Genomic DNA, 56323 nt, shown 5'->3' with positions numbered 1-56323 from the left:
AGCAGATGCGTATCCTCGCCCCTGTGCGGGGCGGGGGTGTAGCGGTCGGGGTCGACACCGCAATGCACGATGTGAAAGCGGTCCCAATGGGCCTGATCGGCAAAGCACATCAGTTGCGACCGGCAGTATTCCGAGATGCAGGCGACGAATGTGGCGCGGGCCGCCTTTTCGTCGATACGCCAATGGTGCGGCTCAAAGAAGATGTCCGGCCCGTGGATGGTGAAACTGTAGGGGATGCCGGACAGGTCCGACGCCAGCATGGCCACCGTGCAAGAGGCCTTGGCGATATGGTTGTGCAGGTGATCGACGCCCTGTTTGGCCAGATGCGCGGCCAGCACCCCGGCCTCGAGGAAATAGATCAGGTTGTAGAACCGGCCCTTTACCCCTCTGGGCGCCGTCTGCCAGGCCAGTTTCAGCGCGCGCAGATACCGGCCCGGCTGCCGCATCCAGCGCAGGTGTGCCCGCAACAGGGTCAGCGGGTTCTTCGCCGCCACCAGTACCTTGTAGGTGCGGGCGTGTTCCTCTCGTTGTTCGGGACCGACGAGGTGTTCGGCCCCCGTGGTGCGGATCGAGCAGGTTGTCACCTCATGCCCAAGGGTGCGCAGGGCGGCGACCTCACGCTGGATGAAGGTGTCCGAGGCGCGGGGGTATTCGCCGGTCAGGTAGGCCAGTTTCGGCAGTCTCATGCGCGCTCCTCCGCCGCGCGGGCCATCAAACCCTCGAAGGTGTCGGTGTCTTCGCCCGGAAAGGCGCTGCGCATCCGCGTGTTGGGAAAGCGGAGCGGCATGAGACGCGCCCGCAGGATGTTTTCGCGAAAGAGGCCGGGCAGGTTGCCTGAGATGGGTTTCAACAGGCGGGCCAAGGCCAGCCAGGCACCATAGGGAACGGTCACGTTCAGGCGTGGCCAGCCAAAGCAGCGGCGGTGCGCGCGCAGGAACCGCGCCCGGGTGGGCCGGTCGTCGTCAAAGACGTTCACGATGCCCGGGCCGGTGGTGGGCGTGCGCGCGGCCTCAATGGCGATTTGCGCGCACAGGTCTACGTGCGCCAGCGGCAGTTCGCCTTTCGACCCTATGGTGACAAAGAGCTTGGACGCCCAAAACCCCTGCAACGCATGCCATGTGCGCCCCGGTCCCCAAAGCGCGCCGGGGCGCAGAATCCAGCCGTCCTGAAGGTCGTCTAGGAACAGCGCCTCTTGCAGGCGCTTGGACCCGGCGTAGGCGTCGCGGGCCTGTTCCGGCGTGTCGGGCAGGGGGATCAGCGGGCTGGATTCGTCCAGCGCATCGCCGGGCGACAGGCTGTCGGTATCATAGACGGCAAGGGATGAGATCAGCACCAGCCGTGCGCCGCTGCCGCGCCATGCCTCGCGCAGGGTGCGGGTGGCGCTCAGCGTGTCGCGGGCGACCGAGGCGGGATCGTCGCCCAGATGGGCCGCCGCGTGGATGATCGCGCAGTCCGCCGACAAGGCGGCGCGCAAGCGGTCTGCGGCGTCGGGGGCGGTCAGGTCCAGTTGCAGCGGCGTGATGCCCACGTCCCCGGCCCAGTCCGCCGGAAGGCTGTTGCGATAGAGCGCAAGGACCGGCAGGCCCCGGCGCCGGGCCTCGGCCACGCAGGCGCGGCCCAGAAAGCCGCCCGCCCCGGTGATGGCAATCGTCATCTGGCCCAAGGCATCGGCTCCATCGCTGTGCAGGTGGTTGTCATGGACTGGGCACCGCTCGTCTCTCCGGCGTTCTGGATCGCCAGCGTGACCTCTGTCAGGTGCAGGGCAAAATCGTTCGACATGCGGCAGGGGCGCCCCTCGCGCAGGGCCTCCAGCACCTCTGCCGGTCCCAGCATAAAGTTCATCGCCGCCGCCCCCCAGCGTTTGACCTTGGGATGCGTCGGTTGCGGCAGGCGCAGGGTGCGGGGAAAGGGATGTTCCATCAGCCGCCGCCGCAGCGTCAGACGGCGGGCGAATTTCACCTTGGCCGCGTTGTCCCAGGCGGCGTCGCAGGACAGCACGCCCTTGTCGCCGACGATGCGGATGCCGTGATCGTGCGGCGCGGTGATCGAACAGGTCAACCGCGTCACCGGCCCGTTGTCAAAGAACAGCACCGCCACCGACAGGTCCGGCGCATAGGGGCCCTGGCCCTCCTTGTCAGGGATCGTCTCGGCAGAGGCAGCCACTACGGTGCGCACTGGCCCGAACCAGGAGATCAGCCAGGTCAGGTAATAGCCCGCGTGTTCCAGCGTGCAGCCAACCCGGAATTCATCCTCGTAGGGCCAGGGGGCGCCGGAGTCCGACAGCCACTTGCGATAGGCGGCCTGCGGGACAAAGCCGTCGTCAAGCTCGGCATAGATCGCGCGGGGCGTGCCTGCGATATTGTCACGCAGGGCGTGGCCCAGGGTCTGCGCCGCTTCGCTCAGCGCGGAACAGGGGGCCGAGGCCAGCACCAGCCCCCCGGACTCGGCCAGCGCGTGCAGCTCGCTCGCCTGGTCCAGCGTCATGGCCAGAGGTTTCTCGGAATAGACGTGGCGGCCCGCCTGCAGGCAGGCGCGAGAGGTTTCGAAATGGGCGGCAGGGTTGGTGAGGTTCAGAACCAGCGCGCCGGGCGCCCGCTCCAGAAGGTCCGACAGGCTGTCACAGGCGGTCAGGTCCCAGAACGCGCAGAAGGCGCGCAGCCGGTCGGCGTCATGGTCCCAGACCCCGGCAACGGTGATCCCCGGCATGACGGCCAGAGACCGCATGTAGAGATCCGCGACAAAGCCACAGCCCAGCAGCACAACCTGCCCGGCCTGCGCGCCCTGACCGGCGCCCGACTCTGCCCTGCTCGACTTCAACTGTGCCACCCTTGGCCCGCCTGCGTTTGTGCGAGGATAAAACACCTAAACATGGCCACATTTCGACGTGCAGAGGGAAATTGCGGCAGTGCGGCACCAGTGACGTCGAAAAAAGCGAATGTATTGTGGAAAGGTCACTGCGGATGTCCGGAGAAAAGGCTATTGCTGCGGACGGGGGAACAGGGTGCCGTAATGGAATTCCGATTTGGCGATGACACGGTTGTCGTGAACGTGCCGACATGGGCCGTGCTGGAGGCACGGGTGCGCGAACGGTTCGCCCGCCGCGCCGGTTTTGCGCTGGCCACGATCAACCTCGATCACATCGTCAAGCTGCGCGGCTCGGACAGTTTCCGCACCGTCTATGCGGCGCAGGATTTCGTCGTGGCCGATGGCTATCCGATTGTCTGGCTGTCGCAGCTGGCGGGGCGGCCCGTGTCGCTGATCCCGGGGTCAGAGGCGATCCTGCCGCTGGCGCAGATCGCGGCGGCGCAAGGCGTGACCGTGGCGCTGTTCGGCTCGTCAGAACCTGTGCTGGCGGCGGCGGCGGAATACCTCGAACGCGAGGTGCGCGACCTTCAGGTGGTCTGCCAGATCGCGCCGCCAATGGGGTTCGATCCCGCCGGACCGCAGGCCGAGGACATGCTCCGGCAGATCGCCGGGACCGGTGCGCGGCTGTGCTTTGTCGCGCTGGGCGCGCCCAAGCAGGAAACCTTTGCCGCGACCGGGCGGCGGGTGGCGCCCGAGGTCGGCTTTGCCTCGATCGGGGCAGGGCTGGATTTCTTTGCCGGCACCCAGCAGCGGGCCCCGGCCTGGGTGCGCCGGATCGCGATGGAATGGCTGTGGCGCATGTTGCTGAACCCGGGGCGGCTGGCCGGACGCTATGCGAAATGCGCCTTGGCGCTGCCGGGGCTGGCGGTGCGGGCGATGCTGCTGCGGTTTCGCGACCGCAAGGCCTGAGCGGGGCATTCACCCAATGGCGTCATAGCCTGCGGGGCCGGGGGCGCCGCATCATCAGCGCGTCTTTCAGTTTCGCCTTCAGCCCGCGCGGCGGCAGCAGTTCCATGTCCCGCTCAAAGATGGTGCCGTTGAGGGACTGATCCCGCATAAGCGCCAGTTTCACCCCCCATTGCGCCGCGGTTTCGGGCGGCAGCCCATCCGGAATGCCCATGTCGGTGGCCAGGGCGCCGGGCAGCCAGTCGGTGATGACAATGTCCGGGAAGCGGTCAAAGAGATCCGCGATCAGGGCACGCGTCAGCACCCTTTGGGCCCCCTTGGACACGGAATAGGCGGCGGAGGCGGGCAGGGGCGCGATGTCAGCATAACTGGAGACGTTCAGGATGCGCCCCGCGCCGCGCGGCCCCATGTCCTGCAGTGCGGCCCATGAACAGGCGTAGACCCCGCCCAGGTTGATCGCCATGCTCTGCCAGAACAGCTCTGGCGTTTCGTCGAAGACGTCCCGTTTCGGGTAGACGGCGGCGTTGTTGACCAGCAGGGCCAGCGCCCCGTGGCGGGCGATACCCTCGGCAAAGCCGCGCTCGACCGCCGCGAAATCCGACACGTCCATCGGCATCGGTTGGAACCGGCCCGCGCAGAGGGCGCCGGTTTCCTCCAGCGCCTCGGCCCGGCGACCGGTGCCGACCACGGTGAACCCGGCGTCGCACAACTGGCGGGCAAGCGCGCGGCCCAGGCCGGACCCGGCGCCGGTGACAATCGCAATCCCGTCTTCCGGCGTGATCCGGGTCATCTCTGATCCTCCAGGATGTGATTGGCCACGCGCAGCGCGTTGGCGGCGATGGTCAGGCTGGGGTTCACCCCCATCGAGGTGGGCATGAAACTGGCATCCGCAACCCAGAGGTTTTCCAGATCATGCGCCCGGCCATCGGCGCGGGTGACGGAATGCGCCGGGTCATGTCCGAACTTCAATGTGCCGCAGGGATGGCCCCAGTTCAGTTCCGGCGTCATCGACAGGAACAGGTGCCGATGTCCGCGCAACCCCTTGCGCAGCGCCTTGCGAAAGGCACGCCGCCGCGCGCGCAACTCGTCTGACAGCGTGTAGGTCACGGCCAGTTTTTCGGGCGTCGCCGGATCGTAGAGCACACGGTTTTGGGCGTAAGGGAAATCCTCCATCAGCCCCACGAACAGATGGGCATGACCCAGCAGGGTTTTTGCGACGGCGGCCAGGGGACGCGACAGGGTGCGCAGGCGTGGCTGGCCGCGCAGGTCGAACATGCGGTTGAGGAAATGCACCATCTCGCCATAAGAGGCGCGAATGCCCATCGCCTGCACCGCGCCCAGCCTCATATCCTCGCGGTGATAGAAATCACGGAACGAAATCGCCTTGGTCGCGCCACTGTCCGGCACACCGCGTTTCGGCCAGAGCGCAAAGCGTTCGTCGACATGCAGCATCAGGTTACAGCCGACGAGGCCGGAGGAATTGGCAAGGCCTTTCGGTGCGGCCTCGGAGGTGGAGGCCAGCAGCAAGCGGGGCGAATGCAGGGCGCCGGCGGCAAGGATATAGCGTTTGCCGCGCAACTGCCGGGTTTCACCATCGGCGCGGACCTCGGCGCCGGTGATCCTTGTGCCATCACTCAACAGGCGCGTGACCGCCAACCCGGACGCAAGCTGTGCATTGCCCGTGGCCAGCGCCGGTTCCACACCGGCGGACCGGCCGTCCATCTTGCAGACCTTGGGGCATTTCCGGCCTAGGCAATTCTCACAGCCCTCTATGTTGGCGATGCCGGTATGGGTGCGATAGGGGTGCAGGCCCGCGGCGCGCAGGCTGTCGGTCAGGGCGGCCTCGGCCTGGTGCAGGGGGGGGGGCATGCCCAGGGGCATCGGCGCCTCGGGCGAGAGCGGGTCAGGCGTGCCGTGAACCCGGAATTGCCGCGCGGCGCGGTCGTACCAAGGGGCCATTGCGTCATAGCCCACCGGCCAGCCGCCGGTGGGATGGGGTTGACCGGGCAGGTCGTCCAGATCGTGCCGTTCTGGCCGTTCCAGCGTCGCGGCGTAAAAGACCGAACTGCCGCCCGGGCCGCTGCCAAGGGGGGCAAAGAACTGCGTTTCGACCCCGTCCAGCGAAACGTGCAGCGGGTCCGGCCAGAGGCCGCGCGCGGCCCGGGCCTCGGGGACAAAGACCTCGGTCAGCCCGTTGCGTTCGCTGCGCAGACCCTCTGCGCCCTTCTCGACGAACAGCACCTTTTGCCCGGCCTCTGCCAGGGCGCGGCCCAGCGTGCCGCCACCCATGCCCGCGCCGATGACGATGGCATCCCATTCCGTGTCGAATGGAGAGGTCATCGGTCCGAGGCCCCTTGCATCGACACCTCCGGGATCAGCGGCGCAAAGACCGGGCGGAACACCTCGCGGATCCGGATCGCCGCAGAGTTGGTCAGGTGGTTGTTGTCGAAATACTGTCCCTGCCCAGCTTGCACGGCGGAACAGGTGTCTTGCGAGCAGAACTGCGGCCAGCTGTCCAGGAAGGTGATCCTGCCCTCCTCTTCCAGGGGCAGCCAGGGCGCATCGGACAGGGTGGCGCGCAAGACGATGGCATCGGCGGGCACGCTGGTCTCTGTCCGTGCGGGCGCGGCCAAGGGCAGGCCCGCATACGCCGCCTCGCGCGCCGCGATCCGGCTGTCGTAGAGCGGGATTTCCGGAGGTTGGCGCAGGACATGGACACGGGGCACATGGCGGCGCAGCTCTGCCACCGTGTCGCGCGCGGCCTCTGCCAACAGCTGCGGCTGGGTCACCTGGGTCGACTCGGGGCGGTCGGTGGGGTGCAGCGCAATCCGGTCATGCGCGTTCAGGCCGACACCCTGACCGGTGGCATAATAGCTCCACCGCCCGATGAGCAGGACGGATTCAAGACTGTCGAGGGCGGGCAGGGCCTGGCGGATCTGGGTGTTGGCCTGTGTGCAGGTCATGTCCTGCGCGGCGGTGGCGGCGCTTTCGACCTTGCGCAGGCCAAACAGGGGCGGGCAGCCGGCACGCCAGAGAATGATACCCGGCACCTCGGCCTCATGGGCGGCGACATCCAGCCCCTCTTTCATGGCGCGGACATGGCTGTCGCCCCAGACCAGGAGGCGCGGCGCGCCCTCGGGTCCGATCGGGCAGACCTCAAGCCCGTCGAGCGGGCCATCATCGGGCGTGTAGCAGCGGCTCCAGTCCTGGAGGAAGTCGCCGGAGGCGGCGATATGCACCCGCGCCTCGGGGCCGAACCGGGCGGGCAGACCGTCCCCCTTGAACAGAACCGCGCCCAAGGCCAGCGCGGCGGTGGAGGCCAGCGCCATCCCGGCAAAGACAGCGCGGCCCGTCAGGGCGCGTGCGTGCCGGACGGGCTGTTCGACGAACCGCCACGACAGCCAGGCCAGACCGAACGACAACGCCATCCAGACAAAGGATTCCGGCAGGCCCATGTCCCCCCGCAGCGATGTGGCCAGCGTGTAGACCGGCCAGTGCCAGAGGTAGAGAGAGTAGGAAATCAGCCCCACCATGCGCATCCAGGGATGCGTCAGCAGCCGGTTGACCGCACAGACCCCTGTGCCCGAGGACAAGAGCAGCACCGTCCCCAGCACTGGCGGGATCGCCAGCAGCCCGGGGAACAGCGGCCCTGCCGGGATGAACCAGATCGAGGCCAGCACCATGACCAGCCCGACCGAGGAGAGCGCGGGGTGGCCCCGCCATGTCGCGCGGGTTTCGTGCCCCCAGATCGCCAGCAGCACGCCGGAAAGCAGCTCCCACGCGCGGAAGGGGAAGAGGTAGAAGGTGGCCGTGTGCGACAGCGGCGTGACCAGCACGCAGGCGGCCAGCGACAGTGCCCAGCAGGCGATAAGCACACCGATCACCCCCCAGCGCCAGCGCGCCAGCAGGACAATCGCCAGTGGCAGGAAGATGTAGAACTGTTCCTCGACCGCGAGCGACCATGTGTGCAGAAGCGGCTTGTCCTCTGACGCTGTGTCGAAATAGCCCGCCTGTCTGAAGAACAGGACGTTCGACAGGTAGACCGTGGAGGCGATCACCGCCTTGCCGTATTCCCGGAACTCGAACGGCAAGAGCAGGATCCAGCCCAGGGCGGTCGTCACCAGCAACATGGCGAAAAAGGCGGGGGCGAGGCGGCGGAAGCGGCGGATGTAGAAACTCGGCAGGCTGATGCGGCCCGTCGAATCGTATTCGCGCCAGAGGATGCCGCCGATCAGGAACCCTGAGATGACAAAGAAGATGTCGACGCCGACGAAGCCGCCTGAGAGCGGCAGGCCGAAGTGGTAGAGCACCACGGCAAGCACGGCGAGCGCGCGCAGCCCGTCGATATCCCCCCGATAAGGGAGAGGCATATGCGCTGCTGCGCTCATGGCTGCGGGTGTCCTCGGCCAAGGGGCGGGAGCGTCATTTTCGTCCTTCCGGATTCTCCGGGTTACGCGCACTCTGCGGTCAGAGTGTTGCCATAACCCTTAGGATACCGCATTTCAGGGCAGGATTATGGCGGATCGCGGGCGATGGATACCGGAATGGCGGAAAATCTGATCTCGGCCGAGGTGCCGGACTGGTCGCGCGAGCGGATCGAACGGTTCTGGGAACCGGGCAAGAAGATGATCCGCGCAGTCCGTCGTTACCAGGCCTGGCGCGACCGGGGTCTTCTGGGCCGTGTCGTGGCGCGATACTGGGTGCTGAACCACTGGTTCTGGTCGCTGATCTGCCAGAGCGAGTTGCATCTGACGACCGAGATCGGCGGCGGGCTGCGCCTGACCCATCCGACGGGGATTATCGTGCACCCGGAGGCCAGGATCGGCGTGAACTGCATGATCTTTCACCAAGTGACGCTGGCGGGCCCGGTGGTTCTGGGCGGTCACGTCGACGTGGGCGCGGGCGCCAAGCTGATTGGGCCGCTGAAAGTGGGCGATCACGCGGTGATCGGCGCCAACGCCGTGGTGACACGCGACGTACCCGCCGGGGCGACCGTGGCCGGGGTGCCCGCGAAGGTGATCGCGCGATCTGAATAAACCGGGGGCCGGTCGGGACTCGGCCCCTTTCAGGTGCCATCGCCCGCCCGCCACCCCTCGGGTATCGCGCCTTGCGGCGCGTTTTTCGCTTCGGGATTCACCAGGAAACAAGCCCGTGCCTGTTCCCCGGAGCCATCTCTCGCTGTCTTGCTGCCTGAGCCAGCCCGCCAGCCAATGCAAGGGCAAGCCGCGCGAGGCGCGGGGCTGCGCCCCCTTGCATTGGCTGGCGGCCCAGCTCTTTTCGGCATCAAGCGAGAGATGGCTCCGGGGAACAGGCACTTGGGCCCGGCTATGCCGGGTCGGTCAGGGGGGCGGGCGCCGAAAGCGCAGGGTGTCGGCGGTCGGCGTCTCCGGATCGGGCAAGAAGCCCGATTTTTCCAGCACACGGGCGGAGGCAGGATTCGTGCGGTCCACCCCGGCGAGAAGGGTCATGGGCGCGGTTTCGTCCAGATGTGCCGCAAGGCCCTGGACCAGTTCGGTGGCATAGCCTTTGCCCCAGGCCTCTTCGGCAAAGAGATAGCCGAGATGCGCGCAGTCGCTGACGCGCTCCGGGTCGGAGAAGAGCATGAGCAGGCCGACCAGGGTCTCGCCTGTCTCGACGAGCCAGACGTTGGATGCGGTGTGGCGCGCGGCGATCCAGTTTGTGATTTGGCTGGGTGTGCCGTCCAGTTGCACCGAAGGCGGCAGGGGGCGCAGGACGGGCGGCGTAAGGATCCGCGCGAGGCGATGTTCAAGCGCCGGGCGGGTAGCCGGATCGTCGAGCGCCGCCGCCCAGGGCGTGACGCGGAGCCGGCTGGTGGTGAAGCCGGTCAATAGCCTAGCCCGTCGAGTGATTGCCCGTCGAGCAGGGCGCGGTAGACGTCGATTGTCTTTTCGCCCTTCTTCGCCCAGGGGAAATAGCCGTCGGCATAGGATTTGGCGCGGGCTGCGGTCTCGGCCATGTTGGCGGGGGCCTCGGCGCAGGCCTCCATTTCAAGGCGGAAACCATCGACCATGCGGTCAAAGCTGCCCATCTCGACCCGCGCGCCCCGGCCGTGATCGGCGAGGTCGCCGGGGGCGCCGTAATTCGCCACGATCACCTGGCAGCCGCAGGCCATCGCCTCGATCACCACGCCGGCGCCCAGCTCGCGGATCGAGGGGAAGACGAAGGCGTCCGAGTGGCGCATCATCCCGGCCACCTCGCCCTGGGATTTGCGTCCGTGCATCGTGATGCAGTCCTGTAGCCCGTGTTCGGCAATCAGCGCCTCCATCCGGGCCCGCTCCGGCCCGTCGCCGACCACGTGCAGGTGATGGCGGCGCAGGATGTCAGAGGCGGCGAAGGCGCGGATCGGCAGTTCGGGCAGTTTGTAGGGGACAAGGCGGCCCGCGTAGAGGAAGTCCAGCCGCCCGTCGCCGCGGCGGCCCGCGGGTGCGGCGCCCTCGGCATGGAAGATCGCGGGATCAAAGCCGATCTCGGGGAAGGAGACGATGCGCGCATCCTCGACCCGCGGCAGGTCGGCCCGGGTGTGCGAAAAGGCGCAGAGCACGGCGGCGGCATCGTCATAGGTGCTGCGCGCGTAGGGCAGGTACTTGTAGACATTCCGCAACTTGCGCAGACCCTCCTTTTCGCGCGCCTGTTCGGCGGCAAAGGCGCGCGGCCAGTCGAGATTGCCGTTCAGCGGCCCGATCACGAAGGGCTGGCGCACCTTGTGCGCCAGCCAGCTGGGCAGGGTGGGCGACATGGGCGTGATGCGATGCACGATGTCGAATTGCCCGGCCCGCAGGTCATCGCGAAAGTGGCGCCAGACTCCCTGTTCGAAGGCGAGGTAGGGCAGGTAGTTGAAGATCATCGAGGTCGACCAGCCGACCTCCTCACCGCCCCGGATCAGTCTGGCCAGCCGGTACATGGGCGAGGCGATCCATTCGTTGTCGATGTAGACCACCGGCACGGATGGCCCATCCTTCTCGATGTTCTCGCGGTTGCGGACATGGGTGGCGACGGTCACATCCGCCAGCTTGCCGATTTCCAGCGCGTACTTGTAGCCAACGATGGGCAGCGAGGGCCATTCCGGGTTGCATTCGTCGGCGACCAGAAGGACGCGGGGTCTTTGGGACATCTGGGACCTTTCTACATCGCCGTGCGGCGCCGCAGGGGCGCGGCACTGGCCGCCTGCCGCGCCTTGGGTGTGATCTCTTGCAGGCGCTCGGCGTAACCGGCCAATGCGCCCGCGATCAGCCAGGTGAGCGGCGTGAGCGTGGCGTTGGGGATCATGTCGGCCACGTTGATCGCCAGCATCAGCGAAAGCGGCCCGACAAAGGGGGAAACGGTATCGGGGCGTTGCGTGGGCGTCGCCCGCCATATCAGCACCAGCGGCCAGAGCAACAACCCGAATTGCGCCAGGAACCCGACCCAGCCATATGTGCCGATGGCGATGATCCACAGCCCGTCGGTCACGGTCAGGATGGCGCCGCTGAACGGGTCCAGGATGTGATTGCGCCCCTAGCTGCCCCAGCCGAAGACCGGTTTGATATAGGCCCGTTCCAGCAACGTGTCCTCGTTCTGGAACCGAAAGCGCAGCGATCCGGCCCGGTCCGGGTCGATCTTTTCGGCCTGCGCCAGCATCTGGTCCTGCGGGACAAGGTCGGCGCCCTTTAGGATCGGGTAGGCCAGGGCCACCGCCCCGATGAACAGCGCGATGCGCAGTTGTGCCCGGGGCTTCAGCAGCACAACCAGCGGCACAAGCAGGACCATGAAGATCTGCGCCCCCAGCGATTTCGCCATGACCAGGACCAGCGTCAGGTAGCCGGCGACAGCCAGCGCCCTGGTCCGGCCCGGGCCCTTGTCCCAGCGCCAGAGCGCCCATGCCGAGACCACGGATGTCATCAGGAAGAAGGCGACCCAGATGCCGTGGTACAGAAAGACGATGGGGCGATAGCCGCCAAAGCGGATGGTCTGGGCGAAGAAATGCTGGAAATAGCCATAGACCCAGCTGTTGAGCTGGGGTGAGACACGCATTTCCAGCAGCATCAGCGGCGTGTAGATCAGCCCGCCGACGACCAGCGCGCGCAACAGTTCCCGCATCGCTCCGCCAGAGGCGAGGTGCTGTCGGGCCAGAAGGAAGGGCAGCACCATCAGGAACTGTTCCAGCACCAGAGCCGCCGCATCCTTGAGCCCCAGCGCGGGCAGGCCGACGATGCCGAAATAGACCGGTTCGCCGTTGGTGAGGACCGTCATCACCGGTGAGAAAACGAAGGTCAGAAAAAGAACCTTGCCAAACCGCGACCGGGGCAGCAGCGGGCCGCCCGTGTCCTTGCGCCACAGCGTCAGGGCAAAGGCCATCAGCGCGGGAATGTTGTGCTTGTCCAGCGGCGGCATCATCGGAAAGTCAAAGACTGCGGGCGGTTCCGGCAGGAACAGGTAGCACAGCATCAGCGACCAGATGATCGCACGGTCCAGCGGCAGCCGCGACATCATCACGGCCACGAAGATCGGGCTTGCCGCCAGTGCGAGGAAGGCGATCTGGTTGGGCATGGTCGCTTTGCGTTTGGGCGCGGGATGCGCCGGTTCCAGTGTGACCTAGCAACCGGCTGGGGCAAAGTCGCGGCTGCAATGCAGCAAAACAGTGAAATCCGCTACATTTCGGGCACCGTACCCAAATTGGCGCGGAACGGTCGTAAAAACGCCCGTTTCTTTTATCATTGCATGGAAAACATCCACGACAAACCCTGCGCCCGGAAGGAGATCATGGCCCGCGACACACTCCGCATCGCCTACCTGTGCGATATGTCCCCATTGGACCGGAACCTGTATTCCGGCGGAAATGCGCGGATTTTCGACGCCCTTCGGACTCACGCCGGCGAGGTCACGGTGCTGCCGCAGGCTTGGGGCGGGGCAGAGCCCCTGCGCCGCCTGATCCATGCCATGCCGGAACGGGTGAACCTGCGCGCGCGGTGGAGGGCACACTATGCGTTGCGCCGGGTGATTGCGCGCCCAATCGAGGCGGAGTTGCGGCAGGGGGGCTACGATGTGCTGTTCGGGGCTTATGCTCTGCACACGCTGGCCGGGCTGCGGGTGCCTCCGGGCGTGGTCACGGCCTTCACCTCGGACGCGACGCAGACAGTCTACCGCGAGTCCGAGGTTGGGCAGGCGCATGAACGGGTGTTCAAACTGGGCCGTTTTCTGGACGATTGGGCCGAACGGCAGGAACGCGCGGCGCTGGCGCGGGCGGACCTTCTGCTCTGGCCGTCGGAATGGCTGCAGACCGCCGTGGAAAGCCGCTATGGCATCGCGCCTGACCGCAGCCGCCTGGTCCCCTGGGGGGCCAATATCGCCGACCCGCCGCCACCCGGGCCGCGCAGCCTGAGCCGGGCAGAGCCGCTGCGCCTGCTTGTGATCGGGCGCGACTGGTCGGCCAAGGGCGGGCCGGTGGCCTTCGACACGATGATGGCCCTGCGTGATGCGGGCGTGGACGCGCGGTTGACCGTGATCGGCTGCGTGCCGCCGGAGGAGAATTCCAACCAGTTTGTCACCGTGCACCCGGAACTGAACAAGGCGGTGCCCGAGGAACAGGCGATCTTTGACGCCGCGCTGGCCCAGGCGCATTTCATGGTCATGCCGTCCTTTGAATCCTATGGGTTTGCCTTTTGCGAGGCCGCGGCTCACGGTTTGCCGTCCCTTTGCCTGCGGGTGGGCGGCGTGCCGGTCCGCGACGAGATCACCGGCCATGCCTTGCCGCCCGGGTCAGAGGCGGCGGATTTCGCGCGCAACATCCTGGCCTATCTCGACGACCCCGCCAGCTATGCCCGGCTTAGCCGTGCGGCGCGGGCCGAGTACGAGGCGCGGCTCAACTGGGATGCCTGGGGGCAGAGGACCGCCTCGCTCCTGCGCGAGGCGGTGGCGCGTAAACGCGAGAGCCGCGCGGCCTGACACGCCGGGCCGTGGCTGGTGCTGCGACGCGGCATGTGCTACCCGAAGGGCTGAGTCTTTCCCCAAAGCCGATTGCGGCCGGAGCACATCATGTCCCCCCTCACAGATCACGGCTTGGCCGTGCAATCCCGCCTCAGCCAGGCCTATGGGCTGAGCCCCGATGCCGTCCTGTCGATGATGGACGCCGTCAGCCGGGGCGGCGGTATGCAGGCGCAGTTCAACGTGCCGGAACTGGGCGGCATGGGTCAATGGCAGTCCGGCGGCATGACGATGGTCGGGGACATGTTCAATAACGGGCTCAAGAATACGGTAAACAACCTCTGCGGCGAAATTTCGAATGCCTACTATCAGGGAGCCTTCTACCAGCCCGCACCGCAGCCGCAGGGCAGCTGGCAGGGACAGCAGCAGGGTGGGGCCTCGATGACATTCTCGGGCGGCAGTTTCGGCTCATGGTGGCCGTCGGATCTGGGCCAGCCCTCGTCGCAGGGCTCGCAGAACAACCTCAGCTACGCGATCTTCCCGCAGTCGCGGCGGCTGGCGGTGAACCTGAACGGGCAGGTGACGGTCTATGACACGGGCGATCACCTGATCGGCGGCGTCGGGCAGCAGCAGTCAGGCGATGCCAGTTGGACCTTCACCAGCCAGTACGGGACGGTCTACCTCAACCAGCTGCCGGTGGTTTCGGGGGCGGGCTCCGCGCCCGAGCCGTCCTTTGTCCAGCCAGAGCCGGCCCCGATGCAGCCCGAACCGGTCTACCAGCCAGAGCCTGTTTCCCAGCCCGATCCGGCCCCCGCGCCGGTCCAGCAGGGCGGCAATTCCGATCAGATCTTTGCCGCGCTTGAAAAGCTGGGCAGCCTGCGGGACATGGGCATCCTCAGCGAGGATGAATTTGCCGCGAAGAAGGCGGAGTTGCTGTCGCGGTTGTAAGGGAAGGTGCCGTGAAGTCCGCATCGAGCCCAGTTTCCCAGATGCTGCAGGTTGCACCAACTTCGGCTTCCAAGGTTCCGGCAACGGCTTATTGGTAGGAAGTCCTGTTCCAAACCATCAAAGCGAAGTGGCGTGCATCGCCAAGATAGTTGGGCAACGCCAAGCAATGTCGAAAGCCTGCATGGTGAGCAACGCCAATCGGATGCATTCCAGAACGCACTTGATTGCGGGGATCATCGATGCAGGAGCGTTGGAAAGGAGACGTTCCGGACCGTTCTCTATAACCGGGGAACGGCGTGGCGACAGCGATCCCAGCCAAGTTTTGTTTGACCGCCAGGTTTTGGAACGCAACAAGCAGTGTACCAATTTCTTGACTGAGATGCGCGTGTCCAGGACCAGCGGTGTATGCCATCCGGCTGACATATAGCCAACTTCCCTGCTTTTGGTGACTTAGAACTGTCTCATTTTCTGTACCGTCGGACCAAGGAATGGGTTCTTCGATGACCTTTTCTGAGATGCGAATTGCGCAAGCGAAACCGATGATGTCACCGTCAAGTTCGCTTATGAAAATACCTTGCGGGAAGGTCGAGTAGTAGGCTTCAAGCTTCTCCTTGCTGTGGTCAGGATGACAAAAGACCAGTGACCTCGACCCGATTGGGGTACGGCCCGGACGTTTCGGCAGGCGGGACATTGCTGCCAAATCTTCCAGTTTTGCCCTTCGAGCAGGAGTGTTGCTTGACGACACGGGTTAACAGACCTCTCTCTATATATGTAGCCGACTTAGCAGTTTGTCAGGCCGACGGAAGCAGATGTTAATCTGCCAAAACTCCTACGTCACCTTCGTCCGCAAGTCGGTCGTTGCCGGCACATGTATCACGGACCTCGTATCATCTCCCCAACAGTCAGAGCGTTCTGGCCTTAATCCGCCCATCTAACTGGCCCTATCCGGTGCTCCGTCCCGCCAGTAGATTGCCCGGCAAACGCCGGCACCTTCTGCCGGCGCCTTTGCCTTGGGAGCGCGGCCAATGAAAATGACCACCGAAGAAGCCTTCGTGAAGGTGCTTCAGCGTCACGGGATCGAACATGCCTTCGGGATCATCGGCTCGGCCTTCATGCCGATCTCGGACCTGTTCCCCAAGGCGGGCGTCATGTTCTGGGATTGCGCGCACGAAGGCTCGGGCGGGTTCATGGCCGATGGCTATACCCGTGCCTCGGGCAAGATGAGCATGATGATCGCCCAGAACGGGCCGGGCATCACCAATTTCGTCACCGCCGTGAAAACCGCCTATTGGAACCACACGCCGCTGTTGCTGGTCACGCCGCAGGCCGCGAACAAGACCATCGGGCAAGGCGGGTTCCAGGAAGTCGAACAGATGAAACTGTTCGAGGACATGGTCGCCTACCAGGAAGAGGTCCGCGACCCCTCCCGCATCGCCGAGGTGCTGACCCGCGTAATCGCCAAGGCCAAGCTGGCCAGCGCGCCCGCGCAGATCAACGTGCCGCGCGACTACTGGACTCAGGTCGTCGACATCGAGATCCCCGAGCCGATCCTGTTCGAGCGCTCCTCGGGTGGTGAGAACTCGGTCGCCGCCGCCGCCGCGCTGCTGTCGGAGGCAAAGACCCCGGTGATCCTGAACGGGGCCGGCGTGGTCCTGTCCGAAGGCGGGATCGCCGCCAGCATGGCGCTGGCCGAACGGCTGGAGGCGCCGGTTTGCGTCGGATACCAGCACAATGACGCTTTCCCGGGCGGGCACCCGCTGTTCGCCGGGCCGCTGGGCTACAACGGCTCCAAGGCGGGGATGGAACTGATCCGCGACGCCGACGTGGTGCTGGCCCTGGGCACGCGGCTCAACCCGTTCTCGACCCTGCCTGGCTATGGCATGGAGTACTGGCCAAACGACGCCAAGGTGATCCAGGTCGACATCAACCCCGACCGCATCGGCCTGACCAAGAAGGTCAGCGTGGGCATCATCGGCGACGCGGCCAAGGTCGCGCGCGGCATTCTCGACAAGCTGGCCGATACGGCGGGCGACGAGGGGCGCGCGGAACGCCGCGCCAGGATCGCCGAGACGAAATCGCGCTGGGCGCAGCAACTGACCGGGATGACCCACGAGGACGATGATCCGGGCACCAGCTGGAATCAGCGTGCCCGCGATGACAAGCCCGACTGGATGAGCCCGCGCATGGCATGGCGCGCGATCCAGAGCGCGCTGCCGCGCGAGGCGATCATCTCGTCGGACATCGGCAACAACTGCGCCATCGGCAACGCCTATCCGTCCTTTGACGAGGGGCGGAAATACCTGGCGCCCGGCCTGTTCGGCCCTTGTGGTTATGGCCTGCCCTCGATCATCGGGGCCAAGATCGGCTGTCCGGACGTGCCGGTCGTGGGCTTTGCCGGGGACGGCGCCTTTGGCATCTCGGTCACGGAACTGACAGCCATCGGGCGTGGTGAGTGGCCCGCGATCACCCAGATCGTTTTCCGCAACTACCAGTGGGGCGCGGAAAAGCGGAACTCGACCCTGTGGTACGATGACAATTTCGTCGGCACGGAACTGGGTGAGAGCGTCAGCTATGCCGGAATCGCCTCGGCCTGCGGGTTGAAGGGGGTGGTGGCCCGCACGATGGATGAGCTGACCGCCGCCCTGACGCAGGCGATCACCGACCAGATGGAAAACGGCGTGACCACGCTGATCGAGGCGATGATCAACCAGGAGCTGGGCGAACCCTTCCGCCGCGATGCGATGAAGAAACCGGTCGTTGTGGCGGGGATCGACCCCTCCGACATGCGCCCCCAGACCCCGGCCAAAGCGGCGGAATGATGGGTGACCCGGCGGGAGGGGACGTTCTTGTCCTGAACGTCGGGTCCTCCTCGATCAAATGCGTGGTCTTCGACGCCGCGCTGCACGAGGTGCTGCGCGGCGGGGTCGACGGGATCGGCCATCATGCAGCGTTGCGCATGGGCGCCCTGCGCCAGCCAGTGACAGCCCCGGATCACGGCGCCGCGCTCTCTGCCCTGCTGAAGGCGTTGGAGGCGCAGGGCATCGCGATGACCTCTCTGCGGGTGGCCGGACACCGCGTTGTGCATGGCGGGCCCAACCTTGCCGCGCCCGCGCGCGTCACGCCCGCGGTGCGGGCCGAGATCGCCCGGTGCGCGCCTCTGGCGCCCCTGCACAACCCGCATAACCTGGCGGCGATGGAGGCGCTGGCCCGCCTGACGCCCGACCTGCCGCAGGTCGCCTGTTTCGACACCGGCTTTCACGCGAGCATTCCAGAGGTCGCGCAACGCTATGCCCTGCCACCCGACTGCGCCGAGGCGGGCATCCGGCGCTTCGGCTTCCACGGGCTCAGCTACGCGGGGCTTGTCGCGCGGCTGGAAAGCCTGGCAGGGGGCCTGCTGGACCGGGTCCTGGCCTTTCACCTGGGCAATGGCGCCTCGGCCTGTGCGATCCTGCGCGGACAGAGCGTGGCGACGACGATGGGCTATTCCCCCACCGACGGGCTGACGATGGGCACGCGGTGCGGCAGCATCGACCCGAACGCGGTCCTGCGGTTGGCCGAGGAACGCGGGGTGGAGGGCGCGCGCGACCTGCTGAACAACCGCGCCGGGCTGGCGGGCTTGTCGGGCGGGATCTCGGACATGCGCGCGCTGGAGGAGAGCGCATGTCCCGAAGCCGTGTTTGCCATCGACCACTTCACCTATTGGGCAGGGCGCCACGCGGGCAGCCTGATCTCAGCGATGGAGGGGCTGGAGGCCGTCGTCTTTACCGGCGGCATCGGTGAGAATTCTGCCCGTGTCCGGGCGGCGATCCTGGACGGGCTGCGCTGGGCCGGGGTCAGTTTCGAGGCTGACAGGAACGCCCGCAATGCCCCGCGTCTGCACGGCGACGATGCCAGTGTCACGGCCTGGGTCATTCCCGCTGAAGAGGAACGGGTCATCGCCCGCGCGGCGCTGGACCTGGTGCAGGCATGACGGGTCAATCCAACGCCAGCGTGACCGCCGTCGCCGCCACGATGTCATCGACCGTGGCGCCGCGCGACAGGTCGCAGACCGGCTTGCGAAACCCCTGCAGGATCGGCCCCAGCGCCTGTGCCCCGGCCAGTTCCTGCACCAGCTTGTACCCGATGTTGCCGGAATCGAGATCGGGAAAGACCAGCACATTGGCATCCCCCGTCCCAAGCCCCTTTTTCGCGGCGATTGCCGGGTTCAGTGCCGCATCTGCCTGCACCGGCCCGGCAAAGCCCGTCATTTCGGCGGCCCGCCGCACGCGGTCCACGCTGTCGCCCGCACCGCTGGTCCCGGTGGAAAAGGACAAAAGCGCCACGCGCGCCTCGCCCAGCAAGGACTGTGCAGTGCGCTCGGACGCGCGTGCGATAGCGGCCAGCCCCTCGGCATCCGGTGCCAGGTTCACCGCGCAATCGGCAAAGATCAGGGTGCGCCCGTCCGGCATCAGCATGGCAAAACAGGAAGACGGCAGGCTGACCCCCTCGGCCAGCCCGATGGCGATCGAGGCCGCCTCGATCACCCGCCGCGTCGGCGCATCGGCGCCCGCCACCATCGCCTCCGCCTCTCCGGCGGCCACCATCGCGGCGGCGCGGTACAGCGGGCGGTCCAGCATCCGGCGCGCCAGGCCTTCCTTCATGCCGCGCGCCTCGACCAAGGTGGCGATCAGGGCGTCCGTCGTCGGGATCAGGCCGACAGGCTCTGCCAGCCGGTCTCTGCGCAGCCTGTCACAGGCTGCCGCCACGCGCGGCTCTGCGATCTCGGGAAAGACGACGCGCGCCCGCCGCGCCCGTGCCCGGTCAAAGGCCCGCTCCAGGAATGTCATGCCGGCTGTCCTCCACCCGTTTATGCAGGTGAGTTTGGCGCGGGGCGGGGGCAAAGATCAACGCACCGCGCCGGGAAAGCCGGTCTTGCCAAGAGGCGCATTCCGGGAAAATCATCCCAAATGGAACGGAAAAGCGGACCCTGATTGCCCGGGCTTGCAGGGCGGCAGAATTGATATACGAATGATGCATCAACTTGCACGCCCGTCAGACGGCGCCAGAGGGAGGGGACATGGCACAGCCTCGGGTTGAGACATCGCCCAGGGTCTCGGACGAAGTCCGCAAGACCACCTGCTACATGTGCGCCTGCCGCTGTGGCATCAACGTGCACATGAAGGACGGCAAGGTCGCCTATATCGAGGGCAACCGTGATCACCCGGTCAACAAGGGCGTGCTTTGCGCCAAGGGCAGCGCGGGGATCATGCAGCACAACGCGCCCTCCCGCCTGCGCGCGCCGCTGAAACGTGTCGGCCCGCGTGGGTCTGGCGAGTTCGAGGAAATCAGCTGGGACGAGGCGCTGGAAACCGCCGTCAACTGGCTGAAACCCCTGCGCGAAACGGCGCCCGAGAAACTGGCCTTTTTCACCGGGCGCGACCAGAGCCAGAGCTTTACCGGCTGGTGGGCACAGGCCTATGGCACACCGAATTTCGCCGCGCATGGCGGGTTCTGTTCCGTCAATATGGCGACGGCGGGCATCTACACGATGGGCGGCGCCTTCTGGGAGTTCGGCGCGCCCGATTGGGAGCATGCGAAACTGTTCCTGCTCTTCGGCGTGGCAGAGGATCACGACAGCAACCCGATCAAGATGGGGATCGGGCGGCTGAAAGAGCGCGGCGCCAAGGTCATCGGTGTCAATCCGATCCGCTCTGGCTACAACGCCGTTGCGGATGACTGGATCGGGATCACGCCGGGGACCGACGGGCTGTTGATCCTCTCGCTGATCCATTGCCTGCTGAAGGCCGGGCGGATTGACCTCGACTATCTCGCGCGGTTCACCAATGCGCCGGTGCTGCTGAACTGCGATCCGAAATCGCCGGACCACGGGTTGTTCCTGCGCGATGAGGACGACAAGCCGCAAGTGATCGACCGCGTCACGGGCAAGCAGGTGGCCTGGGACAGGCCCGGCATCACGCCGGACCTGACCGGTCATGTCCGGCGCGCCGGTGTCACCCATACCTCGGTCATGCACCTGCTCGCAGAGCGCTATCTCGATCCGCAATACGCGCCAGAGTCCGTGGCAGACCGCTGTGGCCTGACGTCCGAACGCATTCGCGCCCTGGCGGGCGAGCTGGCCCGCGCGGCCTTTGACGACCCGATGGTGATCGACCGCCCCTGGACCGATTTCCGCGGCGACCGGCACGACCGCATGGTGGGCCGCCCGGTGGCGATCCATGCCATGCGCGGCATCTCGGCCCATGCCAACGGGTTCCAGACCTGCCGCGCCCTGCACATCCTGCAGATCCTTCTGGGCGCGGTTGAAACGCCCGGCGGCATGCGGTTCAAACCACCTTACCCGAAACCGGCGCATGGGCACCCGCGCCCTCATGCGCAGTCCACGCCCGGCCAGCCGCTCCCCGGCCCCCATCTCGGCTATCCGCAGGGCCCCGAGGACCTGGCCCTGTCGGACGGGGGCGAGCCGCTCCGCATCGACAAGGCCTTTACCTGGGAAAACCCGCTGTCCGCCCACGGCCTGATGCACATGGTCATCTCCAACGCGCACGCGGGCGATCCCTACCGGATCGACACGCTGTTCCTCTACATGGCGAACATGGCGTGGAATTCCTCGATGAACACCTCCGGCGTCATGGAGATGCTGACCGACACGGACGAGTGTGGCGACTACAAGATCCCGCGCATCATCTACTCGGATGCCTATTCGTCCGAGATGGTTGCCTACGCGGACCTGATCCTGCCTGACACGACCTACCTTGAACGGCACGACTGCATCTCCTTGCTCGACCGCCCGATCTCTGAACCGGACGCGGCGGCGGATGCGATCCGCTGGCCGGTGGTACAGCCGGACCGGGACGTGCGCGGCTTTCAATCGGTGCTGCTGGACCTTGGCGCGCGGCTGGGCCTGCCGGGCATGGTCGACGAGGACGGCGCGCCGAAATATGCCGACTACGCGGACTACATCCAGAGCCACGAACGTCGCCCGGGCGTCGGCCCACTGGCAGGTTGGCGCATGTCCGACACCGGCCTCACCCACGGGCGTGGCGCCCCCAACGCGGCGCAGATCGACAGCTATATCGCCAACGGCGGCTTCTGCACGCTGCACATCCCGGAAGAGGCGCAGTATTTCAAACCCTGGAACAGCGCCTACCAGGACTGGGCGGTCACGACGGGGCTTTGCGACGCGCCCGCCCCCTATCTCTTTCAGCTCTACGTCGAACCCCTGCGCCGTTTCCAACGCGCCGCCGAGGGACACGGAGACCACCAGCCGCCCGACCACCTGAGACAGCAGATTCAAGAAAAACTCGATCCGCTGCCCCTTTGGTATGCGCCCGATGCGGGCGATCCGGACACATACCCGGTCCACGCCCTGACACAGCGCCCGATGGCCATGTACCACAGCTGGGGCACACAGAACGCCTGGCTGCGGCAGTTGCACGGGCACAACCCGATGTACCTGCCGACCCGCCTGATGCGCGAACACGGCCTGCAAGACGGCGACTGGGCGCGCATCACCTCGCCTCACGGCGCGATCACCGTGCCAGTGATGGAAATGGCCGCACTCAATCCGAACACGATCTGGACATGGAACGCCATCGGCAAGCGCAAGGGCGCCTGGGCGCTGAAACCCGACGCGCCCGAGGCCAGCAAGGGGTTCCTGCTCAACCACCTGATCCACGAGCTCTTGCCGCCCAAAGGCGACGGCCTGCGTTGGTCCAACTCCGACCCGGTCACCGGCCAGGCCGCCTGGTTCGACCTGCGCGCGCGCATCGAAAAGGTCCCTCCGCCCGCGGAAAGCCAACCGGCCTTCGGCGAAATCGCCTCCCCCGTCGGGCAGGGGCCGGAGCAACTGGCATGGAAGACCAAACCCTGATGTTTCTTCTCTGTAAAAATACTCCCGGGGGAGTCGACCGCAGGGAGACCGGGGGTGGAACCCCCGCACAACCAACCTGTGCCGCGTCAGCGGCGCCGCTGGATCACGGGGGCCACACATGACGACCCTTCCGGAAAAGACCACCCGCAGCCTCGGGCTGGTCATCGACCTCGACACCTGCGTCGGCTGCCATGCCTGCGTGATCTCCTGCAAAGGCTGGAACACCGAGAATTACGGCGCGCCGCTCAGCGATCAGGACCCCTACGGGGCCGATCCCTCCGGCACTTTCCTCAATCGCGTGCACAGCTATGAGGTCCAACCCGAGACCGGACCGGCGCAACTGGTGCATTTCCCAAAGTCCTGCCTGCACTGCGAGGACGCGCCCTGCGTCACCGTCTGCCCCACGGGCGCCAGTTACAAGCGGGTCGAGGACGGCATCGTGCTGGTCAATGAAAGTGACTGCATCGGCTGCGGGCTCTGTGCCTGGGCCTGCCCCTATGGTGCGCGCGAACTGGACCTGGCCGAGGGGGTGATGAAGAAATGCACGCTCTGCGTCGACCGCATCTACAATGAAAACCTCCCAGAGGAGGACCGCACCCCCGCCTGTGTCCGGACCTGCCCGGCGGGCGCCCGGCATTTCGGGGACCTTTCGGATCCCGATAGCGATGTCTCGCGTTTGGTGGCCGAGCGCGGCGGCATCGACCTGATGCCGGAACAGGGCACGAAGCCCGTCAACAAGTACCTGCCGCCACGGCCTAAGGACGGCTGGCAGGGAGAGGTCGATGTGCTGGCGCCCTTCCTCGAACCGGTCGCCGAAGAGCCGCGCGGCTTCCTCGCCTGGATTGACAAGACGCTGGAGAAACTGTGAATGCACCCGGCGCCTTCGATCATCGCCTTCACCACGTTTTCCGGGCTGGGCCTAGGCCTGCTGTTCTGGCTGGGGGTCGATCCGGATCCGCCGACCGGCTGGAGTGCCTTTGCCTTTTTCCTGATCGGCTACCTGCTGGCGGTTGGCGGGCTCATGGCCTCGGCCCTGCACCTCGGCCGGCCGGAGCGGGCGCTCAAGGCCTTCACGCAATGGCGGTCAAGCTGGCTCTCACGTGAGGCATGGACCGCCTGCGCGGCGCTGGTCGTCATGGGCGTTTACGCGGCGCTGTTGGTGTTTTTCGGGGTGCAGGTGCACGTCCTCGGCTGGCTGGGCGCGCTCTTGTGCCTTGGCACGGTCTTTACCACCTCGATGATCTACACCCAGCTGAAAACAGTGCCGCGCTGGCATCACTGGTCGACGCCGGTTCTGTTCCAGCTTTACGCGTTGGGCGGCGGGGCGCTGCTGTCGGGCCGTGTGACGACGGGGCTGGTGCTGATCGGGCTGGCGGCCCTGGCCCAGGCGGGCTGGTGGCTGGCGGGCGACCAGCGGCTGGCGGCCTCCGGCACGTCGATCGAAACCGCCACCGGACTTGGCCACATCGGCAAGGTCCGCGCCTTCGAGCCGCCGCATACCGGCAGCAACTACCTGCTGCGCGAAATGGTCTTTGTGGTCGCGCGAAAGCACGCGCGGAAACTGCGCCTGATCGCGCTGGGGTTGATGGCGGTCCTGCCCGCGCTTCTGCTGCTGTTGCCCTTCGGGCACTGGCTGGCGCTTATTGCGGTGCTGTCCCATGTGGCGGGCGTACTTGTCTCGCGCTGGCTGTTCTTTGCCGAGGCCGAGCATGTTGTCGGCCTCTACTACGGCAAACGCTGAGGCGGGGTCTACTTCGACCGTCCGAAGAGGCCTTTTACCCGGTCGCCGCCTTGGTCCAGCTTATCGCCCGCAGCGTCCAGAACCGGGTCCACCCGGTTGCGCCAGAACCGAAGCCAGCGCACGCGCAACGCCCAGAACAGCGCGGCCAGCGTCACCAGGATGATGATGTTCAGCCAGGGGATGATGGTCACGTCGGGGCCTTCGACCTCGCGGATCGAGACGGCATTGGGAAAGATCGAGATGAACTCGTTGCGCCAGCCGTAATGCCGGATCGCCACCCAGGTGGGGTTCTCGGCGGTCGACCGCAGGTCAGCGGCCTCGGCCTGCAGGTTCGAGGTATCGAACTTGAAATAGGGCGGCCAGCCCCAGCCGGTGTCCTCGTTGCGGTAGACCATGATGTCGTTGTTGGCCCGCCTCGTCTGGATAAAGAACACGTCGCGCGGCCCGCCGGGCGCGCTGCCCGTGTTGGCCTGGGACCAGAACCAGGGGTTGTCGCTGGGGTTCTCGCGCTTTTCGTAGGTGTCGGTGATCCGCGCCACGTCATGCTGGGGCAGCGTGTAGTGCAGGAAACCCGCCACGAGCAGCCAGAACAGAACGATCAGGGTCCATTTCACATATTTCATGCGCGCGGCGCCTTTCAGTGGAAATTCGTCAGATACACGATCAGGGTCACGAGGCAAAGAGGCACGGCATAGACCAGAAGCACAAGGGTCCGATGGCGCCTGCGGTCGAATTCCTCCAGCGCCTCGCGCACATAGTCCTCTTGCGAGCGGGTCTCGGCAGGGTCGGCGGCCCAGTCGGTTTCCAGAAGCTCGCGACGGCGGGCGCGCAGGTAAAACCACAGCGACCCGTAGACCACCGTGAGCACGACTGCCGCCATGATCAGGAACCGCGCCAGTGCGAACATACCCAACCTCCTGGAATTGAGGTGATACGGGTGGCGTCAAAAATCAACGGTGAATGCGGCGAAACGCGGTGTCACCAAGGGAAAAGGCCCGGGCTGTTACCAGACCGCCGTTTTCCAGCGCCGGGGCGCGGTGCTGACGACCAGCAGAAGGACAGGCCCCCAGATCAGGACCGCGCTGGCGCCCAGCCGCAGGAAATACCCCAGAGAGGCCCTGGGTGCCTGTCCCAGCAGTTCCCAGACCTTCGCGTCCTTGATGGTGTAGAGCGCGGCAAAGCCCGCCGCGGTCAGCAGCCAGACCAGCAGGGCCGAGATCACCGTCGTGGCGGCCAGGCCGCCAAGGCTCTCGGGCACAAGCGCCTCGACCCCGCGGGTGACAAGCGCGGCGACAAGCATGAGGGCCAGCACGGGCAGGAGAAGTTGCAGGATCATAAGGATAAGGATGGGGGCGGAGTGCCGCGCATTCAACGGGCAGGTTATTCCCGACCTTGTCTGACCCTGCGCCCGGCGTCAGGGTGTGGCCAGGAATTGACAGGGAGAATTACCGTGACCCGCACCTTTGCCGTATTGATGCTGACCGCCTTTGCCCTGCCCGCAGAGGCCGACGATGTTTCGGACCTGATGGACTCGGCTCTGAAGGCCTACGAGGATGGCGATATTCAGTATGCCCTCGACGAGCTGGACATGGCGCGCGCCAAGCTCTTGGAGATGAAGACCGCCAGCCTGGGCAGCTTCCTGCCCGAGGCGCCCGATGGCTGGACCCGCGAGATCAACACCGAGATGAGCCAGGGGCTGGCCATGATGGGCGGCGGCGTGGGTTCCGAGGCGACCTATACCGATCCCGATGGCGCGCGGATCAAGATCACGCTGATGGCCGACAACCCGATGGTGATGAGCATGTCGGGCATGATTGCCAATGCCGCGATGATGGGAATGAAGACAGAGCGCATCCAGCGCCAGAAATTCGCCATCCAGGACCGGCAGATGATGGCGCTGATCGCCAATCGCATCCTGGTCCAGACCGATGGCGACCCGGACAAGACGCGTCCGCTGCTGGACAAGATGGATTTCGGCGAGATGTCCCGGTTCGGGATGTGATCCGGGAACCGGGGAGGCAGGCCGCTTGTCTGCCTCCCCCATGACTTGAAAAGCTGTTTGGCAGGGAGAGGTCCCGGGTCAAGCCCGGGACGGCGTCGCCTGCGCTCGCAGCTCAGCCCACCACGTTGAAGTCAGGCCCATAGGGGTAGCCGGTGATGTTCTCGGCCCCCTGCTCTGTGATGACCAGGATGTCGTGTTCGCGGTATCCGCCGGCGCCGGGCTGGCCGTCGGGGATGGTCAGCATCGGCTCCATCGAGATCACCATGCCCGGTTCCAGCACCGTGTCGATATCCTCGCGCAGTTCCAGTCCCGCCTCACGTCCGTAGTAATGCGACAGCACGCCGAAGGAGTGTCCGTAGCCGAAGGTCCGGTATTGCAGCAGATCGCGTTCGGCGAAGAAGGCGTTGATCTTGTGGGTAACCTCGGCACAGGACACGCCGGGCCTGAGCAGCGACATGCCGTATTCATGTGCGCCGACATTGGCCTCCCAGATCTTCAGGCTGTGGGCGTCGACATCCCCCACGAACAGCGTGCGTTCCAGCGCGGTGTAATAGCCGGAGATCATCGGGAAGGTGTTGAGCGACAGGATATCGCCGCGCTCCAGCATCCGGCCCGTGACCGGGTTGTGGGCGCCATCGGTGTTGATGCCGGACTGGAACCAGACCCAGGTGTCGCGATACTCGGCTTCGGGGAAACGCCTGGCGATCTCCAGTTCCATCGCGTCGCGGCCTGCCATTGCCACGTCGATCTCGCGGGTGCCTTCCGTGATGGCGTCCCGGATCGCGTAGCCGCCCACGTCGGCCACCTGCGCGCCGTGGCGGATCAACGCGATCTCGGCCTCGGACTTGTGCATGCGCTGGCGCATGGTGGCGGGGGCGATGTCGCTGGTGCTGGTGGGAGACAGAAAGCTGTCCATCAGCGCCTTTTGCGCCAGCGTCATGTGATCACCTTCATATCCCAGCGCCTTGCCGGTGCCGGTGACCGAGGCGATGGCGCGCCAGTAGTTGTTCCTCTCCCAGTCGGTGTAGGTGATGTTGTCGCCGTGGCTGCGCCGCCAGGGCTGGGCGGCGTCGATCCCGGCGCTGATTGTCACGCTTTCGGTAGGCGTCACGACAAGGCCGTAGGGACGCCCGAAGCTGCAATAGAGAAAGCCCGAGTAGTAGGCGATGTTGTGCATCGAGGTGAAGACCACGGCATCAAGCCCGGCCTCACCCATCGCTGCGCGCAGACCGGCAAGCCGGGTCTCGTATTCTTCCGGCGCGAACGGCAGGCACTTCTGACCCTGGTGAAACCGATAGTGTTGGGGACGTTCCATGAAACCCTCCTGAGGCGCGGCGGGGCCTTCCTCTGCCGCGCTGGCAAAGCAAGGTCCCGGCGTTCAGGACGGTTGAGGGGCTGAATAGTGGCGACGCCATCGCCTGCCCACTGTCAAAATGCTGCGTTGCGGCGGTGGGCGCAAGCCTGTTTGCGGCGTCCAAGTGTCGCGTTCGGGAGCGAGGGGCCAGCCCCTCGCGCTCCCCGGGAGTATTTTCGGAGAGAAGAAACACGAGGGCGGGTTGATCCGGTTGCTGGCGGCGTGCCTAACTCCCCGCGAAAGGAAGGGGCGCATGTCATTCGAGGTCGAGATACCGGGCGCGGGGGCGCCGGTCCTGTTCCTGCCCGGCTCTTACAGCACGGCGCGCGCCTGGGCCGGGGTGATGGAGCGGCTGGAGGGGCGGCGGCGGATCTCGGTCAGCCTGCCCGGCTATGGCGCGACGCCAGAGAGGCGCGGGCCAGACGGCGGGACGATGGCGGAAATGCTGGATTGGCTGGGCGAGGTGGCGGACAGGATCGGCACGCCCTTTCACCTTGTCGGGCATTCCTTTGGCGGGCAGATCGCGCTGGCGGCGGCACTGGCCGGAGAGTTGCCGCTGCTCAGCCTCGTGAGTTTCGAGGGCAACCCGATCTATGGGCGCCAAGCGGAGGCGGATTTCCCCTGGAGGGCCGAGACCGCCGAGATGCTGGCGCGGTTCTCCCGCGCGGTCGCGGCGGGCGATCCCGAGGCCCCGGCGCTGATCATCGACTACTGGAGCCGCCCGGGCACCTTCGCGGCGCTGCCCGGGCAGGTGCGGGCCTTCTGTGCGGCGGGGGCGGCGACCAACCTGCTGGACTGGAAGGCGGCGCAGACCTTTACGCCGGAGTTCGGGGATTTTGCGGATGTGCGCACGCCCTGCACGATCTGTCGGGGGAGCCTGGCCAATCCCGCCATCGTGGACGTCAGTGCGGCCCTGGTCGCGGCGATCCCGGACAGCCGCCTGAAGGTGGTGGAGGGGGCCGACCATTTCCTGATCTCGACGCATCCCGAGGACTGCGCAGCGATCGTTGCGGCGCAGCTGCACCGGGTGGAGGCGGCGGCGGGGTAAACCCCGCCCTACGCTGGGCCGGGGCTGGGGGGGCAGGGTCAGACCCCGCCCCAGATCTCCTCGGCGCAGCGCACCACCAGTTCCAGCTTGCGGCGCTGGTCGTCAGGCGTGATCGCGTTGCCATGTTCGGTCGAGGCAAAGCCGCATTGCGGGGCAATCCCCAGCTGGTCGATATCGGCGTATTTCGAGGCTTCCTCGATCTTCGACTTTACCCAGTCCACGGTTTCCAGTTCCGCGGATTTCGTCGTGATGAAGCCCGGCATGACGCGCTGTGTGCCCCTGGGCAGCAGGCGCAGTGGTTCCAGCCCGCCGGCGCGGTCGGTGTCATACTCCATGAAGAAGATGTCGACGCCGGTGGAAAAGATCGCCTCGGCGGCGAGGTCATAGGCGCCGCTTGCCGCATGGGTGGACTGGAAGTTGCCCCGGCACATGTGCATCCCGATCACCATGTCGGTGGGCCGGTCGGCGATCGCATTGCGCATCATCTCGGCGTATTTCCCGATCAGCCAGTCCGGGTCCAGCCCGGCCTCGGCCTTTTGCGCCCGGTGCTTCGGGTCGCAGAGATAGGCGAAAAAGATGTCGTCCATCTGCAGGTAGCGGCAGCCCGCCGCGTGAAAGGCGGCGACCGCCTTCTGATAGGTGCGGGTAATGTCGGCAAACAGCACCTCGAGATCCTCGTAGGGTTTGTGCCGCACGCGCGCCGGGTCCAGCCGGAAATGCAGGCAGGAGGGCCCGGGGATCGAGATCTTGGGGCAAACGGTGCTGTGCTCCGCGACAAAGCGGAAATGATCCAGCATCGGGTGATCCTCGGGGAAATCCAGCGGGCCGTTGATTGCCGGAAAGACGCCGGGCGATGTGACACCCTGGAAGTTGAAGCCTTCGCCCTCGTCTTCCTCGATCTCGTAGTTGGTCAGCATCCCCATGAAATCGTAGTGCCAGAAGGCGCGCCGCGCCTCGCCGTCGGTGACGGCCTTCAGGCCGACCTCTTCCTGCATGGCGATCAGTGCGGGGATTTCCGCGTCCTCGATGGCGGTCAACTCGGCCCCGGTGACGCCCTTTGCACGGGCCTCTGCGACCGCCTGCGGGCGCAAGAGGCTGCCGACGTGATCGGCGCGGAACGGGGGTGTGGGTCTGTCGGTCATGCTCTGTCCTCCCGGAGTTTCCGGGCAGAGAGTGCCCGGTATCTGTCGTATTGGAAACAGGGAAGGCGGGGTCAGGTTCCCGCGCGCGTCAGCCACAGCTTGTATTCCAGCACGGCGCCCGCGTTGCGGGCCGCCCGCAGCTTGGCCCGCATCAGCGCATAGGCGCGTTGGGGGTCGCGATGGTCTTCCCAGTTCTCTCCCTCGGCATCGGCGCCGATGATCTCCCAGCCGACGTCGCGCACCGGTTCGCGGAACCGGGTCGCCACGGCCTCCATCATCTGCACGCCTTCGCCGAATTTCAGCGCGTAGCGCGCCAGAGCATCGGCGCGGCCAGCGTCCAGCCAGGGCGTGCCCTTGCCCGATTGCGCGGCCCGGCGCCAGGTTTTCAACTCTGCCTCCGAGGGGCCGCCGGACGGAGAGAGGAAATCGGGGGCAAAGACCCGGGGATCACGCGGTCCGATCATTCGGGAAACAACTCGTAGAGGGTGGAATGCAACAGTTGCGGGCGGGCGCCGAAGCGCACCACCACGGTGTTCGTGGCTGGCAAAAGATAGACCACCTGCCCGCCGTGGCCTGCCATGTAGGCAAAGGGGCCCTGCAGGGCTTCGCCCGCGCGGTCCAGCACGTCGTGGCGCAGGTGCCAGCCATAGGCCCCGGCGCGGCGCGCATCCGGGGTGAGGTCCGGCAGAATCCAGTTGCGCCACAGCCCGTCGGGCAGGACGGGGTCCGCCGCTGTCCCGTTGCGCAGCAGGTCGTCCCCCACCTTCGCCCAGTCGCGCGGGGTGGCAAAAAGACAGCAATAGGCAGAAACGCGTCCGCTGTTGCGGTTCTTGCGCCACTCTGCCGGGGCAGCGCCGGCGGGATGCCAGATCTGGTCGCTCAGCACCTGTGGCAAGGGCGCATTGTAAACCTGTTTCAGCACCAGACCCAAAAGCGCGGTGTTGGCGCTCTGGTAGTGAAAGTCGCCGCGCAGCGTGGCGTCCGGACTCAGCCGCGGCAAGAGGTGCTCGATCCCGAAGGCATGCAGCCGCGCCACTGGCCCGAAGGGTGAAAAATCGGCGTCGTCCAGCGGCGCGTCCTTGTCGTCCTTGGGCGGTTCATAGCCCAGCGACAAGCCCGAGGTCATGTCCAGCACCTCACGCAGTGTGACGGCGGGCGCCTCCGGTCCGATCAGGTCGCGCAAGGGGGTGCCGAGGCCTTTGATGCGGCCATCTGCAACGGCGCGCAGCACCATCACCCCCACCAGAGACTTGACCAGCGAATAGGAATTCAGCCGTGTCCCGGGTCCGATGCCGGGGCCATAAACCTCATGCAATAGGTGCCCGTCGCGCATCACCAGCAGGGCCCGGCCCTCACTTGCCTCGAACCGCTGCACCGCTGGTGCGGGCAGGGGCGCGCCTTTGGACAGGGGCAGGTCCGGGCCCTCCACCAGCGCAAAACGCCCCTCGCCGGTCCAGACCGGCGGGGGAAAGCCCTCATGCCACAGCGCGGGAACCTGCGGGGCAAACAGCATCAGCCCCCGCCCGCCAGCGCCAGCACCGTGACCGCGGCAAGCGCGATATTGGCCGCGCGTCTCACACGCTCATGCAGATGTATTTCATCTCGAGGTAATCCTCGATTCCGTGGTGGCTGCCCTCGCGGCCCAGGCCCGATTGCTTGACGCCGCCAAAGGGGGCGACCTCGGTCGAAATGATGCCCGTGTTCACGCCGACGATGCCATATTCCAGAGCCTCGGCCACCTTGTAGACCCGGCTGAGATCCCGCGCGTAGAAATACGAGGCCAGGCCAAAGATCGTGTCATTGGCCATCTCGATCACCTCGTCCTCGTCCTTGAACCGGAACAGCGGCGCCATCGGACCGAATGTTTCTTCCCGGGCGACCTTCATGTCCTGGGTGACGCCGGTCAGGATCGCGGGCGTCATGAAGCTGCCCTCCTGCACCTCGCCGCCCTGCAGCAAGGTGCCGCCGTGGCTGGTGACATCGGCGATATGTTCGCGCACCTTGTCGACGGCGGACTGGTTGATGAGCGGGCCAAGATCGGTGCCCTCCTCCAGCCCGTCACCCACCTTCAGTTTCGCAACCGCTGCCGCCAGTTTCTGGGCAAAAGCGTCATAGACGCCGTCCTGCACGTAGATGCGGTTGGCGCAGACGCAGGTCTGGCCGTTGTTGCGGAACTTGCAGAGGATCGCGCCCTCGACCGCCGCGTCCAGATCGGCATCGTCGAAGACGATGAAGGGCGCGTTGCCGCCCAGCTCCATCGAGCATTTCAGAACCTGGTCGGCGGCCTGTTTCAACAGGATGCGGCCCACCTCGGTCGACCCGGTAAAGGTCAGCTTGCGCACCTTGGGGTTCTCGCAGAACTCCTTGCCCACGTCCGAGGACCGCGAGGAGGTGACGATGTTGAAGACCCCCGCCGGGATGCCCGCCCGTTCCGCCAGCACCGCCAGCGCGGTGGCTGACAGGGGTGTCTCGGCGGCGGGACGCCCGACAAAGGCGCAGCCGGCGGCCAGCGCCGGCGCGGCCTTGCGGGTGATCATGGCGATGGGGAAATTCCAAGGCGTGATCGAGGCGGCGACGCCGATGGGCTGTTTCAGCACGGTGATGCGCTTGTCGCGCTGGTGGCCGGGGATGGTTTCGCCGTAGATGCGCTTGGCCTCTTCGCCAAAGAACTCGATGAAGCCCGCGCCATAGGCCACCTCGCCCTTGGCCTCGGCCAAGGGCTTGCCCTGTTCGGCGGTCATGATCAGGCCAAGATCGTGCTGGTTCTCCATCAACAGGTCGAACCACTTGCGCAGGACGACGGCGCGTTCCTTGCCAGTCCATTTCGCCCAGTCCTTCTGCGCGGCAAAAGCGGCGTCGATGGCCTCTCCCACCTGCGCACGGGTCAGGTCGGCGACCTCGGCGATCACGTCGCCGCGCGCCGGGTTGGTGACGTCGAAACTGGCCTCGCCCTCGATCCAGCTGCCGTTCACATAGGCGCGGGCCTCCAGAAGGCCGGGATCGGACAGAAGGCTCTTCAGATTGGTGGCATCGTCGCGCATTGTCAGTATCCTCCGTTCAGGTTTGGCACAGGCTGACCATCCCGTGCCCGTGAAGTATAGGGCCAAAATGGAGAAAGACATGGACCTCGACGACGCTTATGCCAATGCCACTCATATCCCCGGGGCCGAGGCGTATCCGCCGCGTTGGGCCGCCGAGGCCGAAGCCTATCGCAAGCGTCTCGGGGTGACGGGCAAGGCGCGGCTGGGCCTGATGTACGGTCATGGAACGCGTCAGGCACTGGATCTGTTCCTGCCCGATACGCCGCCTCGGGGGCTGGTGGTCTTTGTCCACGGCGGCTACTGGCTGCGCTTCGACCGCTCCGACTGGTCTCATCTGGCCGAGGGCGCGCGGGCGCAGGGATGGGCGGTGGCCATGCCCTCCTACGATCTTTGCCCAAGGGTGCGGATCTCCGACATCACTCGGCAGGTGGCGCAGGCCGTGGCCGTGGCCGCCGCCGAGGTGCCGGGGCCGATCCGGTTGACGGGGCATTCCGCCGGCGGGCATCTCGTGGCGCGCATGGGGGCGGTGCTGGAGCCGGAGTTGCTGGCGCGCGTGGCGCATATTCTGCCGATCTCGCCGGTCGCGGACCTGCGGCCGCTGATGCAGACCTCGATGAACGCGGACCTGCGCATCGACGCAGGCGAGGCGCGCGCCGAAAGCCCGATTTACGCCCCGCCGCCGCCCTCGCCGGTGACGGTCTGGGTCGGCGGAGACGAGCGCCCCGCCTTCCTCGCCCAGGCGCGCAAGCTTTCCGAGGTCTGGGACTGCGGGCTGGTGGTGGATGAGGGCAAACACCATTTCGACGTCATCGACGGGCTGGCAGATCCCGAAAGCCGAATGGTGGCAAAGCTGCTCGACCGGTAGTGCCAGCCGAAATGTTGGCTTTGGAGTATTTTGGGAGAGAAGAAGCCAAAAGCGCGCGCCTGCGGTTTCTTCTCTCCGAAAATACTCCGGGGGTGAGGCCGAAGGCCGAGGGGGCAGCGCCCCCATGTTGGGGTCTCCGGCCAGCAGCGAAAAAATCTGGTAAGGTTTCCAAGGATTGCGTGCTGCCCCGCGTCTCACTCATGTGATGCGCATGGATGTCAGCGACGAATCCCTTGCCCGAGCGGCAGCAGATGGTGACCGGCAGGCCTTTGCGCTGCTGGTGGAACGGGTCTACGACCGGGTCTACGGCTACGCGGTCAAGCTCACCGGCAGCCGGACCGAGGCCGAGGACCTGGCGCAGGATCTCTGTGCCGCTCTGCCCGCCAAGCTGCAGAGCTTTCGGGGCGAGGCCAAGCTGACCACATGGCTTTATCGCATCACCGTGAACGCCGCCCGGGACAGGTTCCGGCGCGCCGCCACCCGTGCCCGCGCCGCCGATGGCTGGGGGGACTGGGAGCTGGCGCGCCAGGCCGAGATCGCCGAGGCGGCGGAACGCGTGAATTGGTTGATGCAGGCCATGTCGGGCCTTGGTGTCGATCTGCGCGAAACCCTCGCGCTGGTCCTTGACGGGGTCACCCACAAGGAGGCGGCGCAGATCCTCGAGGTCTCCGAGGGCACCGTCAGCTGGCGGATCTCGGAGGCCAAGAAAAAACTGAAGGCGATGCAGGAGGCCGAGGCATGAGCGACGATCTGGACGATCTGAAACGCGCATTCGACGCGGGCCTACCCGGGCCCGACCCCGACACGCGTGCCGAGGCGATTGCCCTGGCGATGAAAAACTTCGACCGTGTCCAAGAAAGCGATGCGCTGGCGCGTCAGACCTCTGAACCCACCCGAGAGGGGGGCGTTTTCAGAGGAGCCAGACAGATGCTTGCCAATATTTCGAACCGTGGATTTTTGACCGCCACCACCGCCATTGCCGCCGTCGCGATGGTGGCCCTGATCCCGGTCCTGCGCGACAGCCAGCCGCCGCAACCGGAAATCCTGATCCCGGGCGAGGACGCGCGGACCGTGCTCGAAGGCGGTCCGGTGGCCGACCCGTCCCTTGTGGTCGAGGAGGCGCCGGACCCCGCGGATGTCCTGACCCGCGATGCGCCGGTCGTCTCGACCAGCAAGAAGTTCGATCCCTCGGCGCGTCAGGCCGGGCCGGTGACGACAGGGCGCCCGATGGCCGACCCGTCGCCGCAACCCCCGACGCCGCCCAGTGGCGCCCTGCGCAACCGGACCATCGCGCCCGCCTCGCCGGGCGCGGGCGGCGGGATCAGCCTTGAAACCGGTGTGCTCAACCTCAAGCACAGCGCACCGGCGCCGCTGCCCGATCCTGTGATCGTCGCGCCCGACGACAATACCGAGGCCTTCCCCGAGGCCGAGGACAACCCGATCAAGGTCACGGCGGATTCGCCGGTCTCGACCTTTTCGATCGACGTGGATACGGCCTCTTGGTCCTACATCCGCAATGCGTTGAACCGCGGGCAACTGCCGCCGAAGGACTCGGTTCGGATCGAGGAGATGGTCAACTATTTCTCCTACGATTACCCGGCACCTGAGGGGGATGCGCCCTTTGCCACCCATGTCGGCGTCAGCGACAGCCCCTGGGTCGAAGGTACACAAATCGTCCACATCGGGTTGCAGGGCATGCTGCCGGATGAGCGCCCGCCGATGAACCTGGTGTTCCTGGTGGACACGTCCGGGTCGATGAACAGCGCCGACAAGCTGCCGCTGCTCAAGCAGAGCTTTCGCCTGATGCTGGGCCAGCTGGGCGAGAATGACACCATTGCCATCGTCACCTACGCGGGCAGCGCAGGCCTCGCGCTGGAACCCACCAAGGCGACGGAGCGTGAGACGATCCTGGCCGCGCTGGACCAAATGCACGCGGGCGGCTCGACCGCAGGGCAGGCGGGGCTGCAACAGGCCTATGCCACCGCCGCGCAGATGGCGAAGGACGGTGACGAGGATGCGGTCAGCCGGGTGATCCTGGCCACCGATGGCGATTTCAACGTCGGCATCAGCGGTCCCGATGACCTCAAGGACTTCATCGCCGACAAACGGGACGAGGGCACATACCTGTCGGTGCTGGGCTTTGGCCGGGGTAACCTGGACGATGCGACGATGCAGGCGCTGGCGCAGACCGGCAACGGCATTGCCAGCTACATCGACACGCTGGCCGAGGCGCAAAAGGTGCTGGTGGACCAGTTGACCGGCGCGCTGGTGCCCATCGCCGATGACGTCAAGATCCAGGTCGAGTGGAACCCGGCGCTGGTCGCCGAATACCGCCTGATCGGCTACGAGACCCGCGCGCTTCGCCGCGAGGATTTCAACAATGACAAGGTGGACGCGGGTGAAATCGGCGCCGGGCACCAGGTGACGGCCCTTTACGCGATCACCCCCGTGGGCTCTCCCGCCCGCATGACCGATCCGCTGCGCTATGCCGCGGGGGATGCGGCGCCGGTGGCCGATGACACGGGCGAGCTGGGCTATCTGCGTCTGCGCTACAAGGCGCCGGGCGAGGATGAAAGCCGCCTGATCGAGACGCCGATCATGGCCGATGCCGCACCGCTGGCAGAGGCGGACTGGGCGCTGGCCATCGCCGGTTTCGGCCAGATCCTGCGCGGCTCGGACCTGATCGGAGACTGGAGCATGGGCGACGCCATCGCGCTGGCGCAAGGCGCGCGCGGCGAGGACCCCTTTGGCTACCGACAGGGGGCGATCACGCTGATGCGCCTGGCGCAAAGCCTCCAGCAGTGAACCGCTGTCCCGGGCCTGCCCCGGGACCTCTCCCTTGCCCCCTGCGCCTGTCGCAGGGGGCATTCGCCTGTGCGACGGGCATCTTATGATCTTACCGTCACCAAAGCGTCACGCGCATGTTACCTCTAGGCGCCTATCCCCCGCGTACCAATCAACAGGGGGACTCCATGCATTTCCGCGTCCTTTGCCTGACGAGCGCTCTGGCCCTTGCCGCCAACGCCGCCACGGCAGACATGAACTTCAACCGCATCGCCTCGTTCGGCACCTATCTGAACATGGCCGACGGCGAAGACCTTTCGCGCACCACCTCGGCCGAGATCATCGCCGCCACCGCGGACGGCATGACACTGGTCTATACCGACAGCCCGCTGGGGGTGGTCGGCCGCGTCGACATCACCGACCCCGCCAAGCCGGCGCCGCTGGGTAATGTCGCGCTGAACGGTGAACCGACCGCCGTCGGCATCGTCGGCTCGACCGCCTTCGTCGGTGTGAACACCTCCGCCAGCTTTACCGATCCCTCGGGCCACCTGGCGATCATCAATGTCATGTCCGGTGAGATCACGGCCACCTGCGACCTCGGCGGCCAGCCGGATTCGGTTGCCGTGTCCAAGGATGGCACCCGCATCTCGATCGCCATCGAGAACGAGCGGGACGAGGACCTGGGCGATGGCCGTGTCGGCCAGCTGCCCGCCGGGTTCCTGGTGATCGGTGAACTCAAGGACGGCGCGCTGGCCTGTGACGACCTGGTCAAGGTCGAGATGACCGGCCTCACCGACATCGCCCCGGAAGATCCCGAGCCCGAGTTCGTCGACATCAACGCCCTGGGCGAGACCATCGTCACTTTGCAGGAGAACAATTACCTGGTGGTGGTTGGTGCCGATGGCTCGATCCTCAATCATTTCTCCGCCGGTGCCGTCGATCTGGACAAGATCGACACGCTGGACGAGCGCGGCTCGCTCGACTTCGACAAGTCGCAGAAGGGCCGCAAGCGCGAGCCCGACGCCGTCAAGTGGATCGACGACGACCACTTTGCCATCGCCAACGAGGGTGACATGGACGGCGGGTCGCGCGGCTGGACCATCTTCTCGAAATCCGGCGAGGTGGTCTATGACTCCGGCGTCTCTTTTGAACATGCCGTGATCCAGATCGGCCACTACCCGGACAAACGGTCCGACGCCAAGGGGGTAGAGCCCGAGTCGATCGAAACCGCTGACTTCGACGGCACGCCGATGGTCTTTGTCGGCGCCGAGCGTGCCTCGGTTGTCGGCGTCTACGACGTGACCGATCCGACCGCTCCGGTCCTCAAGCAGATCCTGCCTTCGGGCATCGGGCCGGAGGGGTATGTTGCCATCCCGTCCCGCAACCTGCTGGTCTCGGCCAACGAGGAAGACCTGATCGAGGACGGCGGCGTGCGCGCGCATGTCATGATCTTCCAATACCAGGACGCCGACGCGATGTACCCGACGCTGACCTCCGAGGGCGCAGACCAGTTGATCGGCTGGGGCGCGATTTCGGGCATGGTGGCGGATGCGGACGGCATCGTCTGGGCCGTGAACGACAGCTTCTACGGCTTCCAGCCCTCAATCTTCAAGATCGACACCACGCAGACCCCGGCGCGCATCGTGGACGTGATCCGCGTGCATCGCGCCAATGGCGATGCCGCGCAAAAGCTGGACCTCGAAGGCATCGCGCTGGACGGCAACGGCGGCTTCTACCTCGCCTCTGAGGGCCGGACGGAACGCGGCATCCCGCACGCGATCTACCACGTCACCGCCGATGGCCTGATCAAGACCAACTCGGCCGAGATCATCATCCCCGCGGAACTGGCCGCCGTCGAAAAGCGCTTTGGCTTCGAGGGCATCACCCGCGTCGGCGACACCCTGTGGATGGCGGTTCAGCGCGAATGGGCGGATGATCCCGAAAACCACGTCAAACTGGTCTCCTACAACATCGAGACCAAGGAATGGGGCGCTGTGCTCTATCCCAAGGCCCAGCCGGAAAAAGGTTGGGTCGGCCTGTCCGAGATCGTGGCGCATGGCGATTTCATCTACGTCATCGAGCGTGACAACCAGATCGGCGCCAATGCAGTGACGAAAAAGGTCTACCGCATCCCGATGGCCGACATGGTGCCCGCCGCGCTGGGCGGCGACCTGCCGGTCGTGACCAAGGAAGAGGTCCGCGACCTGATCCCCGACCTGAAGGCCTTTGGCGGCTATGTCGTGGACAAGGTCGAAGGCCTGGCGATTTTCCCGGACGGCACGGTCTGGGTCTCGACCGACAACGACGGCGTGGACGACAGCTCGGGCGAAACCTTCTTCTGGATGTTCAAACTCTGAAAGCGGGCACCGGCCTGAACACGAACGCCCCGTGGGAGACCGCGGGGCGTTTTCACATGCGTAGGGCGGGGTTCACCCCGCCGCTCCGGGTCCACCCCCGCCGTGAATAGCACTTTGGTGCATATTGATTCAGAGAATCCTTGCCTTTTGGCACCTCCCCCGCAACCGTAAGGGCAATAATGCAAGATAATGCATTTTGTGCCGGGCAAACCGGCATCCTCGGGAGGAGAAAACATGTTCGACAAAGGCACCAACCCGCTGGCTGCGGGTGACATTCTCAATGCGCTCGAAGCGGCGCTTTATCGTGGCCGTATCGGGCGCCGTCGCTTCATGCAGCTGGCGCTGGCCACCGGTGCCTCGCTGAGCGCCGCGCGCGCAATGGCGCAAGAGGGCGGCGACGCCGCCATCACCCAGCTCTACAATGCGCAGAACCTGGCCGATTCCTACGATTACATCGTTGTCGGCTCCGGCTCCGGCGGCGCCACCGTTGCGGGCCGGCTGGGGGAAACCGGGGCCTCCGTCCTCGTGCTCGAGGCCGGCGACACCGACCAGATCGAGGCGGTGCTGAACCCGGCCATGTGGCCCACCAACCTGCGCGGCGAACGCGACTGGGGCCATACCGCCGATGCCACCGACAAGGTGAACGGCCGCCAGCTGATCCTGCCGATGGGCAAGGTCGTGGGCGGCGGCTCGTCAATCAACGTTCAGATCTGGGCGCGCGGCCACAAGAACGATTTCGACATGTGGGCTGCCGAGGCGGGGGACGACGCCTGGAGCTACGACAACGTGCTGGAGATCTACAAGCGGATCGAGGACTGGCAGGGCACGCCCGACGCCGACCGGCGCGGCAGCGGCGGGCGCGTCTGGGTCGAACAGGTGCAGGACCCGAACCCTGTTGCGCCTGCCATGCTGACCGCCTGCGAAAGCGTCGGCATCCCCGCCTATGCCGACATGAACGGCGTCATGATGGAACGTGAGGGCGGTGCCGCCTTGGCCAACGTGCGCATCAAGGATGGCCGCCGCGTGAACGTGCCGCAAAGCTACCTCTACCCGGTGCTGAAACAGGGCAACGTCACCCTGTTGACCGGGACCGAGGCGATGACACTGATCATGGAGGGGACCACCTGTAAAGGTGTCAATTTCGTCCACGATGGACAGATGAAATCGGCCCGCGCGACCCGCGTGATCCTCGCCGCGGGCGCGATCAACACACCCAAGATGCTGATGCTCTCGGGCATCGGACCCAAGGCAGAGCTGGACCGGATCGGGGTGGAAGCCCGTGTCGACCTGCCCGGTGTCGGTCAGAATTTCCAGGATCACGTCCTGGTGGCGGGCTGTATCTGGGAATACAAAGAGGCGCTGCCGCCAAGGAACTCGCTGGCCGAGGCGACCTTCTTCTGGAAAAGCGACGGCGCGCTCGATGGCCCCGACATGCAGCCTTTCCAGATCGAGGTGCCCTATGCCACTGAGGTCACCGGCCCGGCCTACACGCCGCCCGCCGGGGCCTGGACCCTCTCACCCGGGCTTGTCCGGCCGAAAAGCCGGGGCCGCGTCTACCTGGAAAGCAGCGATCCGATGGCGCAGGCCAAGGTGGATGCCCAGTTCCTGTCGCATCCCGACGATCTCAAGACAGTGGTCCACGCCATCGAGCTTTGCCGCGAGATTGGCAATTCCGACGCCATGAAGGATTTCGTCAAGCGCGAGGTCATGCCGGGCGCGCTCTCGCCCGCCGAGATGCAGGATTTCGCGAAAAACGCCGCCGGGACCTATTTCCACCAAAGCTGCACCTGCAAGATGGGCCGGGATGAGATGTCCGTGGTCGATGGCAAGCTCTCAGTCTACGGCGTCGAGGGGCTGACCATCGCCGATGCCTCGATCATGCCGCGGGCGACCACCGGCAACACGATGGCACCGACGGTCATGATCGGAGAGCGGGCCGCCGACATCCTGCTGGCCTGAGATCTTTCGGGGCGGAGTGGCAAGGATGCGCCCCGCCCCAGCTTCTTCTCTTTGAAAATACATCTGGGGGGAGGACCGAAGGGACGGGGGGCAAAGCCCCCTTATTCCGGATGGGACAGCAAGTCGGGCAGGGCCTCTGCCAGCAGGTCCCAGACGATGCGCACGCGCGGGCTGGTGCGCAGCTCTCGGTGTGCGACCAGCCAGATCGGAAAGCGAAAGGTCACATCCGGCAGGACACGCCGCATCTCGGGCGCGGCATCGCCCAATCCGCAGGGCACCGTGCCCAGCCCCACGCCCGCGCGCGCCATTTCCCAATGCACCGTGTGCGACGAGGTCAGCACCGGGAAATGCGTCGGCGTGACCGGGATGCCCCGTTTCTGCAGGGCCTCCATGAACTTGGTGTTGTCGGCAAAGCCGATGAACTCCGCGCGGGTGAGGTCGGTAGGATCGGTGATCGGGCCCAGTCGTTCCAGGTAATCGACAGAGCCGTAGAACGTGCCTTCGTCCTCGCCGACCCGCTTGGCGATCAGGTCCGGTTCCTCGGGGCGGGCGTTGCGGATGGCGATATCGGCCTCGCGGCGGCGCAGGTCGCGGATCTCGTTCGAGGCGACCACTTCCAGCGTGATTCCCGGCGCCACGTCGCGCAACCGGCGGGCAATGCGCGGCATCAGCCAGGCGGAATAGACCTCGGACGCGGTGACCGCCACATGCCCCGAGGCGGCCTGCGCCTGACCGGAGGCGGCCAGCGACACGCCCACCGCCGCCTCACCCATCGCGCGGACATGGGCCATCAGCTGGGTGCCGGCCTGGGTCAGCACCAGGCCCCGCCCGACCCGTTCGAACAGGACAAGGCCCAGTTCCTCTTCCAGCGCCGTCACCTGCCGGCCCAGCGTCGGCTGGGTCATCCCCAAGGCGCGCGCAGCGGCAGAGAGCGAGCCCTCCTCGGCGGTGACGAGAAAGGCCCGCGCGCGGTTCCAGTCAAAGGTGACAGAGTGCCAATCCATGCAGGAATGCATGGCGATGGCGGGCGACTTGTCAATGGCGCAGTGATCCCGCAGAAAAAAACGCCCCGGACAGATCGTCCGGGGCGCATTACTCACACGAGGGTCTTGGGGTCAGTTGACGGCTTCGGCGTCAACGACGTCCTTCTCCACCATTTGGGTGTCCGGCTTGGCGATTGCAATGCGCCGCGGTTTCAGCGCCTCGGGAATCTCGCGCTTCAGGTCGATGTGCAGCATGCCGTTTTCATGCGTGGCCCCCTGGACCCGGACGTGATCAGCCAAGTGGAACCGGCGTTCAAAGGCGCGGGCCGCGATGCCGCGATGCAGATAGGATTTGCCGTCGTCGTTGTCGGCCTTGCGGGCCGAGACCACCAGCGCCTGTTCTTTGACCTCGACCGAGAGGTCTTCGTCGGCGAAACCGGCCACGGCAATCGAGATGCGATAGGCATCATCGGCGGTTTTCTCGATGTTGTAGGGGGGATAGCCCGGCTGAGCGCTGTCGCTGGCCAGAACGCGGTCCATCATGTCGGCGATCTGGTCGAAACCGACAGTGGCACGGTAGAGCGGGGCAAAATCGAAATGTCGCATGGAATCCTCCGTTTGAGCGATACCTGTCTATGGTGCGCCTTCCCTCATGGGACAGGCGTCGAAAGACCCGGAACCCTGTCATAGGCGTCCCGGTGCAAATGAAATTGGGGAGCGTTCGGGGCGGTTTCAAGCCCCTCAGGGCCGCACGAAGCGTGCCCCCGTCTCGCGCCGGTCCCCGGCGGCCAGGCGGTCAATCCCCGCGCCCGGGTTGCGCTCGGCGGCCAGCGCGGTCCGCAGCGCCTCCAGCGGCGCGCCCAGACCGCTGGCCAGGGCCACGGGCCTGCCGTTGGCCTGCGCCTTGGACGAGACCACGGAAACGATCTGCGCCACCCCGTCGCGCAGCCGGAAGACCGGAGAGCCCGAGGCGCCGAAATCCACCACGCAGGACAGCACCAGCATTCCGTCCTGCCGCGCCAGCACCGCGCAGGTTTCCTGCAGCGAAGGCGCCTCTGACCGGTCGCGGGCATAGGACACCACGCCCACCTCTTCGCCCTTGGACGGGCCGGGGCCGACCTGGAATGGCGTGATGGTGGTGTTGCGGATCGGGTGTTGCAGCTCGATCAGGGCCAGGTCGTGGCGGACACGGTCCGTGCTGGCCTGCGCGCCATAGACGAATTCCGGATGCGGCACCGCCTTGCGCACCAGCCGGTAGGCCGCCGCGCGCCCATTGCGCCATCCGGCCAGGAACTGCATGTCCTCCACCGCGACGCGCGAGCCTGTCTCGGGGTCATAGAGGCAATGCGCCGCTGTCAGCACCAGTCGGGGTGCGATCAGCGCGCCAGTGCAAAAGGCGCTACCGGCGATCTCGAGCCGCCCGACCGCCTCCCATCCGCGGCCGTCCTCGGCCGATTCCATGCTGAAAAGACTCTGGGCGCCCGCCGAGGTGCCCAGGAGCCAGAGAGAGAAGACCAGAAAGAGCCGCACTGAACCGTTGTCCTATACCTTTGGTTACAAATTTTCACGGCATCTGGGCAAAATTGAGGCAAAGGCGCCGCATTTACAGACTGTTCCTGTCAGGTCAACGATCGCGGTTTGGGCCCCCCGGTCGCCCAGTCCAACAGCTCGACCGTATGCACGACAGGCACGCCGGTCCCGCTGCCGATCTGCATCATGCAGCCGATGTTCCCGGCGGCGATCACTTCCGGTTTCTGGGCCTCCAGCGTGCGCACCTTTCGGTCTTTCAACTTGGCCGAGATTTCCGGCTGCATCAGGTTGTAGGTCCCCGCGCTGCCACAGCACAGGTGGCTGTCGGCGGGTTCCACCACCTCGAAACCCGCGCGTTTCAGCAGGTCCTTGGGCGCGCTTTTCACCTTTTGCCCATGCTGCAGCGAACAGGCGGCGTGATAGGCCACGCGCAGGCCCCTGGCCTCGCCTTGGGGGATGTCCAACCGGGTCAGCAATTCGCTGATATCCATCGCGATCCCCGAGACGCGCTGTGCATCCCCGGCCAGGGCGTCCTGCGCGAACATATGGCCATAATCCTTGACCGTGGTGCCGCAGCCAGAAGTGTTGATGACGATGGCGTCCAGCCCCTCACCGTCCATCTCATCGGTCCAGGCGCGGATGTTCTTCGCCGCCGTCGCATGGCTCTCGGTCGTCTTGCCCATGTGATGGGTCAGTGCCCCGCAACAGCCCGCGCCCTTGGCCACCACCACTTCGCAGCCCAGCCGGGTCAGCAGGCGGATGGTGGCGTCGTTGATGTCGGTGTTCAGCGCCTTCTGCGCACAGCCGGTCATCAGTGCCACGCGCATCTTCTTTTCGGACTTGGGCGCGAAACTCTGCGGATCGTCGTTGCGGCTGACCGGGGGGATCCTGTCCGGCGCCATGTCCAGCATCGCCCGTAGCCGCGCGTCGGGGATCAGCCCGCGAAACGGCTTGCCGATCTTGGCCGCCAGCAAGGCCACCCGGAACCGCCGCGGGTAGGGCAGGATGCGCGCCAGCGTCCAGCGCAGCGCCTTGTCGTGCCAGGGCCGGTCATAGTGTTTCTCGATGTAGTCGCGCGCATGATCGACCAGGTGCATGTAGTGCACACCCGACGGGCAGGTCGTCATGCAGGCCAGACAGGACAGGCAGCGGTCGATATGCTTCACGGTCTTCTCGTCCGGCACACGCTCGTTCTCCAGCATGTCCTTGATCAGGTAGATGCGGCCCCGGGGGCTGTCCAGCTCGTCGCCCAGAACCTGGTAGGTGGGGCAGGTGGCGGTGCAGAACCCGCAGTGCACGCAGCTGCGCAGGATCTGGTTGGCGCGCGCGGTGCCCGCGTCCTTCAGTTGCTCTTCGGTGAAATTCGTCTGCATGTCAGTCCATCATCTGGGCCAGGGCCAGGCCAAACCAGGGGAGCGCGCAGGCCACCAGCGCGCCACGTTTCGTCCATCGGCTGTGCGCCGCGCCGGGCAGCCGCCGTCTCAGGGCCTGCGCCACCATGACCACCGCCAGCACCCATCCGGTCCAGAGCGCGGCCAGTGAGGCCAGCGCCGACCGCTCCTGCAGGAACAGCGCCAGCGCGGAGGCCAGGATGACCGCCAGCGCCAGGGCGATCAGCGCCTCGAGCGTGTTCGGCAACCGCAACAGGGCCGCCCCCAGCAAGGGCGCGGCGACAAAGCCCATGACAAAGAGGATCAGGACCGGATTGGCCATCAGGCCATGATCCCGGGGTTCAGCATGCCGCGCGGATCGAACCGGGCGCGGATGCCCGCGCTCAGCGCCGCCACGGCGGGCGGTTCCGGCTGAAACACCGGCAGGTCCAGCCGCGTCTGTTCCGAGGCACGGATCAGCGTCGCATGCCCTTTCAGCCCGCTGGGCCGCAGGTCGGTCCCCGGCGCACATTCTATCCAGATCAGCCCGCCGCCCCAGTCGTACAGCACACGCTCGACCGGGTGCGCCGCGCGCAACTGCGCCACCAGCCCCGGCGCCTCGCTGGGCCTCACGGAGAATTTCCAGACGTCGCCGCCGGTGCCCTGCATGATCTCCACATCCCGCACCCAGCGCCAGAGCGCGGCAACCCGCTGCGGGTCCGTCTCGACCCTCACGGAACGCTCCGCGAACATTTCCTGCAGCTTGCCGGTCCGATAGGCGACCGACCCGGCAAATCCTTCCAGCCGCAGCAGGGTCAGCGGATGCTCTCCGGGCCCGCCCGGCGCATGGGCCGCGCCGGTCACCTCGAAAGGCGAGGTCAGGGCCCGGCTCATCACCTCTTGCGCTGCCGCTTCGTCCAGCCCGTCGATCAACAGGCAGGCGGTGGTTTCGGGCACGGGCAGCACCTTGAGGCTGACCTCGGTCAGCACCCCCAGCGTGCCCCAGCTGCCGCACATCAGCTTGACCAGGTCATAGCCGGTGACATTCTTCATCACCCGCCCGCCGTTCTTGATCACCTGTCCGGCGCCATCGACAAATCGCACGCCCAGCATGAAATCACGGGCCGCCCCGCCCTGCACCCGGCGTGGTCCGCTGACATTGCCGGCGACCACGCCGCCGATTGTCGGCTCACCCGTGGTGCCCAGCAACCCGCGATGATCCATCGGCTCAAAGGCCAGCCGCTGCCCCTCCGCGGCAAGGGCCGCCTCGATCTCGGCCAGTGGCGTGCCCGCCTGCGCCACCAACGTCAGCGCGCCCGGCTCATACAGCGAGATGCCCGACAGGCCACCCGTCTCCAGCACCTCCGCCGCGGTTGTCACGCCAATCGCCCGCGTCCCGCCGCCGCGGATGTGAAAAGCTGCACTGGCGCCCGCGATCACTTCGGCCAGTTCCGTTTCGCTCTCAGGTCTCATGCGCCACGCTCCTGGCTTCTTCTCTCCAAAAGTACCTCCGGGGGTGTGGGGGCTGGCCCCCACTACTCCGCCGCCAGCGCGACGTTGCGCCTTGCGTCCGAGGCCGCCAGGGGAAACACCTTGGCCGGGTTCAAGAGCCAGGCCGGGTCAAAGACATCCTTGACCGCCATCTGCGCCTCCAGGTCGACCGGGCCGTATTGATCCACCATCAGGTCCCGCTTCTCGATGCCCACACCATGCTCGCCGGTCAGGCAGCCGCCCACCTCGACGCAAAGCTTCAGGATCTCCGCGCCGAAGGCTTCGCAGGTCTCCAGCTGGCCGGGCTGGTTCGCGTTGAACAGGATCAGCGGGTGCATGTTGCCGTCACCGGCGTGAAAGACATTGGCCACGTCCAGGCCGAATTCCTTGGACATCTCGCCGATGCGGCGCAGGACATAGGGCAGCTCGTTGACCGGGATCGTCCCGTCGAGGCACATGTAATCGTTGATGTTGCCCATCGCACCAAAGGCGGATTTGCGGCCCAGCCAGATCCGCGCCGCCTCGTCCGCGCTCTGCGCCTCGCGCAGTTCCACCGGGTTGTGACGCCGGGCGATCTGCAGGATCAGGCCCAGCTGTTCGTCGATCTCCGCCGGGCTGCCTTCGACCTCGACGATCAGCAAGGCCTCGCAATCCGGATAGCCCGCCTTGGCGAAATCCTCGGTGGCGCGGATGCAGGGGCGGTCCATGAACTCGATCGCCACCGGCAGCACACCCGCCTTGATGATGTCGCTGACACAGGCGCCCGCCACCTCGTTGGAGTCGAACCCCATCAGGACGGGCCGCGCGCCTTCGGGTTTGCGCAGGATACGCAGCGTCGCCTCGGTCACCACGCCCAGCTGCCCCTCGGAGCCGCAGATCAGGCCCAGCAGGTCCAACCCGCCGGCGTCCAGATGGGCGCCGCCGATCTCGACCACGGTGCCGTCCATCTGCACCATCGTGACTCCCAGCAGGTTGTTCGTCGTCACCCCGTATTTCAGGCAATGTGCCCCGCCCGAGTTCATCGCGATGTTCCCGGCAATCGCGCAGGCCAACTGCGACGAGGGGTCTGGCGCGTAAAAGAAATCCTCTTCCTCGACGGCGCCGGTCACGCTCAGGTTGGTGCGCCCGGTCTGCACGCGGATGATGCGGTCGGCGTAATCCACCTCCAGCACATCGTTCATCCGCGCCACGCCCAGGATCACCGAATCCGCCGTCGGCAGCGCCCCCCCGGCCAGCGAGGTGCCGGCACCGCGCGGCACCACCGGAACGCCTTCCTCGTGGCAGAGTTTCAGCACGGCCGCGACCTCCTCGGTCGAGGAGGGCAGCACCGCCGCCAGGGGCGGACAGCGATAGGCCGTCAGCGCGTCACATTCATAGGCGCGCGTCTCCATCTCGTCCTCTATCACCGCGTCGGCGGGCAAAACGCTGCGCAACCGCTCGACGATCCGCGCCTTGCGGGCCAGGATGGCGGGGTTCGGCTCTGGCATCTGCATTTCAGGTCTCCTCGGGCGCGGTGGCATCGGGGCAATTGGTAAGAAGATATAACCAAAATCACCCGTGCGCCACCGGGAATCGCGCTGCGGCTGCGCGGCATCTTGCCATTTTTCCGGCTACAGGGTCAGGTGCGCGCATGAGCTGGGTCAAGATCATTCATATTTTGTGCGTCATGGGCTGGATGACCTCCATCTTTGCCGTGCCCCGCGCGATCATCTACTGGAAGCGCGAACACGCGCGCCTGGGCGAAAACGGACCGCTGGGCGATCTGACATACCGGCTCTACCGGTTTTCCTTCGGGCTTGGCGTGATCGCCATCCTCACTGGTGTCTGGTACGGGATCTGGCTGGGCTGGCCTGCCTGGCTGCACCTGAAGGCCACGCTGGTTGTGCTGCTGGCGGCGCATTACCTCTGGACCGGGCGGCTGGTCCGGCGGGCGCAGAAGGGTGTGTTCACCGAAAGCGACTTGTACCTGCGGATCTTCAACGAGGTCAGTGTGATCGGCACCATCGCGATCCTCTGGGTCGTCGTGGCCCAGCCGTTCTGATGACCTGGGAGACGCTGCGCGACGGGTTCACCCTGTGGGATGCCGCCGCCGTGGCCTGGCTGTTGCTGGCCTGGCAAGGCGCCAGCTGGCTCATCGAACACCCGCCAAGGCGGCGGCCTTCGACCTCGGTCATCATGGCCGACTATCGCCGCTCCTGGATGAAGGTCTTTGTCACCCGCAACCCGCGCATCTTCGATTCGCAAATCGTCAACAGCCTGAGGCAGGGCACGTCCTTCTTTGCCTCGGCCAGCATGATCGCGATCGGCGGCGGCTTTGCCCTGATCGGCAATGCCGACCGGCTGCGCGGGGTGGCGCAGGATCTGGCGCCCTCGGTCGATCCGGTGGTGGTGCTGGAGATCAAGATCATGGTGATGATGCTGTTCGCCGCCAACGCCTTTCTGAAATTCGTCTGGTCGCATCGCCTGTTCGGCTATGCCTCGGTGCTGATGGCGGCGGTGCCGAATGAGCCGGAACACCCGGCGGCCTACCCCCGCGCCCGCAAGGCGGGAGAGATCAACGTGACCGCCGCGCGCAGCTACAATCGCGGGCTGCGGTCGGTCTATTTCGGCATCGCCGCCTCTGCCTGGCTGGTGGGGGCCTGGGCGCTGATCCTTGCAACGCTGGTCACCCTGGCGGTGATCCTGCGTCGAGAGTTCACCTCCGCCTCGCGCGAGGTGCTGCTGGAAAACAGCGACAAGATGGAATGACCCCGTCCCGGACCTGATCCGGGACCTCCCTCCGCGCTTCGTGATCCACAGGGCGGTGCGGGGCTGATAGGGTGGCCTCATGCGACACCTGATCCCCCTATTGTTCGTGGCGGCCCCGGCCCTGGCCGATCCGCCGCAGATCGAGGCCGTCGAGGCCAGCCAGACGGGCGGCGCTTGGCGCTTTGCCGTCACCCTAAGCCACCCGGACACCGGGTGGGATCACTATGCCGATGGCTGGCGCGTGGAACTGTCGGACGGGACGGTTCTGGGCACCCGAGAGCTGTTGCATCCGCATGTGAACGAACAGCCCTTTACCCGGTCGCAATCCGGCATCGCGATCCCCAAGGGGGTGTCGCGGGTCAGGATCCGCGCCAAATGCTCGGTGGACGGCTGGACCGGGGAAACCACGGTCTTCGACCTTCCGTAGGGCGGGGTTCACCCCGCCGCCCCGCCGGCCGCAAAGCGCCTCAGCTCCGCCCTTCGCGCATCCAGGCGCCCACGATCAGCCCGGCGGCCAGCAGCAGCACCAGCCATTCCGGTGCCAGCGGCGTCTGGCGCACGTCCAGCGTCTCATAGGCTTCGCGCGGGGTCAGCCCGATCCAGCCGCGCCCGGCGGCAGGCCGCCCGGCACGCACCTCGCGGATCGAGGGCAGCCCCTCTTCCAGCCGCATCACCCCGCCGCGCATCTCGTCGATGATCGGGCTCAGCGCCGCGCCCGAGGCGATGGTCTGGACAAATTCTCGCGGCGCCGAGGGGCCAAGGCCCACCACCGCAGAGAGCGCATTCTCTTCCAGCCCGTATAGCCCGATCTGCGGCCCGTCATAGATCGCCTCGTAGCGGCCCGGGCTGACCTCTGTCAGCGGCACCTGTACCTCGCCGCCATCGGGCGTGGTCACGGTCACGTCGCCGACAAACTCGTTCAGGGTGCGGCGCACGATGCGCATGCTCTGCCCGGCGGGTTCGGCCCAAAGCGCCTCTTCCTCCAGCTCGGGTTCCTTCATCATCCAGTGGGCCAGCCGCCGCAGCAGGTCCAGTTGCGGGCCGCCGCCTTCGTAACCCCGGCTCCACAGCCAGGCCTGGTCCGAGGCCAAGAGCGCCACGCGCCCCTCACCCACGCGGTCCAGCACCAGCAGGGGCCGGTCGTCCACGCCGGACATGACCACGTCGCCCTTGATCGGTTGCACCTCGATCTGGCGCAGCCAGCGACCCCAGCTATCGGCCCCGGTCAGGCCCGAGGTCACCGGGTGGCGCTGGCCCAGGTCGGTCACGGCAGGCCGATAGCCCTGGTCGACCACCCGCGCGGTCGGTTCGGCGGGCAGGATGTCAGCCAGCGGCGAGCGATAGATCGAGTCCGCCGAGGCGAAATCCGGTCCCGCCGCGACCAGCACGGCGCCGCCCTTTTCGACATAGTTGCGCACGTTATCGAGGTAGATCGCGGGCAGTATGCCACGCCGCTTGTAGCGGTCGAAGATGATCAGGTCGAAATCGTCGATCTTGTCCAGGAACAGCTCGCGCGTGGGAAAGGCGATCAGCGACAGTTCGTTGACCGGCACGCCATCCTGTTTTTCCGGCGGGCGGAGGATGGTGAAATGCACCAGGTCCACGGAAGAGTCCGATTTCAGCAGGTTGCGCCAGGTGCGCCCGCCCGCGTGCGGCTCGCCCGAGACCAGCAGCACCCGCAGCCGGTCGCGCACGCCGTTGATCTGGATCAGCGCCTTGTTGTTGCGGTCGGTCAGCTCTCCATCCGCTTCGGGGACGGTGAATTCGATCACGTTCAGCCCGCCGTGGGGCAGGGTGATCGGCAGGGTCAGATCCTCGCCGATGGGCACGGTGAACCGATCCGGCTCATCCCCGTCGACCGAAATCAGGATGTCGGTGCGGGTATCGCCGGGCGCGGCGCCACTGTCCTCGATCCGCAGGGTCAGTTCGACCTCTTCGCCCAGGATGGCAAAGGACGGGGCGTTGCGCACGATCAGGCGGCGGTCCCAGTCGTCCTCCTTGCCGGTCATCAGCAGGTGCATCGGCGCGGGCAGGTCGGGGGCGCGTTCAAGGTCATGCAGGCGGCCGTCCGACAGCAGCAGGATACTGGCGATCCGCCCGCGCGGCTCCTCGGCCAGGGCATTGGACAGGGCCGTCATCAACAGCGTGCCGGCGTCACCTTCGCCATCGGGAACGGGAATGCGGCGCACCTCGGTATTGGGGCGCGCGTCCAGCTGTGCTTCCAGCCGCGCGGCGGCCTCGGTGGTGATGTCGGCACGCTCTGCCAGCTGTTGCGAGGCGGTCTCGTCCACCAGCATCAGCACGATATCTGACAGGGGGGCGCGGTCCTCGACCTGGTACGAGGGCTGTGCCAGCGCACCTACCAGCACCACGCCCGCCAGGAACCGGAGCGCCCAGCCCGACAGCCCGCGCCACAGCGCCAGGCCCGTGCCCAGAAGCGCCAGCGCCGCCAGTATGGCAATCGCCGCCCAGGGGAGCAGCGGGTCGAATACGATCTGTCCGTTCATCTCTGCTCTCGCTTATTGGCCCAGGCGGTCCAGAAGGGCGGGGACATGGACCTGGTCGGATTTGTAATTGCCGGTCAGGACGTGCATCACGAGGTTCACGCCAAAACGGTAGGCGATCTCGCGCTGGCGTTCCCCGGTAAAGCCGCTGCCGATGGGTACCAGAGGATTGCCGTTACCATCCATCGCCCAGGCGGCGGCCCAGTCGTTGCCGCCGATGACCACCGGGGTTACGTTGTCGTTTAGGTCGCGAAAGGGCATGCCCTCGATCAGTTCGGCGTCCGGTGGCGCGGCCTCGACCCAGACCTCTCGGCCCGCATAGCGCCCGGGAAAGGCGTTCAGCAGGTAGAAGGTGCGGGTCAGGACGTGATCCTCCGGCACAGGCTCCAGCGGTGGAATGTCCAGCGGCGCGGCCAGTTGCTGCAGCTTGCGGCCCTCCGGCGTTGCGGCACCGAAGCCGGCGATATCCGCGTCCCGCGTGTCGAAGACGATCATGCCGCCGGTGCGCAGGTAGGTGTTCAGCTTGGCATAGGCCTCTCGCGAGGGGGTCGGCTGGCTGGCGGTGATCGGCCAATACAGCATCGGGTAAAAGGCCAGTTCGTCGACCTCCAGATCCACGCCAACCGGCGGGTTCGGTTCGACCGAGGTCCGGAAATAGAGCGTGTCGGACAAGCCGCGCAATCCGGCCTCTGACAGGTCGTCCACCGTGCTGTCGCCGGTGATGACATAGGCCAGCACAACTTCGCTGGCGGCGGCACTGGCGGCGCGGTCATCGGCGGTCTGGGCCTGTCCGTGCTGCGGCGCCAGCATCAGCGCGCCCAGCACGATCCCGGCAGAGACCGCGCCCCGCAGGCGCCCCGACAGCGCCAGAGAGGCGATCACATCCGCCAGCAGCAGCGCGATGGCCGCGGCCAGCAGCCAGCCCGCCAGTGGTTTCTCCTGGGGCTGCACGATGCCCTCGACCGGGATGCGGTCGGGCCAGACCATCGGGATCAGTTCCATGTCGGTTGTGACGACGTTGCGCGCCAGGCTGCGGTCTTCGCCCTGGTAGACGCCGGGGCGCAGTTCCGGTCCCAACGGCGCGGCCACCAGATCAGGGCCGTCGACGCCGGGCAGGGTGCTGGCCTCACGCGGGCGGCCAAAGGCATCCAGCACGCGGATCGGCTGCCAGACGGTGCCTTCCATGTCCTCGATCTCGGGCTGGGTGGCGGCAGAGGAGACGGCCAGCCGTTCCAGCATCTGCACGAAGAGGCCCGACAACGGCAGGCTGGACCATTCCGCGTTGGCGGTAACGTGGAACAGGACGACCTGTCCCTGTCCCACGGATTTGCGCGTGACCAGCGGCGTGCCGTCCGACAGCTGTGCAACCACGCGCGCGGCCAGCGTCGGGTCAGGCTGGGCCATGACCTGGCTGTTCACGGTCACGTCGTCGGGGATTTCCAGCCCGAAAAAGGGGCTGTCGTCGGGGAAGGGCGCCAGTGCCTTGGGTTCTCCCCAGCTCATGGCGCCACCCACGGTGCGGCCCCCGGCGCGCAGGCGCACCGGCATCAGCGGGTCCTCGCGGTCGCGGCTGATGTCCGAGGCGGCCAGTTTCGGCCCGGCAAAGCGCAACAGCATGCCGCCCTTGTCCAGCCACTCCAGCACGGCCTCTTCTTCGGCGGGCGACAGCGTGGCGACGTCGGCCAGGATGATGACGTCGGGATTGGCGGGCAGGATGTCCAGCAGGGCGCCGTCCAGCAGGTCGGCACTGGGTTCCAGCGCCTTTTCAAGGTAATGCAGCGGCGACAGCAGCTCCAACCCCTCGCGGTCTGTACTGCCGGCGATCAGGGCGACCTCGCGCCGGCGCAGGCTGTCGTCGGGCAGAGTGACGGCGCCGGCGCTGCGGGAGCCCTCGATTTCAAAGCGTTCGATGCGGGCGCGCAGCTCGGCGGGCAGGGCGATCTCGGTGACCGACTCCATCATCCCCGCCTCGAAGGTCAGCGTGTTGCGGGTCAGCACTGCCGGGTTGCCCGCCGGATCCTTGCCGTGCCCGGCCAGCGTCACCTCGGCCTCGGGGCCCTCGCGCAGGCGGCGCGCGGTGATCAGCAGGTTGCCCTCGGAGATCTGCGCCGGTTCGAGCGCATAGAGCGTGCGCGGCGCCTCGAAGACGGTCACGGTGCCGCGCGCCTCCAGCGTGGTCAGCAGCGCCTCACGCCCCTCGCGGGCTAGGGCGTCGGACATCCAGTAGGTGTCGAATCCGTCTTCAGGCAGCAACTCGATTGCGCGGGCGATGGTGTCGTCGCTGGGTTGCCAGGGTTCGGGCAGGATGCCGGACAGCCGCGTGCGCAGCACATCGGCGCTGAGGAACTGGACCTCTTGCGGATCGGTCAGGCGCATTACCGCCACGGGCCGCGAGTTGCGCCCCGCTTCGGCCAGCAACCCGTCCAGCGCGATCATCCGCCCGCGCCAGTCGGCGGCAGAGGCCCAGCTGGCATCCATCACCACCAAGAGCGGCCCGTCGCCCGCCGCCTCATTGTCATTGTCGGGGTTCAGCACCGGCCCGGCCAGTCCCACGATCACCGCCGCCACCGCCAGCATCCGCAGCAGCAAGAGCCACCACGGCGTGCGGTCCGTCACCTGCTCCTCGTCCTTGAGGCCCAGAAGCAGGACCACGCCCGGGAACATCCGCCGGATCGGCGCGGGCGGCACCGCCCGCAGGATGATCCAGAGGATGGGCAGGGCAAGCAGCCCCAGCAAGAGCCAGGGCGTCGTGAAACCGATCAGGCCGAAAAGCGTCATCCTTGGCTCCCGTCCAGCGCGCGGTAGATCCACAACAGGGCGGATTGCGCGGTCTGGTCCGTGTGATGGGTGAAATGCTGCCAGCCGGTCAGCCGACAGATCGCGTCCAGCCGCGCCTTGCGCTCGGCCAGCCGCTGCAGGTAGGTCGCGCGCAGGTCACCGGCCTTCAGCGTTTCGTGCCGCATGGTCTGGTTCACGCTTTCAAAGATCGTGCGCCCGTCGAAGGGAAAGGCCTCTTCGCTTGGGTCCAGAACCTGCAGCAGAACACCGCGCACGCCACGGTCGGCGGCCTTGGTCAGCGCCGCCTCGACCGGGTCGACATCCCCAAGGAAATCCGACACGAACAGCGCCTTGGCATTCGGCAACATGCCGCGCGCCTCTGGTTCGGCGTAGTCGTCCTCACCCTCTTCGGAAAACATCTCGGCCAGCCGAAGGGTCTGCAGGTCGCCCCGGCGCGGAGGCAGGCGCCAGCCGGTCAGGCCGACACGCTCGCCGCCCCGGATCAGCAGGATCGAGGCTGCCAGCGCGACCAGTCGCGCGCGATCCGCCTTGGTCGGCAGGTTCTTGTGGCTGGAAAAGCGCATCGAGGCGCCGGGATCGACCCAGACCTGCACGCTTTGGGCGATCTGCCATTCGCGGTCACGCACGAATTGTTCGTCCCCGCGGGCAGAGCGGCGCCAGTCGATGGACCGATAGCTGTCGCCGGGTTGCAGCGGCCGGTATTGCCAGAAATCGTCTCCCAGCCCGGCGCGCCGACGACCATGGTCGCCCAGCAGGACCGTCCCGGCAAGGTGCTCGGCACGGGCCAGAAGGGCCGGAAAGCGCCCGGCCTCTTCCTGGGCGCGGGTGCGCAGATGGGCGACGGTGGCTGTCACGCCGCGGCCTCGGTCCGGCGCAGGCTTTCGGCGGTCTCGTCGATCAATGCGCCCAGATCCTCACCCCGTGCTCGGGCCGAGAAGCTCAGCGCCATGCGGTGCACCAGCACCGGCTTGGCCATGTCCAGCACATCCTCGGGCGATGGCGCCAGGCGGCCCTGCAGCAGGGCGCGGGCGCGGACGGTCAGCATCAGCGCCTGCGCGGCGCGCGGGCCGGGGCCCCAGGCGACGATATCCTTGACCCGTTCCGGAGAAGACGGATCAGAGGGCCGGAAGGCGCGCACAAGGTCCAGGATCATCTCGACCACCGCGTCGCCCACGGGCATCCGGCGCAGCAGCGTCTGCGCGGCGATCAGTTCCTCGCCGGTGAATACCTGGTGCGACTGCGCCTCTTCGGTGCCCGTTGTCGCCAGCAGGATGTCCTTTTCGGTGCCGCGATCCGGGTAGGCCACGTCGATCTGGACAAGGAAACGGTCAAGCTGCGCCTCGGGCAGCGGATAGGTGCCTTCCTGCTCGATCGGGTTCTGCGTGGCGAGAACGTGAAACGGCGCCTCGAGAGAGCGGGTCTGGCCGGCAACGGTGACCTGCTTTTCCTGCATCGCCTGCAACAGCGCCGACTGCGTCCGGGGTGAGGCGCGGTTGATTTCGTCCGCCATCAATAGCTGGCAAAAGATCGGGCCTTCGATGAACTTGAACGTCCGTTCGCCATTGGCACCGGTTTCCAGCACCTCGGAACCAAGGATGTCGGCGGGCATCAGGTCGGGCGTGAACTGCACCCGGTTGCCGTTGAGCCCCATGACCGTCGACAGGGTTTCCACCAGCCGCGTCTTGCCAAGGCCCGGCAGGCCGATCAGCAGCGCGTGACCCCCGCACAGGAGGGACGACAGCGTCAGGTCGACAACCCGTTCCTGCCCGATGAAGCGCGCGGTGATAGACCGCTTGGCCTCGGCCAGCTTGTCTTCCAGCGCCTCGATCTCGGCGACCAGATCCTCGGCCGCGCCTGCGTGATCGGACATGTCATCTCTCCATTGCATACTATCTCTTTGGGTAAGTATGTATCGACTGGGAAGGGAATGGCAAAAACTATGAGTGGACAAAATCTCGTGACCCCGTCTGCCGAAGGCCTTGCCGCCTCGGCCCGGGAGGCCCGGAAAGGCAAGAGTCTGCCGCCCGTGCACAAGTGGAATCCCCCATTTTGCGGCGATCTGGACATGCGTATCGCGCGCGACGGGACCTGGTTC

The 56323-nt window shown here is 66.4% G+C and carries 51 protein-coding genes (2 of these 51 running past the window's edge); 20 read left to right on the top strand and 31 right to left on the bottom strand.

What is annotated here, in order from left to right; translation table 11 throughout:
- The 3 genes in view from KZZ07_RS01330 to KZZ07_RS01320 are tightly spaced (each overlapping or abutting the next) and all read right to left on the bottom strand, a layout consistent with a single transcriptional unit that may run on beyond the window.
- On the bottom strand, positions 1–686 hold the 5' portion of the coding sequence (locus KZZ07_RS01330; protein ID WP_219511289.1) for a glycosyltransferase family 4 protein. Its footprint begins 544 nt before the window's first position; the window shows 686 of its 1230 coding nt (coding positions 1–686); it begins with the start codon at positions 684–686; the stop codon falls past the left edge of the window.
- A complete protein-coding gene (locus KZZ07_RS01325) occupies positions 683–1654 on the bottom strand; it encodes an NAD-dependent epimerase/dehydratase family protein (RefSeq protein WP_255564124.1) in 972 nt (323 codons plus the stop codon). The genes KZZ07_RS01330 and KZZ07_RS01325 overlap by 4 nt, the downstream gene beginning before the upstream one ends.
- Complete coding sequence (locus KZZ07_RS01320; RefSeq protein ID WP_219512231.1) at positions 1651–2817, bottom strand: Gfo/Idh/MocA family protein; 1167 nt, start codon at positions 2815–2817, stop codon at positions 1651–1653. The genes KZZ07_RS01325 and KZZ07_RS01320 overlap by 4 nt, the downstream gene beginning before the upstream one ends.
- A 192-nt stretch (positions 2818–3009) precedes the next feature.
- Between KZZ07_RS01320 and KZZ07_RS01315 the strand changes: the two genes are divergently transcribed.
- Entirely contained in the window at positions 3010–3774 is a 765-nt protein-coding gene (locus KZZ07_RS01315) for a WecB/TagA/CpsF family glycosyltransferase (RefSeq protein WP_219511263.1), read from the top strand.
- 22 nt (positions 3775–3796) lie between these two features.
- Here the strand turns inward: KZZ07_RS01315 and KZZ07_RS01310 are convergent, their stop codons facing one another.
- Genes KZZ07_RS01310 through KZZ07_RS01300 form a run of 3 tightly spaced genes read right to left on the bottom strand, consistent with a single transcriptional unit; the run spans position 3797 to position 8159 of the window.
- Positions 3797–4561, bottom strand: a complete 765-nt coding sequence (locus KZZ07_RS01310; RefSeq protein WP_219511261.1) for an SDR family oxidoreductase — start codon at positions 4559–4561, stop codon at positions 3797–3799.
- Entirely contained in the window at positions 4558–6111 is a 1554-nt protein-coding gene (locus KZZ07_RS01305) for a GMC oxidoreductase (protein WP_219511259.1), read from the bottom strand. The genes KZZ07_RS01310 and KZZ07_RS01305 overlap by 4 nt, the downstream gene beginning before the upstream one ends.
- The gene (locus KZZ07_RS01300; protein ID WP_219511256.1) at positions 6108–8159 is read right to left on the bottom strand and encodes an acyltransferase family protein; all 2052 of its coding nucleotides are present in this window, start codon (positions 8157–8159) and stop codon (positions 6108–6110) included. Before KZZ07_RS01300 ends, KZZ07_RS01305 begins: the two co-directional genes overlap by 4 nt.
- Before the next feature lie 156 nt (positions 8160–8315).
- Here KZZ07_RS01300 and KZZ07_RS01295 point away from each other — a divergent pair, with 156 nt between their 5' ends.
- Positions 8316–8807, top strand: a complete 492-nt coding sequence (locus KZZ07_RS01295; protein WP_219511248.1) for a serine O-acetyltransferase — start codon at positions 8316–8318, stop codon at positions 8805–8807.
- A 303-nt stretch (positions 8808–9110) separates the two neighbouring features.
- Here the strand turns inward: KZZ07_RS01295 and KZZ07_RS01290 are convergent, their stop codons facing one another.
- The 4 genes from KZZ07_RS01290 to KZZ07_RS01280 are packed head-to-tail and all read right to left on the bottom strand — an operon-like array spanning position 9111 to position 12318.
- Positions 9111–9620, bottom strand: a complete 510-nt coding sequence (locus tag KZZ07_RS01290) for a GNAT family N-acetyltransferase (protein WP_219511245.1) — start codon at positions 9618–9620, stop codon at positions 9111–9113.
- Positions 9617–10903 carry a glycosyltransferase family 4 protein gene (locus KZZ07_RS01285; protein ID WP_219511242.1) on the bottom strand — a complete coding sequence of 429 codons (1287 nt, stop codon included), beginning with the start codon at positions 10901–10903 and terminating at the stop codon, positions 9617–9619. The genes KZZ07_RS01290 and KZZ07_RS01285 overlap by 4 nt, the downstream gene beginning before the upstream one ends.
- Positions 10904–10914: 11 nt before the next feature.
- The gene (locus KZZ07_RS27575; RefSeq protein WP_255564095.1) at positions 10915–11241 is read right to left on the bottom strand and encodes a hypothetical protein; all 327 of its coding nucleotides are present in this window, start codon (positions 11239–11241) and stop codon (positions 10915–10917) included.
- 45 nt (positions 11242–11286) lie between these two features.
- Positions 11287–12318, bottom strand: a complete 1032-nt coding sequence (locus tag KZZ07_RS01280; RefSeq protein ID WP_255564094.1) for a hypothetical protein — start codon at positions 12316–12318, stop codon at positions 11287–11289.
- 213 nt (positions 12319–12531) lie between these two features.
- Between KZZ07_RS01280 and KZZ07_RS01275 the strand changes: the two genes are divergently transcribed.
- Both KZZ07_RS01275 and KZZ07_RS01270 read left to right on the top strand, forming a co-directional pair.
- Positions 12532–13713 carry a glycosyltransferase family 4 protein gene (locus KZZ07_RS01275; protein ID WP_219511240.1) on the top strand — a complete coding sequence of 394 codons (1182 nt, stop codon included), beginning with the start codon at positions 12532–12534 and terminating at the stop codon, positions 13711–13713.
- Positions 13714–13803: 90 nt separating this feature from the next.
- Positions 13804–14640, top strand: a complete 837-nt coding sequence (locus KZZ07_RS01270) for an SHOCT domain-containing protein (RefSeq protein WP_219511237.1) — start codon at positions 13804–13806, stop codon at positions 14638–14640.
- 88 nt (positions 14641–14728) lie between these two features.
- On the opposite strand, the gene KZZ07_RS01265 is transcribed toward KZZ07_RS01270, so the two are convergent.
- On the bottom strand, positions 14729–15331 hold the full coding sequence (locus tag KZZ07_RS01265) for a hypothetical protein (protein WP_219511234.1): 603 nt from the start codon (positions 15329–15331) through the stop codon (positions 14729–14731).
- Positions 15332–15665: 334 nt separating this feature from the next.
- On the opposite strand from KZZ07_RS01265, the gene xsc reads away from it, so the two are divergent.
- Both xsc and KZZ07_RS01255 read left to right on the top strand, forming a co-directional pair.
- A complete protein-coding gene (gene xsc / locus KZZ07_RS01260; RefSeq protein WP_219511233.1) occupies positions 15666–17459 on the top strand; it encodes a sulfoacetaldehyde acetyltransferase in 1794 nt (597 codons plus the stop codon).
- Complete coding sequence (locus KZZ07_RS01255; protein WP_370631049.1) at positions 17456–18610, top strand: acetate/propionate family kinase; 1155 nt, start codon at positions 17456–17458, stop codon at positions 18608–18610. Before xsc ends, KZZ07_RS01255 begins: the two co-directional genes overlap by 4 nt.
- Before the next feature lie 4 nt (positions 18611–18614).
- Here the strand turns inward: KZZ07_RS01255 and KZZ07_RS01250 are convergent, their stop codons facing one another.
- A complete protein-coding gene (locus KZZ07_RS01250) occupies positions 18615–19466 on the bottom strand; it encodes a phosphate acyltransferase (protein ID WP_219511232.1) in 852 nt (283 codons plus the stop codon).
- 230 nt (positions 19467–19696) lie between these two features.
- Here KZZ07_RS01250 and KZZ07_RS01245 point away from each other — a divergent pair, with 230 nt between their 5' ends.
- The 3 genes from KZZ07_RS01245 (at position 19697) to KZZ07_RS01235 (ending at position 24251) form a co-directional block, all read left to right on the top strand.
- Positions 19697–22510, top strand: a complete 2814-nt coding sequence (locus KZZ07_RS01245; protein WP_219511230.1) for a molybdopterin oxidoreductase family protein — start codon at positions 19697–19699, stop codon at positions 22508–22510.
- 118 nt (positions 22511–22628) lie between these two features.
- A complete protein-coding gene (locus KZZ07_RS01240; RefSeq protein ID WP_219511229.1) occupies positions 22629–23378 on the top strand; it encodes a 4Fe-4S dicluster domain-containing protein in 750 nt (249 codons plus the stop codon).
- Positions 23379–24251: a dimethyl sulfoxide reductase anchor subunit family protein gene (locus KZZ07_RS01235; RefSeq protein ID WP_219511228.1), complete on the top strand. Its 873-nt coding sequence runs from the start codon at positions 23379–23381 to the stop codon at positions 24249–24251.
- A gap of 8 nt (positions 24252–24259) precedes the next feature.
- Here the strand turns inward: KZZ07_RS01235 and KZZ07_RS01230 are convergent, their stop codons facing one another.
- The 3 genes from KZZ07_RS01230 to KZZ07_RS01220 form a co-directional block, all read right to left on the bottom strand.
- Entirely contained in the window at positions 24260–24874 is a 615-nt protein-coding gene (locus KZZ07_RS01230; protein ID WP_219511220.1) for a DUF1523 family protein, read from the bottom strand.
- Between the two features lie 14 nt (positions 24875–24888).
- The gene (locus tag KZZ07_RS01225; RefSeq protein ID WP_219511218.1) at positions 24889–25158 is read right to left on the bottom strand and encodes a hypothetical protein; all 270 of its coding nucleotides are present in this window, start codon (positions 25156–25158) and stop codon (positions 24889–24891) included.
- A gap of 96 nt (positions 25159–25254) precedes the next feature.
- Positions 25255–25587, bottom strand: a complete 333-nt coding sequence (locus tag KZZ07_RS01220) for a hypothetical protein (protein WP_219511216.1) — start codon at positions 25585–25587, stop codon at positions 25255–25257.
- 114 nt (positions 25588–25701) lie between these two features.
- On the opposite strand from KZZ07_RS01220, the gene KZZ07_RS01215 reads away from it, so the two are divergent.
- Entirely contained in the window at positions 25702–26253 is a 552-nt protein-coding gene (locus KZZ07_RS01215) for a hypothetical protein (protein ID WP_370631048.1), read from the top strand.
- Between the two features lie 112 nt (positions 26254–26365).
- Here the strand turns inward: KZZ07_RS01215 and KZZ07_RS01210 are convergent, their stop codons facing one another.
- The gene (locus tag KZZ07_RS01210) at positions 26366–27568 is read right to left on the bottom strand and encodes an aminopeptidase P family protein (protein ID WP_219511212.1); all 1203 of its coding nucleotides are present in this window, start codon (positions 27566–27568) and stop codon (positions 26366–26368) included.
- 292 nt (positions 27569–27860) lie between these two features.
- Here KZZ07_RS01210 and KZZ07_RS01205 point away from each other — a divergent pair, with 292 nt between their 5' ends.
- The gene (locus KZZ07_RS01205; RefSeq protein ID WP_219511210.1) at positions 27861–28655 is read left to right on the top strand and encodes an alpha/beta fold hydrolase; all 795 of its coding nucleotides are present in this window, start codon (positions 27861–27863) and stop codon (positions 28653–28655) included.
- Positions 28656–28693: 38 nt separating this feature from the next.
- On the opposite strand, the gene KZZ07_RS01200 is transcribed toward KZZ07_RS01205, so the two are convergent.
- From KZZ07_RS01200 to KZZ07_RS01185, 4 genes are all read right to left on the bottom strand, one after another.
- Entirely contained in the window at positions 28694–29797 is a 1104-nt protein-coding gene (locus KZZ07_RS01200; protein ID WP_219511206.1) for a 5-methyltetrahydropteroyltriglutamate--homocysteine S-methyltransferase, read from the bottom strand.
- A gap of 71 nt (positions 29798–29868) precedes the next feature.
- Positions 29869–30261 carry a hypothetical protein gene (locus KZZ07_RS01195; protein ID WP_219511204.1) on the bottom strand — a complete coding sequence of 131 codons (393 nt, stop codon included), beginning with the start codon at positions 30259–30261 and terminating at the stop codon, positions 29869–29871.
- Complete coding sequence (locus KZZ07_RS01190; protein WP_219511201.1) at positions 30258–31310, bottom strand: serine hydrolase domain-containing protein; 1053 nt, start codon at positions 31308–31310, stop codon at positions 30258–30260. The genes KZZ07_RS01195 and KZZ07_RS01190 overlap by 4 nt, the downstream gene beginning before the upstream one ends.
- Before the next feature lie 61 nt (positions 31311–31371).
- Positions 31372–32838 (bottom strand): NAD-dependent succinate-semialdehyde dehydrogenase, encoded by a 1467-nt coding sequence (locus KZZ07_RS01185; RefSeq protein ID WP_219511196.1) that lies wholly within the window; start codon positions 32836–32838, stop codon positions 31372–31374.
- 79 nt (positions 32839–32917) lie between these two features.
- Here KZZ07_RS01185 and KZZ07_RS01180 point away from each other — a divergent pair, with 79 nt between their 5' ends.
- The 5 genes from KZZ07_RS01180 (at position 32918) to KZZ07_RS01160 (ending at position 40803) form a co-directional block, all read left to right on the top strand.
- Positions 32918–33703: a hormone-sensitive lipase gene (locus KZZ07_RS01180; RefSeq protein WP_219511193.1), complete on the top strand. Its 786-nt coding sequence runs from the start codon at positions 32918–32920 to the stop codon at positions 33701–33703.
- A 211-nt stretch (positions 33704–33914) separates the two neighbouring features.
- A complete protein-coding gene (locus tag KZZ07_RS01175; RefSeq protein ID WP_219511189.1) occupies positions 33915–34445 on the top strand; it encodes an RNA polymerase sigma factor in 531 nt (176 codons plus the stop codon).
- Positions 34442–36508, top strand: coding sequence for a vWA domain-containing protein (locus KZZ07_RS01170; protein WP_219511176.1), 2067 nt, complete (start codon positions 34442–34444; stop codon positions 36506–36508). Before KZZ07_RS01175 ends, KZZ07_RS01170 begins: the two co-directional genes overlap by 4 nt.
- Before the next feature lie 167 nt (positions 36509–36675).
- Positions 36676–38844, top strand: a complete 2169-nt coding sequence (locus KZZ07_RS01165; protein WP_219511173.1) for an esterase-like activity of phytase family protein — start codon at positions 36676–36678, stop codon at positions 38842–38844.
- Positions 38845–39078: 234 nt separating this feature from the next.
- Positions 39079–40803, top strand: coding sequence for a GMC family oxidoreductase (locus KZZ07_RS01160; protein WP_219511170.1), 1725 nt, complete (start codon positions 39079–39081; stop codon positions 40801–40803).
- Positions 40804–40904: 101 nt separating this feature from the next.
- Here the strand turns inward: KZZ07_RS01160 and KZZ07_RS01155 are convergent, their stop codons facing one another.
- The 7 genes from KZZ07_RS01155 to KZZ07_RS01125 form a co-directional block, all read right to left on the bottom strand.
- Positions 40905–41807, bottom strand: coding sequence for a LysR family transcriptional regulator (locus KZZ07_RS01155; RefSeq protein ID WP_219511167.1), 903 nt, complete (start codon positions 41805–41807; stop codon positions 40905–40907).
- Between the two features lie 111 nt (positions 41808–41918).
- Complete coding sequence (locus KZZ07_RS01150) at positions 41919–42392, bottom strand: Hsp20 family protein (protein WP_219511162.1); 474 nt, start codon at positions 42390–42392, stop codon at positions 41919–41921.
- A 135-nt stretch (positions 42393–42527) separates the two neighbouring features.
- Positions 42528–43316 carry a trypsin-like serine peptidase gene (locus KZZ07_RS01145; RefSeq protein WP_300434708.1) on the bottom strand — a complete coding sequence of 263 codons (789 nt, stop codon included), beginning with the start codon at positions 43314–43316 and terminating at the stop codon, positions 42528–42530.
- 89 nt (positions 43317–43405) lie between these two features.
- On the bottom strand, positions 43406–44689 hold the full coding sequence (gene glcF / locus KZZ07_RS01140; RefSeq protein WP_219511147.1) for a glycolate oxidase subunit GlcF: 1284 nt from the start codon (positions 44687–44689) through the stop codon (positions 43406–43408).
- A 1-nt stretch (position 44690) separates the two neighbouring features.
- On the bottom strand, positions 44691–45029 hold the full coding sequence (locus tag KZZ07_RS01135) for a hypothetical protein (protein WP_219511127.1): 339 nt from the start codon (positions 45027–45029) through the stop codon (positions 44691–44693).
- On the bottom strand, positions 45029–46159 hold the full coding sequence (locus KZZ07_RS01130; protein ID WP_219511123.1) for an FAD-binding protein: 1131 nt from the start codon (positions 46157–46159) through the stop codon (positions 45029–45031). Before KZZ07_RS01130 ends, KZZ07_RS01135 begins: the two co-directional genes overlap by 1 nt.
- A 62-nt stretch (positions 46160–46221) precedes the next feature.
- Positions 46222–47670: an FAD-linked oxidase C-terminal domain-containing protein gene (locus tag KZZ07_RS01125; protein ID WP_219511106.1), complete on the bottom strand. Its 1449-nt coding sequence runs from the start codon at positions 47668–47670 to the stop codon at positions 46222–46224.
- Between the two features lie 137 nt (positions 47671–47807).
- On the opposite strand from KZZ07_RS01125, the gene KZZ07_RS01120 reads away from it, so the two are divergent.
- The 3 genes from KZZ07_RS01120 (at position 47808) to KZZ07_RS01110 (ending at position 49352) form a co-directional block, all read left to right on the top strand.
- On the top strand, positions 47808–48218 hold the full coding sequence (locus tag KZZ07_RS01120; RefSeq protein WP_219511076.1) for a CopD family protein: 411 nt from the start codon (positions 47808–47810) through the stop codon (positions 48216–48218).
- Positions 48218–48925, top strand: coding sequence for a DUF599 domain-containing protein (locus KZZ07_RS01115; RefSeq protein ID WP_219511075.1), 708 nt, complete (start codon positions 48218–48220; stop codon positions 48923–48925). The genes KZZ07_RS01120 and KZZ07_RS01115 overlap by 1 nt, the downstream gene beginning before the upstream one ends.
- A gap of 79 nt (positions 48926–49004) precedes the next feature.
- A complete protein-coding gene (locus tag KZZ07_RS01110) occupies positions 49005–49352 on the top strand; it encodes a hypothetical protein (RefSeq protein WP_219511063.1) in 348 nt (115 codons plus the stop codon).
- A 40-nt stretch (positions 49353–49392) separates the two neighbouring features.
- On the opposite strand, the gene KZZ07_RS01105 is transcribed toward KZZ07_RS01110, so the two are convergent.
- From KZZ07_RS01105 to KZZ07_RS01090, 4 genes are read right to left on the bottom strand one after another with little or no spacing between them, the layout of a single operon-like run.
- A complete protein-coding gene (locus KZZ07_RS01105) occupies positions 49393–51432 on the bottom strand; it encodes a glutamine amidotransferase (RefSeq protein ID WP_219511060.1) in 2040 nt (679 codons plus the stop codon).
- 12 nt (positions 51433–51444) lie between these two features.
- Entirely contained in the window at positions 51445–54207 is a 2763-nt protein-coding gene (locus tag KZZ07_RS01100) for a DUF4159 domain-containing protein (RefSeq protein WP_219511030.1), read from the bottom strand.
- Positions 54204–55082 carry a DUF58 domain-containing protein gene (locus tag KZZ07_RS01095; protein WP_219511026.1) on the bottom strand — a complete coding sequence of 293 codons (879 nt, stop codon included), beginning with the start codon at positions 55080–55082 and terminating at the stop codon, positions 54204–54206. The genes KZZ07_RS01100 and KZZ07_RS01095 overlap by 4 nt, the downstream gene beginning before the upstream one ends.
- The gene (locus KZZ07_RS01090) at positions 55079–56098 is read right to left on the bottom strand and encodes an AAA family ATPase (protein WP_219511023.1); all 1020 of its coding nucleotides are present in this window, start codon (positions 56096–56098) and stop codon (positions 55079–55081) included. Before KZZ07_RS01090 ends, KZZ07_RS01095 begins: the two co-directional genes overlap by 4 nt.
- A gap of 69 nt (positions 56099–56167) precedes the next feature.
- On the opposite strand from KZZ07_RS01090, the gene KZZ07_RS01085 reads away from it, so the two are divergent.
- Positions 56168–56323: the beginning of a DUF1285 domain-containing protein gene (locus KZZ07_RS01085; RefSeq protein ID WP_219511008.1), read on the top strand. It continues 423 nt past the right edge of the window; only the first 156 of its 579 coding nucleotides appear in the window; it begins with the start codon at positions 56168–56170; the stop codon falls past the right edge of the window.

This window comes from Mameliella sp. CS4 (assembly GCF_019392335.1).
GTDB lineage: Bacteria > Pseudomonadota > Alphaproteobacteria > Rhodobacterales > Rhodobacteraceae > Antarctobacter.
Note: the sequence above shows the minus strand (reverse complement) of the source record. Positions and strands in the feature narration are given on the sequence as shown.

Coding starts and splice junctions, on each gene's coding strand:
- xsc (WP_219511233.1), top strand. CDS start 15,666: ATGAAAATGACCACCGAAGAAGCCTTCGTGAAGGTGCTTCAGCGTCAC.
- KZZ07_RS01315 (WP_219511263.1), top strand. CDS start 3,010: ATGGAATTCCGATTTGGCGATGACACGGTTGTCGTGAACGTGCCGACA.
- KZZ07_RS01300 (WP_219511256.1), bottom strand. CDS start 8,159: ATGAGCGCAGCAGCGCATATGCCTCTCCCTTATCGGGGGGATATCGAC.
- KZZ07_RS01090 (WP_219511023.1), bottom strand. CDS start 56,098: ATGTCCGATCACGCAGGCGCGGCCGAGGATCTGGTCGCCGAGATCGAG.
- KZZ07_RS01285 (WP_219511242.1), bottom strand. CDS start 10,903: ATGTCCCAAAGACCCCGCGTCCTTCTGGTCGCCGACGAATGCAACCCG.
- KZZ07_RS01240 (WP_219511229.1), top strand. CDS start 22,629: ATGACGACCCTTCCGGAAAAGACCACCCGCAGCCTCGGGCTGGTCATC.
- KZZ07_RS01230 (WP_219511220.1), bottom strand. CDS start 24,874: ATGAAATATGTGAAATGGACCCTGATCGTTCTGTTCTGGCTGCTCGTG.
- KZZ07_RS01325 (WP_255564124.1), bottom strand. CDS start 1,654: ATGACGATTGCCATCACCGGGGCGGGCGGCTTTCTGGGCCGCGCCTGC.
- KZZ07_RS01265 (WP_219511234.1), bottom strand. CDS start 15,331: ATGTCCCGCCTGCCGAAACGTCCGGGCCGTACCCCAATCGGGTCGAGG.
- KZZ07_RS01170 (WP_219511176.1), top strand. CDS start 34,442: ATGAGCGACGATCTGGACGATCTGAAACGCGCATTCGACGCGGGCCTA.
- KZZ07_RS01155 (WP_219511167.1), bottom strand. CDS start 41,807: ATGGATTGGCACTCTGTCACCTTTGACTGGAACCGCGCGCGGGCCTTT.
- KZZ07_RS01105 (WP_219511060.1), bottom strand. CDS start 51,432: ATGAACGGACAGATCGTATTCGACCCGCTGCTCCCCTGGGCGGCGATT.
- KZZ07_RS01200 (WP_219511206.1), bottom strand. CDS start 29,797: ATGACCGACAGACCCACACCCCCGTTCCGCGCCGATCACGTCGGCAGC.
- KZZ07_RS01245 (WP_219511230.1), top strand. CDS start 19,697: ATGGCACAGCCTCGGGTTGAGACATCGCCCAGGGTCTCGGACGAAGTC.
- KZZ07_RS01275 (WP_219511240.1), top strand. CDS start 12,532: ATGGCCCGCGACACACTCCGCATCGCCTACCTGTGCGATATGTCCCCA.
- KZZ07_RS01250 (WP_219511232.1), bottom strand. CDS start 19,466: ATGACATTCCTGGAGCGGGCCTTTGACCGGGCACGGGCGCGGCGGGCG.
- KZZ07_RS01255 (WP_370631049.1), top strand. CDS start 17,456: ATGATGGGTGACCCGGCGGGAGGGGACGTTCTTGTCCTGAACGTCGGG.
- KZZ07_RS01120 (WP_219511076.1), top strand. CDS start 47,808: ATGAGCTGGGTCAAGATCATTCATATTTTGTGCGTCATGGGCTGGATG.
- KZZ07_RS01180 (WP_219511193.1), top strand. CDS start 32,918: ATGGACCTCGACGACGCTTATGCCAATGCCACTCATATCCCCGGGGCC.
- KZZ07_RS01160 (WP_219511170.1), top strand. CDS start 39,079: ATGTTCGACAAAGGCACCAACCCGCTGGCTGCGGGTGACATTCTCAAT.
- KZZ07_RS01270 (WP_219511237.1), top strand. CDS start 13,804: ATGTCCCCCCTCACAGATCACGGCTTGGCCGTGCAATCCCGCCTCAGC.
- KZZ07_RS01100 (WP_219511030.1), bottom strand. CDS start 54,207: ATGACGCTTTTCGGCCTGATCGGTTTCACGACGCCCTGGCTCTTGCTG.
- KZZ07_RS01195 (WP_219511204.1), bottom strand. CDS start 30,261: ATGATCGGACCGCGTGATCCCCGGGTCTTTGCCCCCGATTTCCTCTCT.
- glcF (WP_219511147.1), bottom strand. CDS start 44,689: ATGCAGACGAATTTCACCGAAGAGCAACTGAAGGACGCGGGCACCGCG.
- KZZ07_RS01115 (WP_219511075.1), top strand. CDS start 48,218: ATGACCTGGGAGACGCTGCGCGACGGGTTCACCCTGTGGGATGCCGCC.
- KZZ07_RS01125 (WP_219511106.1), bottom strand. CDS start 47,670: ATGCAGATGCCAGAGCCGAACCCCGCCATCCTGGCCCGCAAGGCGCGG.
- KZZ07_RS01135 (WP_219511127.1), bottom strand. CDS start 45,029: ATGGCCAATCCGGTCCTGATCCTCTTTGTCATGGGCTTTGTCGCCGCG.
- KZZ07_RS01235 (WP_219511228.1), top strand. CDS start 23,379: ATGCACCCGGCGCCTTCGATCATCGCCTTCACCACGTTTTCCGGGCTG.
- KZZ07_RS01280 (WP_255564094.1), bottom strand. CDS start 12,318: ATGCCCAACCAGATCGCCTTCCTCGCACTGGCGGCAAGCCCGATCTTC.
- KZZ07_RS01205 (WP_219511210.1), top strand. CDS start 27,861: ATGTCATTCGAGGTCGAGATACCGGGCGCGGGGGCGCCGGTCCTGTTC.
- KZZ07_RS01190 (WP_219511201.1), bottom strand. CDS start 31,310: ATGCTGTTTGCCCCGCAGGTTCCCGCGCTGTGGCATGAGGGCTTTCCC.
- KZZ07_RS01310 (WP_219511261.1), bottom strand. CDS start 4,561: ATGACCCGGATCACGCCGGAAGACGGGATTGCGATTGTCACCGGCGCC.
- KZZ07_RS01110 (WP_219511063.1), top strand. CDS start 49,005: ATGCGACACCTGATCCCCCTATTGTTCGTGGCGGCCCCGGCCCTGGCC.
- KZZ07_RS01295 (WP_219511248.1), top strand. CDS start 8,316: ATGGCGGAAAATCTGATCTCGGCCGAGGTGCCGGACTGGTCGCGCGAG.
- KZZ07_RS01305 (WP_219511259.1), bottom strand. CDS start 6,111: ATGACCTCTCCATTCGACACGGAATGGGATGCCATCGTCATCGGCGCG.
- KZZ07_RS01150 (WP_219511162.1), bottom strand. CDS start 42,392: ATGCGACATTTCGATTTTGCCCCGCTCTACCGTGCCACTGTCGGTTTC.
- KZZ07_RS01185 (WP_219511196.1), bottom strand. CDS start 32,838: ATGCGCGACGATGCCACCAATCTGAAGAGCCTTCTGTCCGATCCCGGC.
- KZZ07_RS01210 (WP_219511212.1), bottom strand. CDS start 27,568: ATGGAACGTCCCCAACACTATCGGTTTCACCAGGGTCAGAAGTGCCTG.
- KZZ07_RS01220 (WP_219511216.1), bottom strand. CDS start 25,587: ATGATCCTGCAACTTCTCCTGCCCGTGCTGGCCCTCATGCTTGTCGCC.
- KZZ07_RS01165 (WP_219511173.1), top strand. CDS start 36,676: ATGCATTTCCGCGTCCTTTGCCTGACGAGCGCTCTGGCCCTTGCCGCC.
- KZZ07_RS01225 (WP_219511218.1), bottom strand. CDS start 25,158: ATGTTCGCACTGGCGCGGTTCCTGATCATGGCGGCAGTCGTGCTCACG.
- KZZ07_RS01130 (WP_219511123.1), bottom strand. CDS start 46,159: ATGAGACCTGAGAGCGAAACGGAACTGGCCGAAGTGATCGCGGGCGCC.
- KZZ07_RS01175 (WP_219511189.1), top strand. CDS start 33,915: ATGGATGTCAGCGACGAATCCCTTGCCCGAGCGGCAGCAGATGGTGAC.